The organism is Moraxella sp. K1664 (assembly GCF_039693965.1).
Taxonomy (GTDB): Bacteria; Pseudomonadota; Gammaproteobacteria; order Pseudomonadales; family Moraxellaceae; genus Moraxella.
Genome location: NZ_CP155576.1, coordinates 57,672 through 115,342 on the forward strand (window position 1 = coordinate 57,672; position 57,671 = coordinate 115,342).

Genomic DNA, 57,671 nt, shown 5'->3' on the forward strand with positions numbered 1-57,671 from the left:
ATACGCCATTTTGTCCTGCACGTTTTGCCCGACTGCGACCGCCATGTCATCAAGGCTTGCTAAAAAATTCTCCACCTTATCAAGACTCAGATTGTCCGCCCCATTTATCAGCCCTGCCACGTCCATATCCGTATGAATACTATCAAGCCCAAGCCCCACACGCACCACGTCCATCAGCATAAGCCGTGTCAAAACCACAAAATCAGCAAAATTCATCACGCCCTGCCAATAGTCGCTTGCACTCACCGCCGACCGCTCGCCATGCCTTAGGGTAAGCCATGTTTTGAGCCATAAGGTGCGTTTGTCAAACCATACCGACTTTGGCAAATCCACCGCCTTTAACACCGCCCCGTCCGTGAGTGTCAAAGCAAGTTTGGCAAGGCTCTCATCGCCCAACTGCCCACCCACATAAGCCAACGCCACATCATGAGCAACAGCCCCAAGCGGTAGGGCTTGCACACGGCTTTTTATGGTAGGCATGAGCTTGGCAGGGTTGTCGCTGATGAGTATCAAATGCACGCCTGCCCGTGGCTCTTCTAAGGTTTTTAGCAGGGCATTGCTCGCCCCAATCGTGAGCGTCTCGGCATTATCCAGCACGATAAGCCGAACGCCATGCCCTTTGACGTGGCTATACTCCTGCAAGGCTCGCACATCATCAATCTTAATGGACGAGCGTTCGCTCTCATCGGACGTAGGCAGGCTCTCAGACGGTAACACCATGACATCGGGGTGCGTCCCCGCCATGAGCCAATGACAGCTATCGCACGCCCCACACGCCCCCTGCTCGCTCTTATTTTGGCACAGTAGCCACGCCACCAATCGCCACACAAATTCACGCTTGCCAATACCTGCCATGCCACACGCCAACAGTCCATGCGGTAATTTACCGTCATAAAACTGAGCAACCACCTGCTCCCACGCCTGTGCTTGCCAAGGCAATAACGGGGCAAAATAAGGTAACTGTTCTTGCTCGCTCATATCAGAACTTCAAAAACTCATCAATCGGCATGGCATTTAGCCTATCCAAATCGTCCTTGGTGTCCACCCCAAGCGGTAAGGCGACTTTGGCGATGTCTATGGCGATTTTTTGCCCATTTTCTAAAATACGAAGCTGTTCTAGACTCTCCAAGCGTTCAAGCACGCCCTGCTCCCATGTGCCAAATTCTTTTAATAATTTAACCCGATAGGCATACAACCCCAAATGGCGATAGGCGTTTTTTGGGGCGTTGCCAAGCTCGCCTGCCAAATGAGCGTCCCTGTCATACGGTATGGGGCTACGGCTAAAATACAAGGCATTTTGGCGAGCGTGGACGACTTTTACCACCGAATTTTTATAAAAATCATCATAATTATCAATGACTTCACATAATGTCGCCATAACACAGTCAGGATTTTCCACCAAAAGATTTTTGGCTTGTTCTAGTAGCACAGGCGGTACAAGCGGTTCATCGCCTTGCATATTGATGACAATGTCATCGTCCGCCAAGCCCAAAATCCGTGCCACTTCCCCCAATCTGTCCGTGCCTGACGCATGCTCACCCGTCATTACCACAGGCACGCCCGCCTGCTCACACACCGCAAAAATCCGCTCATCGTCCGTTGCCACGCACACGCTGTCGGCAAAGGTTGCTTGCAAAGCCTTTTGGGCCGTCCATAAAATCATGGGCTTGCCATGCAAATCCAGCAAAGGCTTGGCAGGTAGACGAGTGGATTTGTAGCGGGCGGGGATAATGATATGGGTTTTGGGTGCGGTCATGGGCTTTTCTCGTTTAAAGATTAACATAATAACAAATTATCTAACTTGTTTTGAAATAAATCAATCAATGCTTTGGCATGGTTGTTGTATTTATCTTGATATGAAAAATGCACATGACCAAAATAAGATACTTTAATCACACCACCGATAGATTTGATTTCATAAATGACATGACTGTCATCAATTTCATATAATTTTTGAACAGGTAATTTTTGCTCAATGAAAGTTAAAATAGATGATTTTAATTTTAAAAATTTCTCAAAGTCTATCTGAATAAATTCATCTTTTCTATCATAAAAACTTTGAAAAATCATTAAAGGAAATTTAAAATTTTTAATATCATTGTCTAAAATGTCCGATAAATGATGAAACACCAATGGCAATCCACCACTTCTTAATAATACAACAAATGGTATGGCTGGATTTTTGGTAATAAACACCACATCGCCATCAATATTATGAGCAATCTTACAGCCATTTAAAACATCTTGAACATCAATATTTTGCCATTCCCAATAATCAAGCATATCTGCAAAATTGTTTTTCAAATAATCGGTATCATACTCATCAAATATCAAAAAATCATTAAAGAAACCACCAAATCCAAATGTATTTAAAAAATCATAATAACTGCTCGGTAAATCAAATCCAATTTGTGTTTTAATGTCCAGTATTTGATGATGAGTGAATGGCTTTAAATCGCCAATGATATGAATGTCTTTTGTTTTCATAATTTATCAATACCCAATTCATTAAGCACCCTATCCATTTCCCCATAAACACTTTCTGATAACACCGCTTGCACAGGTAACACCCAAACATTATCAAAAATTGTATGGTTATGCTGTTTGGCAAGTTCACGCAATTTAACCGCGTCTTTGCTTGTGGTTATGATGGGTAAATCCTTTAAATCCATCAAATCATCAAGCACAAATTCGTGATGGTCGCCAAAGGGCTTTTCCATCACATCAAACCCAAGTTCGGTCAAGGTCTTAAAAAAACGGGCAGGATAACCAATACCACTGACGGCATACACCTTTTGTGGTGCAAGTATATGATTTTTATCAGATTTATCATGAAAAAGCGGAATGATTTTACTGGGAGCAAGGTGCATTAGTAAGGCACTATCATCATAGCGTTCAGTTCGGCTATCGTGATAAATCACAGTCGCCCCATTTAGGCGGTCAAGCGGTTCCCGCAAAAAGCCCTGTGGGAATAATTTGCCGTTACCGAACCCACGCACGCCGTCCACCACTATCCACTCCACATCTCGGTGCAGGGCATAGTGTTGCAGTCCATCATCGCTGATGATGAGTTGTAGAGTTGGATTATTTTTTATAAGTAAATCAATGACTTGACCACGATTTGCCCCCACCGCCATTGGCACGTTTGTGCTTTGGACGATAAGGCACGGCTCATCGCCCACGTCTTTGGGGGTGCTATCGGCAAAAACCATTGCAGGGCTACTGTCTGCCCGTCCATAGCCACGACTTATCACGCCCACGTTTATGCCTTTGTCTTGTAAATATTTAACAAGGGCGATGATAAGCGGGGTTTTGCCACTACCGCCCACCGTGATATTACCGATAATCATCACAGGAATGGGGGCGTAGTATTTGGCAAGTTTATCGTTATCATACAAGGACTTACGCACACGCCCCACCACCCCATACAGGGCAGACAAGGGGGCGAGTGTGGTTAGCATGGGGGAGTTGTCTTGCCATGCTTTGGTAATGAGTAGTTCTAGGTTTTTCATGGGGTGGTCGGCTCGCTTTGCTCATCAAAAGTACGCTCGTACATGGTACGATACATACCGCCTTTGGCAAATAGCTCGTCATGCGTACCCATTTCTACGATTTGCCCTTTATCCATGACGATGATACGGTCGGCGTTTTGGATGGTGGATAAGCGATGAGCGATGACAAGCGTGGTACGCCCTTGCATGACGGTTTCTAACGCCTTTTGGATATAGTATTCGCTTTCGTTATCTAGGGCGGATGTGGCCTCGTCCAATATCAAAATCGGTGCGTCTTTTAACAATGCTCGTGCGATAGACAGCCGTTGGCGTTGCCCGCCCGATAACTGCAAACCGTCCGACCCGATAAAGCTGTCATAGCCGTCTGGCAACGCCATGATAAAATCATGAGCATAAGCCGATTTGCTTGCCTTGATGATGTCATCACGGGATTTGACGGATAACGCCCCATAAGCGATGTTGTGAGCGACCGTATCCAAAAACAGCGTAACCTGCTGATTGACCATGGCAATCTGTTCACGCAGTGATGATAATTTAATCTCATCAATGGGCGTGCCGTCTATCAGTATCCGCCCCGATGTTGGCGTAAGTGAGCGAGTAAGCAAGTTTACAAGAGTCGTCTTACCCGAACCTGACCGCCCCACTACCGCCACCGTCTCGCCTGCCTTAATGTCAAGGTTAAAGCCCTTTATCGCTTGCACGCCACCATCATAGGTCAAGCTCACATCATCAAAACGGATATTACCATGAATGACAGGGGTTAGCGTGCCGGTATCACGCTCCTCGGGCGTGTCTAACAGTTTAAACACAGACGCACCCCCTGCCAAGCCCCGTTGCAGTTTTTGATTGACATCGGTCAAGGCTTTGACAGGACGGGCAAGCAGTCCTGCGGCGATAAGAAAGGAGGCAAACTGCCCTGCCGTCATGCCCCCAAGCACTTCGGGGCGCAGAGACAACCACACCACAAAGCACATACCTGTTGCCATGAGTAGCTGAATGAGCGGTGAGTTGATGGCGGCAAGCACAGTGATTTTCATGCCTTTTTGTAGGTTATCCAGACTTGCTTTGTTAAATCTATCAGCTTCATACACCTGACCGCCATAGTTTTTGACGACCTGATAGCCCGCTACTGCTTCATTGGTGATATGACTGACCGCACTCATAGACTCTTGGATGCCTGTCGATAGTGTGGCGAATTTTTTGGAAACTTTTTTGATAATCCAAAAAATCGGTGGTACGACTATCATCAAAACAAGCGTAAGTCGCCAGTTGCTATAAAACAGATAACCAAACAACGCAATGACCGTCAAACCCTCTTTTAATAGCGTGGTAATCGCCTCGTTACTGCCTGCGGTAACTTGCTCCACGTCAAAGATAAGTTTGGATGAAATGGTGCCGGCAGGGTTTTTTAGATAAAAATCGGACGGCAGGCGTAACAGCTTTTCAAACACCGCCACACGCAAATGATAGACAAGGTTACGAGAGATATACGCCGAATAATATCCCCCCAAAAACGCCCCAACCCCCCGAAAGAAAAACAGAGCAATTACCAAAAACGGAAACCAAAATTTGCCTTTTTCATCATCGTTGTTAATGGCATCAATAATAAACTCAAAGAGCTTGGCACTGGCAACCTCAGAGCCTGCACTTAGCACCATGCCAATCGCCATAAAAATCGCCGCCCACCAGTAGGGTTTTAGGTAGGACATCAGACGCAAAAAGACCGCCAATTTGTCATTGGGGTCAAAGTTGGTTTGGGGGGTAGGTTTTGACATGATTTTTTAAAGAAAAGTTTTTTGGCATTTTAACATAAAATACCACATCACACCGCATAAATCGTGCGATTACTTGCTACCGCTTTGTGGTGCTGGCACAACGGTGCTGATGTTTAGGTTTAAAAAGCCCATTTTGCCCGCCACATCCATGACACGCACCACCGCTTGGTGTGACGCTTCGGCATCGGCAGCGATGACGAACAGTTGTTTGCGGTCAGTACCCGCTTCTTTTTGGAGCATGTTAATCAGCTCAGCTTCGGTACTAGACCCCAAGGCAAGTCCATTAACCAAATAAGTGCCGTCTTTTTGTACCGCCACTTCTATCTGTTTGCCTTCATTGGTCACTGCCACACCTTTGGCTTCGGGCAGGACGATATTAATGCGACTAAAATGGTTAAAGGTCGTCGCCATCAGCAAAAATACAATCAAAAAGAGCAAGCAATCAATCATGGGGGTTAGATTGATTTCCAAAGGCTCAACGGTCGGTTTACGAAATCTCATGGCGATACTCGGCTATGACTGCTCTTGGTGTTGAGAATGGGCGACAGACTCGCTGGCTTGGCTTGGCTCTTTTTGCGAACCATCTTTCATCAGCCCATAGTCATACATCTCTTGGATGAGTAGCCCTGCTTCACTCTCGAATTTGGCATTAATATCCACAATGCGTCTTTGAAAATAACGATACGCCATCAAGGCAGGAATGGCAACAAACATACCCCCTGCGGTGGTAATCAACGCCTGAGAGACACCACCTGCGAGCATGGCAGGGTCTTGCATAGAACCGTCTGTCACCGCCAAAAATGAGATAATAATACCGAGTACCGTCCCCAACAGACCCAAAAGCGGTGCAATCGCCCCAATCGTGCCGAGCATGTTAATGTTCTTCTCTAATGTATGAATCTGTACACTGGCACGGTTTTGCATGTGCATGGTCATACTGTCTAGCCCATACTGGCGATACAAAAGTCCCGTTGCCAAAATATCACCCAATGGCGACTCGCCTTTGATGGCAAGCAGGGTGTTTTTATTGATGTCGCCTTTGGTGCGTAACTGGCTAATCAGCTGTTCTCTAAGTCCGCTCGGGGCAAGCAAACCCATGCGTAACACTTTGCCACGCTCGATGATGATGACCAGTGCCACGATAGAACACACGATGATTGGCAACATCAGCCAACCGCCTGCTTTAACAAGCTCCCACATAATTTACACCGTTACTACAATTATTAGTTAAACATCAAGACTTTGCCACGCCAAGCTGTGCCATCAGCCCGCTTAGCTCATCATGGCTATGAAAAAATATCTCCACACTGCCCTTGCCGTCTTTGCCTTGTTTTAGCTTGACCGTCGCCCCCAATGCGTCCGAGAGCTGTTGATTTAGAGCGATGACTTCACGACTATTGACCGAGACTGCCTTTGGCTCAGGGTGCAAGATAGACTTGACCAGTTTTTCTGCTTCACGCACCGTCATGTCCGCATGAATGATTTTTTTGGCGATGATGGGCTGTTGGTCTTTAGACAAAGACAGCAAAGTGCGGGCATGACCCATGTCAAGCAGATTATCCATCATAAACGCCTTGACTTCATCATGCAACGCATTCAGGCGTAGCAGGTTGGACACGGTCGTGCGTGCCTTACCCACGACATCGGCAATCATCGCATGACTCATGCCAAACTCGGTATGAAACCGCTCCAACGCCGCCGCCTGCTCTAACACCGTCAAGTCTTCACGCTGAATGTTCTCAATGAGTGCCAAGGCAATCGCCACCTCATCAGACAGCACACGCTCAATGGCAGGAATAGTGGTAAGCCCTGCCAGTTTGGCAGCTCGCCAACGTCGCTCACCTGCGATAATCTCATGGGTAATGCCATCCGCCTTACTCTCGCCATCCAACAAAGGGCGGATAACGATGGGTTGCATGACCCCGTGCTGACGTACTGACTCGGCAAGCTCCTGCAAGGCTTCTTCTTTAATGTCTCGTCTGGGCTGATATTTACCTGATTGCAATCTGACAGGGTCGATTTGAATGAGCGTGACCTGCTCACCATCTTGGGCAGGCTCAGACTGGGCGGTCTTGGCAGATTTACTGGTTACTTGGGCGGTGCTTTTGTCGGCATTGGCTTTTATGCCAGTTTTTTTGGGACTGGCTGACTTGGGGGCAGGGGCAGATTCCGCTGTCGGCATGATGGCTTCTGCGGTCAAATCTCTTTCTCGTTTAATATTACCCATCAAGGCTTCTAAGCCACGTTTCGTGCCAAGCCCACGCTTTTTTGTCATGCCCATTTACACCAGTGTTACAGAAAATAGCAGGGTATTTTACCACAAATAACATCTCATGTTAAATGCTAAGTGTGCTTTTTGTCGTAAAAATACCCAAAGTTGTCTTTGGGTAAGGGATAAATTCAAAATTAATACGACTTATGAATACAAGACTCACCGCTCGCTTCGGGCATGATAAGCCACATGATAAGATAAAACAAAATCCCACCAAACAATGTAATGGTTGCTGTCAGTGGAATGGACAACACAAACAGCCACCGCAGTACCGCAGGCGACCACCCCATGTATTCGGCAATCCCGCCGAACACCCCTGCCATCAGACGATGACGTTTTGAACGGTGTAGGCGGATGAGTTTGGGCTTGGTGCGTGTAAGTCTGGCATGGTTAGGGCTGACATGATGAGTCATGGGCTATCTTTTCCTTTTAAAATTTATATTAAAACAATTTAAACATAACACTTTTTTAATAATACTTTTTTGGGTAAATACAATACCCTTTTGCAAAACTTTACATTGATAAAATAAAAGAGCGGAAAAAACCGCCCTTTTATCATTGATTATAGACAAATTTACACCGCTTGAATCGCTGTCAAGGCAATGGTATAAACAATGTCATCCACCAAACAGCCACGAGACAAATCATTAACAGGCTTGTTAAGACCTTGTAGCATAGGCCCTACACTAATCACGCCTGCGGTACGTTGCACGGCTTTATAAGTGGTGTTGCCAGTGTTCAAATCGGGGAAAATAAACACGTTGGCTTCGCCTGCCACCGCTGAATTTGGGGCTTTTTGTTTGCCTACGCTTGGCACAGAGGCTGCGTCAAATTGTAAGGGTCCGTCCACTTTTAGCTCAGGGGCTTTTTCACGGACAATCTCTAACGCACCTTTGACCGTATCCACGTCAGGGCCTGAGCCTGAGTTCATGGTAGAGTAGCTAATCAAGGCAACTTTGGGGTCAATACCAAACGCTTTGGCAGACTCTGCCGACTGAATGGCAATCTCAGCAAGTTGTTCTGCTGTTGGGTTTGGGTTCACCGCACAGTCGCCATAGACGACCACTTGCTCGGGCAGTAGCATAAAGAACACGCTAGATACTAGGCTATACTCTGGGGCGGTTTTGATAAGCTGGAACGCTGGGCGAATGGTGTCAGCCGTGGTGTGTACGGCACCTGAAACCAAACCATCCACATCACCCACTTGTAACATCATCGTGCCTAGATATACGGTGTCTTGTAGAGCCTCTCTCGCCCCTGCTTCATCAAGTTTGCCCTTACGGCGTTCTACCATGGGGGCGACATATTTTTCGCTGACGGTCGATGGCTCGATGATTTCAATGTCATCAGGCAAGGTAACACCACGCTCATCTGCCACCGCACGAATCTTGGCAGGGTCGCCCAAAAGCACACACTGGGCGATACGACGATTTTGGCAAATTACCGCCGCTTCAATGGTGCGTGGCTCATCACCCTCTGGCAATACAATGCGTTTTTTGGCATTTTGGGCAAGACGAACCACTTGATTGCGAAAGGCATAAGGTGATAGCTTTTGGGTGCGTTCGGACGTTTTGTAATTGTCAAATGCACCGCCATCAATCTCAGATAAATGACCACCTTTGTCAGTACGTGCTACCACTTGCACCTTACCTGACAGCTCTGCTGTGCCAATGATACCCCAAATACGTTCACCTTTGATACCGCCAAATACAGATGCAAATACAGGCAGGCGTATGTCATTATCGCCCACCAAAATCACGTCCGCATCAAAACCTGTTCCCAACTCACGGTTCACACGGTTGGCATACGGACGGCTCTCATCAGCAAGCACGCCCACCACCACGCTGATAGGGTCGGACTGCTTGGCGATGACGGTTTCTAGTAGGTCATCAAGGTTGTTGTCGCTAATGGCACTCACCAACTCATCATGGCTTGGAATGGCGACAATCTCGCCACCGACTAGGTTTGCGACATTTTGAACCACAGTTTCCATGTTGATTTGGCTGGTGGTGGGGATAAGTAATAATGTTTTCATAAGTTACCTTTATCGATATCAATGTATTAGTAAGATTTTTAATTTAGCATCATCAATCATAATATTTGTAGGAGTAAAATACATTTGCCCTGTGTCAAACATTCACTCTTGGGCGAATATAATTCGCCCCTACACGTCCAATTAACAATGCCTTTATAATGTATTAAAAAATCATGGGTTATTTTAAGAAAAGCCAGACCTTAGCCCAGCTTTTCTTTTTATTACAATCCTAGTACCGCACGAGATTCGCTGGCGATTTGGAATTCTTCATCGGTTGGGACAACCCATAGCTCAACAGCAGAACCCTCAGCATGGAAACTACCCTCCGCCCCACGAGACAGTTCGGCATTTTTGGCGGTGTCAATTTGCACGCCCAAATGCTTTAAGTGGCTCACAATCTTAGCACGCATGTCCGCACCATTCTCGCCAATACCACCTGTAAAGGCAATGCCCGTCAATACTGGCAAACCTGCGGTCAAGCTAAGCAAGTATTTGGCAACACGGTAAGCGAACATATCAAGGGCGAGCGTGGCGTCAGCATTACCCTCTTTGTCGGCTTGTTCTAGGTTACGCATATCATTAGATACGCCCGACACGCCCAAAAGACCGCTCTTTTTATTCAAAAGCGTGTCAATCTCTTGGATAGACAAGCCTAAGGTGCGGTGCAAATGCAAGTGAATGCTTGGGTCGATGTCGCCTGAGCGAGTACCCATCATCAGACCTTCTAGCGGGGTAAGACCCATAGATGTATCCAGGCTTTGACCGTCGTATACTGCTGTTGCTGAACAGCCGTTACCTAGGTGAGCCACAAGCCAACCTGTTTTGCCATCTTGACCGCTTAGCGTGTTGGCACGGTTTGAGACATAGTTGTGTGAGGTGCCATGAAAGCCGTAACGGCGGATTTGGTGTTCGGTGTACAGCTCTTTTGGAATGGCGTAGCGGTAAGCGTGGGCAGGCATGGTTTGGTGAAATGCCGTGTCAAAAATCGCCACTTGGGGCAGGTCAGGATAAATGGCGTTAATCGCCTTGATACCAGACGCGTTAGCAGGGTTATGAAGTGGGGCAAGGCTTGCCAACTCTTCGATGGTTGCTAGCACTTCTGGGGTGATGACGGTTGCTGATTTGAATTTGTCGCCACCGTGTACCACACGATGACCCACAGCCACAGGCTTATGCTCGGCGATAAGCTCGCCTAGGATGATTTGCAAGGCTTCGGTATGAGCCCCTGAATTTGGGATGTTGATTTCTACTTTTGAGCCGTCTAGGTTTTTGTGCTTGATACGGGCGTCAGGATTACCCAACGCTTCGGCAAGACCTTCAATGCGAGTGCTACCGTCTTCGCTAATCAGGGCGTATTTGATGGATGATGAGCCACAATTTAATACTAAGGTGGGGTTGGTTAGGGACATGGATTTTCCTATGAATAAAAAAGATACGGCGGTAATTATAACACACAAAATTAACTTTGACAAAAGGCATGAACCAACCAAAGCATGGCTTGTCATTAAGCCTAAGCGCAAAACTCACAGACAAAGGACTCCCACAAATCAACACCCCAAAAGCGTCATCCATCAATTTTATAAATCCCACCAACCATACGGCATAAATGCAGACCATGATTTGTAAACCATGATTTGTAAACACAAAACAGAATTTTTTAACCATAGAATATTGACCCCCCCCCCCTTAATTTGATAAAATAACAAAGGTTTGTTAATTCTTTTTACTTTGAGTAAAATTTTATTAATAAATATTGACAAATCAAGCAAATCAACCTTGTTATTTTAATTAGGACATTTATCCATGAGTAATCCCAATACAACCATTCAACCTCTAGATTTTAGTGCAGCATTAAAAGCTCATGCAGACTGGAAAGGAAAATTAAGAGAAGCCATTGGTAATGAAGAGACCTTAGATGAAGCCAAAGTGTCTCGTGATGATTTATGTGTCTTAGGTGTTTGGCTTCATGATGAAGCTAACGTAAACGCCTTGACTGGTCTTGAAAGTTATCACCACTGCAAACAAAAACATGCAGAATTTCACAAAGAAATCGGTAAAGTAGCAAAAGAAATCAATAGAAAAAATTTTGACAAAGCCAAAGAAATGATTGGTTCAGGTTCACAATATTCTGAAATCAGTACTGACATTGCACTGTCATTACACCAGTTGAAAAAAGATGCCAGCACCTCTTAAAATGCTTTTTAAATAAATCCCCAAAAACCACGAGTGTCATGACATACGTGATGCTTGTGGTTTAAAATTGTGGACAATCTAAAAAGTACGCTAAAAGGCTCTATAAAATCGTAAAAAGGCTCTATAAAATCGTAAAGTGGACTAAGTCTGACATTAGCAAGCGTTTTTCATCGGACAGGGCTTTCAAAAAAGTTAGGAAAATTGGTAAAAATATGGCATAATAAGCACAAGTTTTGGGTTATATGCGAATGATTGCACCCAAAATTAGACCCGAAATAAAACATTCCCCTTTGCAAAGCGAACTTGCATTTACAATCACCAAACTCGGAGTTTTTATGTCAAAACCGACCATTGTCTACACCTATACCGATGAAGCCCCTGCCCTTGCCACGCACTCGCTACTACCTATCATCCAAGCCTTTACCAAAAGCTCAGGCATCGACATCACCACCAGCGACATCTCTTTGGCAAGCCGTATCCTATCTCAATTCCCCGAGTTTTTAAAAGAAGACCAACGCCAAACCGACGCCCTTGCCGAACTTGGCAAACTTGTGACCGAGCCACACGCCAACGTCATCAAACTGCCCAACATCTCAGCATCCATGCCACAGCTTTTGGCGACCATCAAAGAGTTACAAGATGATGGCTATGGCGTACCTGACTATCCTGCCGAACCCCAAGACGACAAAGAGCGTGACATCCAAGCTCGCTACGACCGTGTCAAAGGTTCAGCCGTAAACCCCATCCTGCGTGAAGGCAACTCTGACCGCCGAGCCCCAAAAGCGGTCAAAAACTTTGCCAAAAAATACCCACACAGCATGGGTGCGTGGTCAGCCGACAGCAAAACTCACGTCTCCACCATGAGTGGTAACGACTTTTTTGCCAATGAAAAATCAGTAACTGTGCCAAACGCCACCACCGTGCGTTTTGTCTTTACCGACAAAGATGGCAACAGCACTGACCTACGCAAACCACTTGCCCTAAAAGCAGGCGAAATCCTAGATGCGACTTTTATGAGCAAAAACGCCCTAGTCGCTTTCTTGGACGAGCAAGTCAAAGATGCCAAAGAAAAAGGCGTGCTATACAGCCTACACATGAAAGCCACCATGATGAAAGTGTCTGATCCCATCATCTTCGGTCATGCGGTTAAGTCATTTTTCAAACCTGTGTTTGACAAATATGGCAAAGAGCTGGCTGATGCTGGCGTGAACGTTAATAACGGTTTTGGCAATCTACTTGCCAACCTTGACAAACTAGATGCCACCACCAAAGCAGGCGTAGAAGCCCTTATCAATGAGACCTACGCCAACAACCCTGATGTGGCGATGGTGGACAGCGACAAAGGCATCACCAACCTACATGTGCCTAGCGACATCATTATTGATGCGTCCATCCCTGCGATGGTACGTGCATCAGGTCAGATGTGGGACAAAGACGGCAAACAACAAGACACCAAAATCATCATTCCTGACAGCACCTATGCTCCGCTATATCATGCCACCGTTGAGTTTTGTAAAGCAAACGGTGCGTTTGACCCGACCACCATGGGTACCGTACCGAACGTGGGTCTCATGGCTCAAAAAGCCGAAGAGTACGGCTCGCACGACAAAACTTTTGAAATCAGTGCGGACGGCAAAGTAGAAGTCATTGACGAAAATGGCAATGTCCTACTATCACACAACGTAGAAGCGGGCGACATTTGGCGTGCGTGCCAAACCAAAGATGCCCCCGTCAAGGACTGGGTAGGTTTGGCGGTAAAACGTGCCAGATTGTCCGACACGCCTGCGGTATTTTGGCTGGACGAAAACCGAGCTCACGATGCCGAGCTTATCAAAAAAGTCAAAACCTACCTTGCTGAGCTTGACACCGATGGGCTAGACATCCACATCATGCCATTGGTTGAAGCCACCAACTTCACGCTAACCCGCCTAAAAGACGGCAAAGACACCATTGGCGTAACAGGTAACGTCATGCGTGATTATCTGACCGACCTATTCCCCATCTTAGAGCTTGGCACGTCTGCCAAAATGCTCTCTATCGTGCCACTCATGAATGGGGGCGGCATGTTTGAGACAGGGGCGGGTGGTTCTGCACCGAAACACGTTCAGCAGTTTAACAAAGAAAACTACCTGCGTTGGGACAGTTTGGGCGAGTTTTTGGCATTGGCGGTGTCACTTGAACACCTAGCTGAGCGTGAAAATAACACCAAAGCCCAAGTGCTTGCCAGCACCCTAGATAAGGCAACCGAAGAGCTACTACTTAACGACAAATCGCCACAGCGTAAACTGGGCTCTATCGACAACCGTGGCAGTCATTACTACCTTGCCAAATACTGGGCAGAAGCCTTGTCCAAGCAAACAGACGACAAAGCCCTAGCCGATGAGTTCGCCCCCATTGCCAAAGCATTGAACGAACAAGAAGAGACAATCGTGAGCGAGCTAAACGGCGTACAAGGCGGGGGCGTTGAGACCGAAGGCTACTACTTTGCCAACCGTGAGTTGCTTGACAAAGCCATGCGTCCAAGTGCTACCTTTAACGACATCATCGCCAAATTGGGCTAAAACAGACCCATCAAACCGTGATGTTAAAAATGCCGTCCTAGCGATGGCATTTTTATTTGTTGCAAATTGTAATGATGGTTGCACCCCTGTGCAAATTTGATATACTGACTGTCATTTTCTATCTATCATCATTTATCATGAATCACACCACCGTCATCATCATTATTACCGTTGCTGTCAGCCTGATGGCATGGCAAAACAAAACGTTTCTCGGCAGGCTCGTCTTTGACCCCATCTCCATCACTCGCCATAAGCAATACGACCGTTTTTTAACCAGTGGTTTTGTTCACGGTGACGGCATGCACCTGCTGTTTAACATGATTACCCTATACTTTTTTGGACGAACCATGGCGCGGTTTTATATCCATGAGTTGGGAGCGTTGGGCTTTGTGGGCTTTTACACTCTTGCCATCATCGCATCTAGCATTCCTGACTATATCCGCCACAAAAACAACCCCCGCTTTGCCAGTCTTGGAGCGTCAGGCGGTGTATCAGCGGTGTTATTTGCCTTTATTCTACTAGCCCCGTGGCAGACCATTTACCTGTTCTTTATCCCCATTCCTGCGATTATTTTTGCCATTGGCTATATCAGTTATAGCATCTGGGCGGACAGACGTGGTACAGGACGGATTAACCATCTTGCTCACCTATCGGGGGCGGCATTTGGCGTGATTGCCACCATCATCATCAAGCCTGCCATCGTGATACATTTTATCAATGCTTTGTTAAGTCCTGCTTTTTTAAGATGATTTAAAACAAAAAAAACAGACAATTTTTCATTGTCTGTTTTTGCTTAAAGGCTAATTAAAAAACCAATCAAAGACTTAGAAAAACCCCATTGCCTTGGGCGAGTAGCTCACCAACAGGTTTTTGGTTTGCTGATAATGCTCTAACATCATCTTGTGGTTTTCACGCCCAATCCCTGATTTTTTGTAGCCACCAAAGGCAGCGTGGGCAGGGTAGATGTGATAGCAGTTTGTCCACACACGCCCTGCCTGTATCGCACGCCCTGCACGATAAGCGGTCGTGCCATCACGAGACCACACGCCCGCACCTAGACCATACATGGTGTCATTGGCGATTTGCATGGCTTCATCAAAGTCCTTAAAGGTCGTAACGGTCAAGACAGGACCAAAGATTTCATCACGGAACACCTGCATTTCATTGGTGCCTTTAAAGACAGTCGGCTCAATATAAAATCCGCCGTCTTCGTTCTCTTTTCGCTCACCGCCACCTGTCAGAAGCTCTGCCCCTTCTTTTTGACCGATGTCGATGTATTTTAGGATTTTGTCCTGCTGTTCTTGGCTTGCCTGAGCCCCAATCATCGTCTCGGTGTCAAGCGGATGTCCTGTTTTGATGTTTTTGACTCGGTCAATGGCACGCTTGATAAACTCATCAGCGATACTCTCATGCACCAACGCACGAGACGGACAAGTGCAGACTTCGCCTTGGTTTAGGGCGAACATGGCAAAGCCTTCTAGGGCTTTGTCCAAAAACTCATCGTCTTTGTCCATGACATCGGCAAAGAACACATTGGGCGACTTACCACCAAGCTCCAAGGTTACAGGAATGATGTTTTCGGTCGCATATTGCATGATGTATTGACCGACTTCGGTCGAGCCTGTAAAGGCGATTTTGCTAATGCGTGGGTTCGTGGCAAGCGGTTTGCCCACCTTTAAGCCGTCGCCATTGACGATATTTAGCACGCCTTTTGGCAAGATGTCTTCGATAAGCTCGGTCAGCACAAGGATACTCACAGGCGTTTGCTCGGCAGGTTTTAACACGATACAGTTACCTGCTGCCAAGGCAGGGGCGATTTTCCATGCCGCCATAAGAATGGGGAAATTCCATGGAATGATTTGCCCAACCACGCCCAACGGCTCATGAAAATGATAAGCCACCGTGTCATGGTCAATCTCGCTGATACCGCCTTCTTGAGCTCTAATGCACCCTGCAAAGTAGCGAAAATGGTCAATGGCAAGGGGAATGTCCGCCGCCAACGTCTCACGTACAGGCTTGCCGTTCTCCCACGTCTCGGCAACGGCAAGCGTCTCCAAGTTCTCTTCTAGGCGGTCGGCGATTTTTAATAAGATATTGCTTCGCTCCATGGGCGATGTCTTGCCCCAAGCGTCCTTGGCAAGGTGTGCAGCGTCTAGGGCAAGCTCGATGTCTTCGCTGGTGGAGTCTGGCACTTTGGCAAAGGCTTTGCCGTCCACAGGCGAGATGTCGTCAAAGTACTCGCCTTTGACAGGGGCAACCCATTCGCCACCGATGAAGTTTTCGTATTGGGATTTGAAGTTGACTTTTGAGCCGTCTGTATTGGGATTGGCGTAACGCATACAATTTCCTTATAACAAGGTGAACGAAAAGCAAGGTGAATTAACCTGCAACTTGCACCTATCGACTCGCCAATTTACCCAAGTACAAATTACCTAAGTATAGCCTACCCAAGCTGTTGGCATTGCCGATATGTACAGTTGTAAATTATCTTAAAATTGACCAAATTGCAAGGGTGAAATGTTGTTTGATTGTAAAAATGATTTTGTTAAATTTCTAAATTTCAGTATTGACAGAAATTATAAAAACTTCTAAAATATCCAAAAACGTTAAAAAGGCAACTATCATGAAACTCTCCCCCACCACCGAAAAATTTGTCCTGCATTGGGGCGAAATGGGCAGTAAATGGGGCGTAAACCGCACAGTCGCCCAAATCCACGCCCTACTATTCATCACGGCAAAGCCGATGAATGCCGAACAAATCGTAGATACGCTCGGGGTCGCCCGCTCCAACGTCTCAAACAGCATTAAGGAACTGCAAAGCCTAAATCTTGTGCAGACCACGCACATATTAGGCGACAGACGGGATTATTTTACCACGAGTAGCGATGTATGGACGCTCGCTCGGGTCATCGCAGAAGAACGCTACAAAAGAGAGCTTGCCCCTACCGTGCAGTTTTTAGATGAACTCATGAATACGCCTGAATTTGAACTAGAAAACGAAGGGGTAAAACAACGCATTAAGGACACGCACGGCTTTGTGGATACGCTCACCACTTGGGCAAATGAAATGCTAAAACTCTCTACAACGACGCTTAATAAAATCCTAAAACTTGGGGCAACGGTGCAGAAGTTTTTAAAATAAAAAGAGAACAATAAAATGGCAACCAAAAAAGAAATCTTAGCTTACGCCAAACAACATGGCTTTATTTATCCAAAGATAAAAGTGATTTTTGGGTTTGGGTTGCTTGGCGGTATGATTGGCTTAATGACTGTGTTTGTTATTGATAGAATGACTCGTCTTATTGTTAATGGCGGTAATTTATTTTATGACATAAACATCATTTCTTTGATTGAAAAGATTTTTTCTGTTCTATTATTTAGCATTATTTTTGGCACGGTATTTGGTTGCATACCTGCTATATTGACAGGAATTTATTGTGCGATTTTTAATTTTATTATTGCAAAAAATTTGGATTATCTTCATTTGTATGTTGTTGGCACCATATTCTCGGCAATTTATTTTAATCATTGGATAAATTTACCTGATGAATTTTGGCAAATAATATATACCTTATTTAGTCTTGGCTCTATTGGCGGAATATCAGCGATGATTTGTGGTAAATTATTTTTACCAAAATTACCTAAAAACTTTGATAAATAGGACAGTAAAATGGTAACCAAAAAAGAAATTCTCGCTTATGCCAAACAACATGGCTTTATTTATCCAAAAATAAAAGTGATTTTTGGGTTTGGGCTATGTGGCGGTATGATTGGCGGTATTATGTTTTGTTGCATTGGTTTTATGATAGAAACTACCTATGAACAAATAATAAACCACATAAGTCATAAAGGCATAATAAGTTTATTCTTAAAGTTACCATTTTATATACTTGGATTTGCTTTTCTTGGTGCTTTGGCGGGTGGCATTCCTGCTTTTTTGACAGGTATTTATTTATCATTTAAAAATTTTATCTTTATTGATAAAAAAGATTATATCAAAATATTTGCCATTGGTTTTTTAATAACGGCAATTTGTGCTTTACTTATGGTGGTTTTTAGCAATCAACAACCGAATATGCAAAATACAATTTGGGATTTTTTTCTTATATCTTTCCCATTGGCTATTATTGGCGGAATATCAGCGATGATTTGTGGTAAATTATTTTTACCAAAATTACCCAGTAATTTTTAAATTTTTTTTGCATTATAATTTCTGTTTTAACAGAAATTTCAAAAGGAAATATCATGAAACTCACCATGTTCTATGACAACAGTTGCACTCTATGCCGTAGCGAAGCGATGTCTTTGTGGCGGTTGGGTGGTGGCGGTATCACAATCATCAGCGTATCGGACGGACAAAACGAGCTTGCCCAAGCAGGTATCAGCTACCAAGAAGCCATGACTCATCTGTGCGTCAAAGACGAATGTGGAGCTTGGTACAAAGGCATGGAAGCGGTGCGAGTGTTGTACAAAATGGCAAATATACGACTATTTGGCGTGGGGGCGTTTTGGTTATTTAATCTGCCCATGATTGATGTCTTATTAGATATCGCTTATCCGTATTTTGCCAAACGCCGTCATTTAATCCCTGCCTATTTGGTAAAATGGTGGTATGGGGCGGTTTATGATGTAAGATTAAATGAATTATGTGATACTGGCAATTGCCATATTTATTCAAAACCTTAACGCCCAACGGCATTGGGAGCAGTTCGTGCTAGGCTTTTATCTAATTCTATTTTTAGCCAAAGATTGGGTAATGACTCATCACAAGCACGAGAATGACGAGTTTGTCTTTGGCTTAATAGACGTTTCATTTTTTGGCGTTTGCGTTTTAGAACGGACGGTTTTTCATAACAGCCCAAACGTTTTTTATACCAACGCCTTGCTTTATCACAATAAACCTTTTGATAAAAGGCGGATAAAGCATTATCAAGCGTCTCAAAATCTTGCGGATAAATGGTTGTCAAAATAGGTATTTTTAGACTTATGTTTATCTTTTAAAAGGGTTTATCATAGCAGATTTTTGCCATATCTGCAATCAACCTATTAAGGAGTAAAAAATGAACAAATCAAACTATCCCACAAACAAAATCCTATACACCTATGCTGTCTTAGGTGGTTTGGTGGGTGGCGTGTTAATTGGCATGGTTGGCATGGCGGGCGAGCTAGACGGCATTAAAGATATTTTGGACTTTATTGGTTCGGTATTATTTATCGGTATTATTGGGATGTTTGTGGGGTTTATTCCTGCAACTGCCACAGGATATTTGATTAGTAAATTTAAATTTTATAAAAAACCCAGTCATTTTTTCATCATCAGTTTAATAGGGTTTTTTACATCTTTTATATTCGCATTAGCATTTTTATTTTTTACAGATAAATTATCATTAGAAAGTGTTAATGATGATTTAACGATAATGAGTGTTATGGGATTATTAGGGGCTTTATCAGCCATAATTATTGGGTGGTTTGTCCTGCCAAAATCTGTGATAGAGTATAAGGAGAGTTTATGAACATTTTAATCACTGGCGGTAGTGGTTTTTTGGGGCGACAATTAACCCCAGCATTATTAAACTTAGGTCATCATGTGATTTGGATAAGCCAAAATCCTGATAAAATCACGCCTTTAAATAATATCAAAGTGATTGATTACAATGCCCTAAAAACCTTATCAACACCCATTGATGTCATCATCAATTTGGCAGGGGCAGGCATTGCTGATAAACGGTGGAGCGATAAACAAAAAAGACGGTTTTTTGATAGTAGAACAAACCCCACTTTGGCGATATTGGACTTTATCAAAAACAATCCCACATCCTTATTGATAAGTGGGTCGGCGATTGGTTATTACGGCGTGTCGGATAATGCGATTTTTGATGAAAATTCATCACCCATTTGTCAAGATTTTGCTAGCGAGCTTTGTCAAACTTGGGAAAATCTTGCCCTATCCGCCACTGATATTTGCCCCACAAAAGTCGCTATCATTCGCACAGGCGTGGTGCTAGACCCTAATGGTGGTATGATGACTCGTCTGCTACCTGCCTTTAAAATGGGGCTTGGCGGACGGCTTGGTAATGGCAAACAGGTATTAAGTTTTATTAGTTTATCCGATTGGGTGCGTGCCGTGCTGTTTATCATTACCAAAAATAAAAGCGATGATTTACCCATTCGCCAATTTTATAATCTAACAAGCCCCAATCCAATAACCAATGCCGATTTTACCAAAGCGATTGGGCAATTATTAAATAAACCCACGTTATTTCATTTGCCGTCTTGGTTTTTATCATTATTGCTTGGCGAAATGGCAACGTTATTGATAGACGGACAAAAAGTTTTTCCCAATCAATTACTCTCTATGGGATTTGAGTTTCAAGACAAAAGTATTTATTTTTTGGAGAATCAATTATGATTAAAATGTATTATGATGACACTTGCCCCATTTGTCGTACCGAAGCCTATCATATCAAAAGCGATGATATTCATATCATTGCCATAAAAGACGGCTTGGCAGAATTACAAAAGCATGGCATTGATGAATTAACCGCCATGACTTATTTATGCGTATTAGATGATAATAATGTCATGCACAAAGGCATAAAAGCGGTGCGACTTTTGCACCAAACTGCCAACACCAAATTTAAAAAACTGCTTCATTTGCCAATCATCAAGCCATTAAGTGCCATTATCTATCCCTTATTTGCCAAATACCGCCACAAAATCCCAAAATGGCTTATCATCAAACTGTTTGGCAATGTACAAGAAATCAATGAATGCGATAATGGTATTTGTCAATTATCGCCAAAAGATCGATTAAATCAACATAAAAAATCATGAACATTTTATTATTCGGTCATACAGGATTTATTGGCAAAAAGATTAATGATTTATTAAGTCAAAATCCCTTATATCATATCAAAACCCTATCATCAAAAATGCTTGATTTTAATTGTCCAACCATACCGCCTGATTTATTTGATGATATTGATGTGGTGATTAACGCTGTTGGCGTGATGAGTGATGATACCGCCTTTATGGAAAACATTCATCATCATACGCCTGTTTGCCTTGCCACTATCGCCAAACAAAATGGTGTAAAACATTGGCTAAATCTCTCAGCACTCGGAGCGGACGAGCATTCGCCCATTGCTTTTGTAGGCAGTAAAGGGCGTGGCGATAAGGCGTTATTGGCATTGGCAGATGATGATTTTAGCGTAACGGTCATTCGTCCGTCTTTGGTGTTTGGGCAAGGCGGAGCAAGCATCAAGCTGTTTTTGAGACTTGCCAAACTACCGATTTGGGTTTTGCCTAATGGCGGTCATTTTATCATACAGCCTGTTCATGTTGATGATGTGGCGTTAGGGTTTTTACATCTTTTATCTTTTCAAAAAAATGGAATAATAAATATGGTAGGCTCACCCATTTTATTAAAATATTATTTACAGATACTAGCCAATAATTTTTATCAAAAACAGCCTATTTTTATCATCAATATTCCTTTATTTTTTGCTAAATTATTTTTAAAAATGATTTATCCGATATACAAAAATCCGTTATTTTCTATGGATAATTTGACATTATTAGAAAATAGCCAAGTGGTTGATGAAAATGATTTTATCAATTTATTAGGCAAAAATACCCGCAATTATCAGGATTTTAGGTTTTAATTTTAAAAATAATCCACGACAATCCTAAAACAAAAACAGATACCAATAATCCCGACATAAACATCAGCATAAAACCTTTAAAATAAGGCGTATAATAAAACCCTGTTATCATCGTTAAAATTTTTATCGCCAATAAAGCCACCACAAATTATGTAAGAATACTAAATTGTATTAAAATCCTACCCATAACCATATCATGCAATATCAGGCTAAATGTTGGATAATGTGCTAAGGCATATTTATCTATCATCACATAAATAGGCACAAATACCAATACGCCCAATATCAAACTTAATGTCTCTAGCCAATTACTAAAATAACCCCCAAAAGCACCCAAAAATAAAAACCCAACGATTGCATTGGAGCATACCAGACCTGTCCATTTTAGCCAAATATTATTCATCTTTTAGCCCCATTATTTTTTAAATAATCACCAAACGTCATCATTGCCATAATTACCGCCGTCAATATCGCCACCACAACGGATAATAACCCACCTGTTACCACCGTCAAGAAAAACGCTCCAAAAAATCCTATGTTCGTTGGGTGAGTACTTATATTAAAACCCATAATACCGCCAACCAATTCAAATGCTATCCCACCTGAAAATATATCCACAATCATTATAAATTGCATCAACGCCCGAATAAGCACGCTAATCCATAAAGATTTTCTAAGGTGTTCATACTGATAATCCAACGCATATTTATCCAAAAATACATAGATTGGCACAAATACCCAAATACCAAAAAAGATACCTATATTATACGTCCATGATTTAAGATCCAAAAAACCACCAAGAAACAACCCAAGAATAGCATTTAACCATACCAATGCCGTCCATTTTGACCAAAGCTCAGTCATGTCATATTTTTGTGTCATAGTATGCCTTTTTGTGTTGATAAAATTGGTAGTATTATAATCACTTGCTCTTTGTATGATTGTGAAAAAATCATGGAAAAATAATGAAAAATAACAAACCCTATAAAATTTTTGGTTCTGGTTCAAAAAGTATGCTACAAGGAAAACCGTTCGTGGTGAGCTTGTCGAACCATAACGGTTTTCCTACCCTTCGACAGGCTCAGGGTGAACGGAAAACCTAGTTCAGCATACTTTTTAGACTACTACCAAATTTTTCATGGTTTGCCAAATTTTTTTCATCTATTTTTTTACATTTATCCGCCAAAATGGGGTATAATTTTCCGCCAAATATCTATGTAAAATCCAGATATTCTCGCCTTACGATGTAGAGTTTTGCTCATTCTGTCAAGCCTAGATTTACGTTGTAAATGATGAAAAGCCACCAGAATGTCGTAAGTTTTTTTAATCTATTTAAGTGATTTTTTATGAATTATCAATTATTTACATCAGAGTCCGTTTCCGAAGGACACCCTGATAAAATGGCAGACCAAATCTCAGATGCCATACTTGATGAGATTTTGACCCAAGACAAGGACGCTCGTGTGGCGTGCGAAACCCTAACCAAAACAGGGGCGGTAGTGCTGGCAGGCGAAATCACCACCCACGCCAACATTGACGTGGAAGCAATCGTCCGCCGTACGGTCAATAAAATTGGCTATAACCATAGCGATTTGGGCTTTGACGGGGCAAGCTGTGCGGTCATTAACATGATTGGCAAGCAGTCGCCCGAGATTGCCCAAGGCGTGGACAGACAACGCCCCGAAGAGCAAGGGGCGGGCGACCAAGGGTTGATGTTTGGCTATGCGACCAATGAAACCGATGTTTTAATGCCTGCCCCGATTCAGCTGTCGCACCGCCTAATGGAACGCCAAGCCGAACTGCGTAAAAACGGCACGCTCTCATGGCTACGCCCAGACGCTAAGGCACAGGTAAGCCTACGCTATGATGACAATCATCGCCCACTAGCGGTAGATGCGTTGGTACTATCCACCCAGCACGACCCAAGCATCAGTCAAGCCGACCTATATGAAGCGGTCATGGAAGAGATTATCAAACAAGTCATTCCTGCTGATCTGCTCCACGCAGGCACAAAATACCACATCAACCCAACGGGCAAATTTGTCATCGGCGGGCCTGTGGGGGACGCAGGTCTGACTGGACGTAAAATCATTGTGGATACTTATGGCGGTATGGCTCGTCATGGGGGCGGTGCGTTTTCTGGTAAAGACCCGTCTAAGGTGGACAGAAGTGCCGCCTATGCAGGGCGTTATGTTGCCAAAAACTTGGTAGCCGCAGGGCTTGCCGACCGCATTGAAGTGCAAGTGTCTTATGCCATTGGTGTGGCAGAGCCGACTTCTATCTCGGTCAATACCTTTAATACAGGCAAGGTGTCTAATGATGAGATTATCCGCCTTATCCGCACCCATTTTGACCTACGCCCCTATGGTATCACTCGTATGCTGGATTTATTGCAACCCATGTACGAAATCACGGCAAGTTATGGGCATTTTGGGCGACATGGTACGGACAATGCCTTTACTTGGGAAAAAACCGATAAAGTAGAAGCGATTAAAGCGGATACGAATTGGTGATTTGCTAAAATACATCTAACGAATTTGATGTTTGCCACACGCTTTGTAGGGGCGTGTTGAACACGCCCTTGATGATATAGCGATTTATAGGACGTGCTCAGCACGTCCCTACACCCACATATTATAAATTTGTGGTAATTTAAAGTTCTTTATCTAGGGCGTGTTGAACATTGATAACATTTTATAAAATAAGATGAAAATTTGATGATTTCAATCAATTTTTGCATGAAAAATGGCTAAATCTTGTTTTTCATCGTCAAAAACTTGTCTGATAGAATGACTATCAACCTGCGTTTTTTCCTTGAAAAACGTGCGATTTTTCTCATTTTTTATTGCAAATACCAAAGTTCAACACGCCCTATAAAAGCCAGCCAAAAACTGGCTTTTGTTAATTTTTTATCAACCTTATGGAAATCTTATGTCAAACCTTAATGAACAAATGACCAATAACACCGCCGAACTCCCCCAAAATGCCAACGCTTTTTTTGAACGGGCGGACAGCGTCATCACCCTTGCCAACAGCCAATTATCGCCAAACTCCCACGCAGGGCAAGTGGCAGCGTCTTTGACTTATGCTGCTGCTCGTTTTGCGGTGTCGGCAGCGAGCATTGGTTTTGTCAAGGGGTCGGATTTTGCCAAAGAAAAAGCGGACATCATCGCCTTTTATACCAAGCAATACCAAAAAATGCTTAGTGATAATATCGATGATTATGCCGAGAATTTTGAAAAATATACAGGGATTAAAAAGTAGTGTTAATGATGTTTGAAAATCAATGGTATCTCAAAAAGATTGTTAGGGGCGGATATAATTATTCGCCCTTATGATGACATTATAAATGATCCCAGACATAACCATGAGCGATAAAATTCCCCTGCCCCTAATCTTATATCCCAAAAAGCGAGTACATTGGGTATTGATTGTGTTTTATATTTTTTTGGCGGTATTATTTGCTTTGGGATTTTGGATTGCCAAAGATGAATTTTTTATCAGAATTTTATTTGACATTTTATTTTTGATTGCTTTGGGTTTTGCTTTTTATCAGTTTTTTAAAGTGGTCAGAGACGAGCCTTTCTTTGTCATTGATAAAGACCACATTTCATTTTTTCACATCACACAGCAAGCCATTTATTTTAGGGACATTCAAGCCCACAACCAAGATGTTGGCATATTGGATTATCAAAGCTATCGTGATTTTAAATTTTGGTACATACAAATTCATCACGGCAATGACACACAAAAGATATCTTTGAGTGCCTATCGCCACAATCATTTACATCTTGATGAAAAACAGCTATTTGACCTAATCAATCAAGCCCATCAGGGTCGAGATATTTTAATCATTCCCACGACAAAAATGGGCATTTTTGACAGAGTCAATGTGGGCGGTTTATTTATGATTGTCTTGATGACAAGCATGCTATTATTGGCGATTGTTATGGGAATTAAACAAGCATGAGCGATAAACTCCCCCTACCGATAGAGCTTTATTATTCCAATAAATTTTTGCTATTTTCTTTGGCTTTTGGCGGTGCGATGATTTGGATTGGGCAAACGATGAACACCACTACCGATGACTGGTTTATGATTACCATCTCGATTTTATCCATGGTTTTTGGGGTTTTGATTGTTTTGGTATGTGTCATTTCTTTAATCAATCCCACGCCTGCCTTAGTGATTACCCGTTATCGCATTAGTGGCGGACATGGATTATTAAAAAGATTGTTCAATAAAAATAACACCATTGCTTTTAAAGACATTCGCTCGTTAGAATTGGATTATCATACTCATAAAGACGTGAAACATTGGCATATCGTCATTTTATTAAACACTGGCAAAAAATTACACCTACCTATTAGAAGTATGAAATATGAAACAGTGCTAATAAATGAAAAAGAAATCTTTCACCTTATTAATCAAATTCATCAAGGCAACATACCGCCCACGTTTGCAGATTTTGATATGGACATTCATGACCGCATGACAACATGGGGGTTATTTATGATTGGTTTTGTGGTGCTGATGTTGGTTGTTGTGGGTTTGATGAAATGACGGTAAAACACCATGGTTAATTTTCGCTTGCCCCTATATCTATATCCCACTCAACGCTCTCTTGTGATACAATTCTTTATGCTTGTCGTTTGTATCGGGGCGACTTATTGTTTTTGGTATGTGTTATCTGATGTTGGTAGTTGGTTTATCAATGGGGTTATTTTATTATCAGGTTTGTTTTGGTTGTTTTTTCTGATTATCTTTTTAAAAAATTTAATCATCAAAAAGCCCATGCTTATCATTGATAAAGACTATATCATTGGACGGGGTATTTTTAATGATAAATTCATAGAGTTTGATGACATTGCGGATTTGTCGTTACACATTCAAGAAAATCACCGTTCTGGACTTCTGGTGTATCGCATGGACATCAGCTTAAAGACGGGCGATAATGAACATTTGGCATTAACCACTTGCCGTTATGAGCAAACACTCATCAATGAAAAAGAGATTTTTGCACTCATCAAGCAAATTCATAAAGGCACAACCGTGCCACGTTATGAGCCGTTTTATATCGGCAATGACGAACGCATGACATCAACCGCCAAAGTATATTGGACGGTTATGGCGATTGGGGCGGTGTGGGTTATGTACGAGATATATACACTATAACAAAAATCCGCCCAACCTTGATTGAGCGGATTTTTATCATCTTGCAAATTAGCTTTGATAAGTTTGATTAACTTTGACGATAATTTGGAGCTTCTTTGGTAATCTGCACATCATGAACGTGCGACTCTTTCATACCTGCCGATGTTACCTTAATAAACTGTGGCTTAGTTCGTAGCTCTTCGATGGTCGCACAGCCTGTATAGCCCATGGACGAACGCAGACCGCCAGCGAGCTGATTGATGATGCCTGTTACCGAGCCTTTGTATGGCACACGCCCTTCAATGCCTTCTGGAACAAGTTTTTCCACGCCTTCTTTGGCATCTTGAAAATAACGGTCAGATGAACCATTTTGTCCGCTCATCGCCCCAAGCGACCCCATGCCACGATATGCCTTATAGTAGCGACCTTGATACAGCTCCATCTCCCCAGGGGCTTCTTCTGTCCCTGCTAAGAGTCCGCCCACCATGATACAGCTTGCCCCTGCCGCCAAAGCCTTTGCCATGTCGCCAGAAAAACGGATACCACCGTCAGCGATGAGCGGAATACGCTCTTGTAAGGCACTTGCCACGTTGTCAATGGCACTAATCTGTGGCACGCCAATGCCTGCAATGATACGAGTGGTACAGATAGAGCCAGGCCCGATACCCACTTTGACAGCGTCCGCCCCAGCGTCAAGCAGGGCGAGGGCGGCATCGCCTGTGGCAATGTTACCGCCAATGACTTGGATATGGGGGTATTTTTTCTTGACAAAGGCGACTTTATCAATCACGCCACGACTATGCCCGTGAGCGGTATCCACCACAATCACGTCCACGTTCGCTTCCACCAACGCTTCCACACGGGCTTCGGTGTCCGCCCCTGTACCGACTGCCGCCCCCACACGCAAGCGACCTTGGGCGTCTTTGGCGGCGTTCGGGTTGTTTTCGGCTTTGCTAAAATCATTGACAGTAATCAGCCCTTTTAGGCGAAATTCATCATCAATCACAATCACTTTTTCAATACGGTGCGTGTGCAGTAAGCGTTTGATGTTCTCGGTAGATTCGCCTTCTTTGACGGTAACGAGCTTGTCTTTTGGGGTCATCACGTTTTTGACAGGTTGGTCAAGATTGGTCTCAAAACGCAAATCACGGTGCGTTACAATCCCCACCACTTGACGGTTGTCGTCCACCACAGGCACGCCTGAGATGTTGTTTTCGTGCGTGATACGAAGTAGCTCACCCACGCTTGTGTCAGGGCTTACGGTAATGGGGTCGGCAACGGTGCCTGCTTCAAATTTTTTGACATGGCGGACACGGCTGGCTTGACGGGAGATGTCCATATTTTTGTGGATAATACCCATACCGCCAAGCTGTGCCATGGCGATTGCCATTTTTGATTCGGTAACGGTGTCCATTGCCGCCGATAGGATTGGCAAGTTTAGGTTAATCTCACGGGTCAGGCGAGTGGATAGGCTCACATCTTTGGGTAACACTTCTGAATAAGCAGGTAGTAGCAATACATCATCAAAGGTCAGTGCTTCATAACTTAGTCTTAACATAACAGCCCCTTATGGCAAAAAATGAATAAAAATACACATCAAAAAACCGAAAAAGGCTAAGCAGTCATCTGCCTAGCCTTTGGATATACGGTTGCTTGTTCGTTTTAGTGGATATACGGTTGCTTGTTCGTTTTAGCATTGTGTATCGGTTTGTGCGTGTAAAATTAGCGGTGCATTATACGCCAGATTATCCGATTTGGCAAATATTTTTTGTGAATTATTGTATTAATCCATATTTATCAAAGAGTTATAAAATAAAGTTGAGAGTAGGACGACTTATCATATAAAATACCCTATCAAACACAACAATCAACATTTGCCCTAGGAGAACCCATGAAATACCTTGTTCTACTTTGTCCATTACTGCTGACCGCCTGTGCCACGCCAACAGCGACCCCCACCGAACCCATCGCCACCGATACGGCAGAGCCAGATTCATCCACCCTGCCAAAACTTGCCATGCCCATCAGACACTGCACCATGGAATACATTCCCGTCTGTGCCACGCTTGAACAAAACGGACAACGCTTTGAAAAAACCTTTGGCAATCGTTGTGCCGCCCACACCTTTATCCCCGATGACACCAAGGTAATAGATGTGCGTGATGGCGACTGCGACCCAAGCAGACAGCCTGTGATTCGGTTTAATCGTTGATGGTGGTTAAGGCTATCAGTCTCAAGAACTGCATCCCATAAAAAGACACATCCTTTGATGGCATTACTACACAAGGTGTGCTTAGCACGCCCCCACATCCAAACATCATTGCATTTGTAGTAATTTTAAAGTTTATTGGATATCTCCCATCGCAAGCCCTGCCATATATGAATTTTATATAAATACGGAGAAAATATAATGAAATTTATTATTGTAGCAATATTAATGACTTCATTGTTATCTTGCGGTTATGATAAAACTGAACATCATGTCATTTCGGAAATTAATGTTGCCAGTACAGACGAATACGACCATTATGTCATACAAAAAATAAATGACGTCGCAATAAATGGTGTCATTGATGATAACGAAAAAACGAAAAGGTTATTGTTGGACTTGGTGCCAGAAGCAAATCGCATGAATGATAAGAATGAAAAGTACAAAGCATTATTGCAAATATATGCATTAACAGATGTTCATAAAGCCATAGATTTTATTGATGAAGTTCTTAGGGATAACCCCGATCATTGGCTACTTATTTATAAATGCCAACTCATGAAAATCAATGATTACGACAATGATAAGGTAACAAATTGCTTTTCTCATATTGCCAAAAAAGCAAAAGAAGAAATTAAGAAAAATAACTATAACAAAAAAGACAACCCAAAAGAAATATTATCTTACTATCTGGCTGAAATAAACGCTGGAAATGTGGCGTATATTCAAAAATCAAAAGATTTATTAGATGAAATACCGGACCCAAAAAAGAAAGACGAGCTGTATCAAATTTTTAATAGCCAAATAGATATTGAAAATTAAGGTTTTTATTATTCGGTTTTATGCATTAAAATCACCCACAGACAATGACATAAATTAATATCACTAAATAATAAACCACTACACCCCCCAACACATTTATCAATAGCCCCATCGCCCAACCAACCATTATCGCCAACAGCCATATCATTTCATTTCTTTGAGTGCGTTTGGCTTTATAAAACCGCCAAGACAAAGGCGTGGCGATAAATGCAATAACAAACCCTACCAACATATGAGCAGTTGGCATGACACAGCGTTGTATTCCAGCATCATCGATAAAGCAGTTAGAGCCAAATAAAGTACCACCAAACCAAAACACCCAAAACCCCACCATAAAAAACAGCACGGCAAAAATACCGTCAGCGACCTTTTTGGCTTCTTTGGCAAAGACAATATAAGCAGTCATCACAAACATCATCACACCCAACACCATCAGTCCGCCAAATGTCATCACATCATTTGCCAAAAATGCACTACCACCCGCCAATAACAAGGCGATGATATAGGTAATAATTTGTTTATAAATGGGTTTTGTCATGATTTATTTGTGAGTGATAGTTAAGCATAGGGGTACGTAATACGCACCTTTTACCATATAACCAAATAACCTAAACTGGATAATCATGCAAGGGTAAATTGCAATTTACCTCTACAAGTCTATCCAAAATTATCATCAATTAGTTGAACATAGGGTGCGTAATACGCACCCTACCAAACTGCTGTACTTGCGGCATCGCTAGGGCGAATCCACTTGTCATCAGCAAGCTCTGATGGAGCTGGTGGTGTGGTCTGTCCCCATAGATATAGGGACAGCATTTGCTCTGCGTAGTTGCCATACACATTTAAAGTTGCCATAATTGACTCCGTTATTAAGAAAAACTAAAGAATTTTACCACAATGGGTGATAGGGTACAAAAAATACGTATCTTCAACAGTGTTATCGTGAAATCTAGTCTCAATGGTTTTGATGGATAAAAAATGATGTTTTGATAAATGTTCTTTGGAAACCAAACTTCGACTCCAGCCGCTATAATAAAAAACCCCATTTTTTTCTTGACTTAAAACTTCTTGATAATTAAGAAGCTTGCAACAATCTTTGGGGTAAATACGAACTCTATCAATGGAGTGTCTCACCATAAAATCCACATCTTTATTATAATGTTCTTTTGTATAAATGGGTGGTTGTTTATCCCAACGATAGACTTGGGCATTATTATTTTTAATAAAATCATAAATATTTTTATTTTTTGATTCTTTGTCATCACCAAAATAAAAATCATTTAAATCATCAAATTGATACACTTGATAAGGATAGCAGATATCATTAGTAACCTTGTCAGGTGTGCCGTCTGCGTGATAAGTTAATCCACATTTGAATTGGTATTCATTACCTGCTAGCTTATTGCGATATAGTTTAGGTTTTTCCATCTCAGATTCATAAGCATTATAATCTGCACGAAACGCATAATCAGTTTTTTTCTGCCAATACTGCACCATGGCTTTTTCATACAGCTCACCTTTGGATAAGGGTTTGTCAGGTTTGCAAGCGAGTAATTTGTCGTATCTTGCTTTTGTCTCTTCTTTGGTTTCTTGTGGTGGAGAATAGGGTTTTTTCTCACAGCTAGTTATTGCAAGAGTGATAGCAATCATTCCTATAAGATGGTGAGATTTTAGCATGATTCTACCTAAGCTCATTTATATTAATGTTGGTTGTAGGGGCTACATTAATGGGATGAACAATAGCCTGCACCGTTATACCCATAAACATAATTGCTACCCATCTCTTCATCTTTGATTATCATGGATGATAAAAACCATCCAAGTTATACCTTGTGAATTTAATAGTAGCATTGGAATGCTTAGGTTTGATTTAATGATAAATAGTGTTGCCTTGTTTGTTTGGATTCGTTTGCAGTGCATAGGGTTAAATGTTGTTTGGCTAACCACCGGCAGTATTGGTGATTCTGTCCCCACAAAAGCAATCACTACTTCCATTATTGCTTAATTGGTTGCTTGGTTGCCTCTGCCTCATTAGTTGAACGTAGGGTGCGTAATACGCACCCTACCAAACTCAAAAATAATCTAAATTCTCCGCCAGCTTGTCCCTGCCCTGCTGTCTTCTAGCTCCACGCCTTTTTCTTTTAGCTCGGCACGGATTTGGTCGGCAAGGGCAAAATCCTTATCGGCTTTGGCTTGTTTGCGTTTATCAATCATCGCCAAAATCTCACTTTCAGAAATGCTCTCATCGCCAATTTGGGCTTGCAAAAAGGCTTGGGGGGCGGTTTGGGCGATATTTAGCACGCTTGCTAAGGTCTTTAATATCACGGCAAATTGTAGCCCACTTGCTGTGTCGCCTGCCTTGACCGCTTTATTTATCTCGCCTGCAATCTCAAACAAGATACTCACCGCTTGGGCGGTGTTAAAGTCGTCATTCATCGCACGCACAAAGGCTTGCCCGTACTCGCTTCCCCACGCTGTCTCGTCCGTGCCTACCACATCAAACGGTTTTAGGGCGTGATATAGGCGTGATAAGGCGGTATGGCTTTCTTTTAGGGCGGTATCAGAGAAGTTAATCGGACTACGATAATGGCTAGATAGGATAAAAAAGCGAATGGTCTCGGCATGAAAATCCTGCAACACTTCACGAATGGTAAAGAAGTTGTTTAAGGATTTGCTCATTTTTTCGCCGTCCACATTGACAAAACCAACGTGTAGCCAGTTGTTGGCGTAGGGTTTGCCTGTCGCCCCTTCGCTTTGGGCAATCTCGTTTTCATGGTGCGGAAACTGCAAATCATGCCCACCGCCATGAATGTCAAAGCTCTCGCCCAAACAGCAGGTACTCATCGCACTGCACTCAATGTGCCAACCAGGGCGACCCAAGCCCCACGGACTTTGCCAATGCGGTTCGGACGGTTTGGCGGATTTCCACAGCACAAAATCAAAAGGATTGTCCTTATCGTCCACCGTCTCCACCCTTGCCCCTGCTTGCATATCGGCAAGTTTGCGTTTGGATAGCTTGCCATAGTCGGGGAAATTTGCCACCTTATAATACACATCGCCACTTGCCCCTTGATAGGCTAAGTCTTTGGACTCTAAGGTATTTATCATATCCAGCATCTGCGGAATGTGGTCGGTTGCTTTGGGTTCGCTGGTCGGACGTAAGCACCCCAAACGGTCGGCATCTTCGTGCATGGCACTAATAAAACGCTCGGTCAGCTCGCCAATGGTTTCGCCGTTTTCGTTTGCTCGTTTGATGATTTTGTCGTCAATGTCGGTGATGTTGCGGACGTAGTTCACCTCAAAATAACGAGACAACCAACGATAAATCACGTCAAAACTCACCATGACCCGAGCGTGTCCGATATGACAATAATCGTACACCGTCATGCCACAGACGTACATACCCACTTTGCCGTCATGGATAGGAACAAACCGCTCTTTTTGTGCCGATAGGGTGTTATAAAGGTGTAAATCGCTCATGGTGTGCCTTTTGGGTAACTGGTGTAAATAAAAGTCTTTATCATAGCAGAATTTGGGGGAAAGTGCTATAATTTACCAAAAATTAACCAAGGTCATCACATGAGATATTTACCATTGGCATTACTTGGCTATGCCATGTGTGCATCGGCAGTCAATGTCTATAACCCAAATGATTTATCCGATATCAAGACCTTGGATAATGTCAAAGACGTTGTGTTATATGGCGTACATTTTGACCATGTGCTACTGCAAAATACAGAACCCTGCATGAAGCCTACTGCTGATTTTGAATTTGTAGAATGCCCAAACCACCAAGGACTTGCTCGGGTTGGTAATTATGTCCAGACCCCTTTTGGTCAAGCCCCCTACCCTTTGGGCATGATAGACAAAGACGGCAAATTATTGCTAGATAATATTTACCACGAAATCCATACTCCCAAAATCTTACAAGACATCGCCACCGATGTCAGCTCCCAGTCTTTTGTCATTACCACCTTAGACCTTGACGGCTTAGACGAGTTAAAGGCAGACGATGAGTCTGATATTGCAATGGTCATTGATAAAAGAATGCAATACGCCTTGGTTGATAGCAAAGGCAGAATGATTGTGCCATTTGGGCGTTATGATAACATCATCAATGGATATGATGATGTATTTACTGTCGAAAAAGACGGGCTGTATGGCGTGATAGACGCGCACGGTCATGAAATCATCACACCCATGTATGACAACCCAGTCATGTTTTATCAAGGGTTTTCAGGTTTATATAAAAATGGCAAATATGGCATCATCAATTTAAATAATCAAACCGTGATTGATTTTAAATACAACGTCATTTATATGGTTAAAAGTGACAGTGGCGATATGTTTTTTAATGCAGTGATGGGCAACACGTCTTATTTATACAACAGTCAAGGCGAAAAAATTTTTGAATTAACCTACCCCGATGAGCATGAGATTTTTAGGGATGACATTAATGTATTTCAAGGAAAGGATTTTTTTATCATCGCTCCTGATTTTTATCAATCAAGTAGTCAAGTAGGGCTAATAGACACCACTGGCAACGTGATATTGCCTTTTGAATATGACGTTATTTATTCATTTTTGACAGGTCTTGCATCCGACCTTGATATGGATGATGACCCACGATACATCAAAGCCATTAAAAAAGACGGGGTTTATTTTTATGACGCCACAGGCAAACTCATCAAGCACACTCACCCTTGACATTTATGGGTGTTATTAGGGCGTACCTACCATTGATAACCGTATTTATAAAATGCGATGAATATTTGACTTTAAAAAGCACCACAAAAAATACCCCAAATCGCTTTGGGGTATTTGCCGTCTTTTACCTTATCACAAAAGATTAGTAAGTCTCATCCGTCTCAACGATGGTAATCTCGTTACTGGCGGGCTTTTCTGACTTAGGCTCGGGTTTGGGTTCAGGTTCAGGTTTAGGCTCGGTTTTAGGTTCGGCTGTTGGCTTGGACTCTGTTTGAGCTTGCAAATCCGCTTTTGGCTCTGTCTTGGGCTCTGCTTTGGGTTCCACGGTTTGTGGCACGCCACTTGGGACATCTTCGGGCTGTAAAATGGCTTCTTCGGGTGTGGGAACTTGGGGCAGTGGTGGTAGCTCCACAGGGCGGATTTGTACCGTTGGGGCGGGGATGATGTCACTTGATTCTTGACCGATGCGGGCGGTTTCACGTTTGGCATTGGCTTGGTTTTGGCGATTCATCGAACGCACCGCTGTCGCCATGGTCTCAGACGCCAGTGCGATGACGGGCGTATTGTTATCAATGGCAAGTGCTTCGCCATCCACTTGGAATACAAAATCCCCCACCAGACGATTGCCACCCATGAGACTCACGTCTTTTTCGATGGCTTGTTCTTCTAGGCTTGTCACGCCTGCCCCGCTAAATGTCTTATTGGCAGTCTCAATCTCTTGGCTGGGCAGGACAACATGAAGCTGTCCACGGCACTCGCCACCGACTTCGCTGATGTTTTGTAAGTCTATGTCTAGCCCCGACAGGCGTGCCTTTAACTGCAATGACAGCTCATCACTCGCCCCATTGCCCAGTCCACGCACAGATGCGGTATAAAGCTCATCACGCACAAGGCTGACGACACGGTTTTTTAGGCTGATGTCATCACAGACCACGGCAGGACGGTCGACCACTTCGGGGGTGGCAACTTCAATGTCTGCCTGTGCCTGTGGCTCGGGGCTGTCTTTTTTGGTGCAACCGACCATGCCAGTCAATGCAAGGGCAACGGCAGACACACAGGCTAAATGGTTAAACGTTTTCATGGCTTATCTCAAATTTGGTTTAAAATTTACTTATAAAATAACTTTAAAAAGTGGTCGCCACTTGATACAATGACGCCCAACAAGGCGGTATCATCAAGGCAAAACTTAGCCATTATAACACGCCAAACCCATTTGCCAAATTATTTTTTATCATGAATCAGCCCATCCCCCACCCCCATTTTAATGACCGTAATTTTAATGACATCGCCGACCATTTTGCCAAAAAAGTCTATGGCGGTCTAAAGGGTCAAATCCGCCTTGCCGTGTTGGAGCGGGATTTATCCGAGCATTTACCCGACCGTCCGCTTCGGGTGCTGGACGTAGGGGCAGGACTTGCCCAGATTAGCCTAAACCTTGCCACACGTCATGATGTAACTATCAGCGACATATCCGATGAGATGATACAAAAAGCCCGAGCCACCGCTTGTGAGCTTAACGTTTTGCCCCGCTTTATCGTGGCTCCTTATCAAGAACTCACACACCTTTTAAAAGGACAAAAATTTGACCTAATCCTATGCCATGCCGTCCTAGAATGGCTGGGCGAACCTGCCAAGATTATGGCGTTTTTTGATGAGTTTTTAGCCGATGATGGTTATTTGTCGTTGTGCTTTTATAATCCTGCCAGCATGATTTATCGTAACCTTATCATGGGTAATTTTTATCAATTAGCACGCCCCAAACCTGCCGACAACAAAAGCCTAACCCCAAACAACCCAGTCGCTTATGACACGGTCAAGTCATGGCTTGATGACAGGGGCTATACCACCCTTTGCCAGTCGGGGATACGGGTATTCTCTGATTATGCCCCACTCAAACGTGGCGGACACAATAACCCTGATGATGTCGTGGCGATGGAGCTTAACTATTCCCAAACCCACCCTTTTTGGCAAATGGGACGGTATTTACATATTTTGGCGAAAAGATAGGAGCTAAAAACACTTACTCTTTTTCCTTTGAAAAAACATCTTTTTCCAAAAAGACATCACCCTGCTCATAAGGATTTTCATGCTCCTTAACCGCTTGCAAATCCCGAATGTTCTTTTGAATGGTAATCACGGCAAAGAGCGACAAGGTAAACGCCATAAAATAATAACCCTTCTCGCTAAGTAGCAAAGTGGCGTTCCATAGCCCCACCGTCATGAGCAGTACCGCAAGCCCCAACGCCAGCCAACTAATGCCATAATAAATGCCCGATACAGGGATATTTTCTGCTTTATCACGAATGGTCTTTTGTAGGCTAATCGCCGCATACAGCCCCAATGCCAACACCGCAAAATAATAGCCCTTTTCGTTTAACATCATCTCAGCATTCCACAGACCGACCAAAAAGCCAAGCACACCCACACCCAGCACCGCCCAAGATGCACCGACATAAGCCGATGTTGGTTTATTAATGATTTGCATGGTTTTTTCCTTTTTAATTTGAATTTTAAAATTCATATATTAATTCATTAAATTGACTGTAATATAGCAAATTCTTTTTATATTGACAAGCGTACTTTGGACGGTCAATATGACTAATATTTAGGCAAATTATCTCTCATTTTATCAGAAAAACACCCAATCGCCTTGCAATTTGCCACGCCTGCCACCATAACAGGCTGACATTATAAGAATTTATTTGGAGTTTATCATGTCTGATAACCAAACCTTACCCCTACTTGCCGTGCGTGATGTCGTGGTCTATCCGCACATGCAAATTGCCCTATTTGTGGGGCGTGAGCAGTCCATTAACGCCATACAGCTTGCCGATGAGAGCTTTGATGGTCATCTGCTTGTGGTCTCACAAAAAGACTCGCTGTCAGAAGAGATTAACACCGACAATCTCTACCGCTTTGGCACGGTGTGCAGGGTCATTAGCACCATGCCCCACGACGCTGACGAAAACTGCCTAAAAGTACTCATCGAAGGACAGACTCGTGCCGAAGTGGCAGGCGTTGATATTGATGAGACACATAACGCTTTTGTGGCGGTGTTTCATGAACAGGCTGTTACCGACACGCTCAGCGATGATGACAAAGACGCTCACAAAAAGGTATTGATGGATTTCTTTGCCAACTTTGCCGAAGAAAACTTACGCAACGGGCGTGAGATTACCCGTGTGGCAGGCAAGATTAGCGACTTGACCGAACTCATGTACTTTATCGCCACTCGGGTGTCCATGCCCCTTGACAAGAAACAAACATTGCTTGAAAATGGCGACATCATGGATTATTACCACACGCTGACCGAGTTTTTTGTGAGCAATCATGCCGAGCAGTCGCTTGAAAATGAACTCCAAGAAACCGTGCGTAAGCAAATGGAAAATAATCATCGTGAGTATTTTTTAAATGAAAAAATGAAAGCGATTAAATCCGAGCTGTCCGATTTAAATGACGGAACAGACGAAGAAGATGGCGAGCTTGAAAAACGCCTAAAAGAAGCTGACTTGCCTGACGATGTCCGCAAAAAAGCCGAAACCGAATTTAAAAAGTTAAAGCAAATGCCCCCAAGCTCATCAGAGGCATCTGTCGTGCGTGGCTATGTGGAGTGGATACTAGACACTCCATGGAAAAAAGCAAGCAAGGTGTCTATTGACCTAAATAAAGCCAAAGAAACCCTAGACAAAGACCACTACGGACTAGATGATGTCAAAGACCGCATTGTTGAGTACCTAGCAGTGCAATCTCGTGTCAAAAAACTGCGTGGCCCTATCCTATGCCTAGTCGGGCCGCCAGGGGTTGGTAAAACATCGCTTGGCGAGAGCATCGCTCGTGCCACAGGACGTAAGTTTGTGCGTATGGCGTTGGGCGGGGTGCGTGATGAAGCTGAGATTCGTGGGCATAGACGTACCTATATCGGAGCGATGCCGGGCAAAATCGTGCAGTCCTTGGCAAAAGTAGAAGTGAAAAATCCGCTGTTTTTGCTTGATGAGATTGACAAAATGGCACAGGACTATCGTGGCGACCCTGCGTCTGCCTTGCTAGAAGTGCTTGACCCGTCTCAAAACAACAGCTTTAATGACCATTATCTTGACTTGGATTTGGATTTGTCGGAGGTGATGTTTATCTGTACTGCCAACAGCATGAACATACCGCCAGCCCTGCTTGACCGTATGGAAGTCATTCGCTTGCCCGGCTACACCGAAGACGAAAAAATGAACATCGCCCAAAATTATCTTACCCCCAAAGCCCTAGAACAAAACGGGCTTGGTAAAGATGAGCTGGATATTACCGATGATGCGGTGCTTAGCATTATCCGCCACTACACTCGTGAAGCAGGCGTGCGTAATTTGGAGCGTGAGATTAACAAAATCAGCCGTAAAGCGGTGCGTTCGCAAGTTGAGACTTATGGCATTAAGCCCAAAAAAGGCACAAAAATTGAGCCGTTATCGGTAACGGACGACAACATCGCTGATTATCTGGGTGTTAAGCCCTTTGACTTTGGGCTTGCCGAAAAAGAGCCAGAGATTGGGCGGATTACAGGGCTTGCGTGGACTTCGGTAGGCGGTGAGCTACTGACCATTGAGACCGCCACCATGCAGGGCAAGGGCGAGCTTGTCTTTACAGGGTCGCTTGGCGATGTCATGAAAGAGTCTATCCGTGCCGCCATGAGCGTGGTGCGAGCAGGGGGCGAACGCTTTGGTATCAGCTATGATAAGTTTAAAGACACCGACATTCATGTGCATATGCCCGAAGGTGCCACGCCAAAAGACGGCCCGTCCGCAGGTATCGCTCTGACCACCGCTTTGGTATCCGCCTTTACAGGCATTGCCATTCGTGCCGACATCGCCATGACGGGGGAAGTTACCTTGCGTGGTAAGGTGCTAAAAATCGGCGGTCTAAAAGAAAAACTGCTCGCCGCTCATCGTGGCGGTATCAAGCACGTGCTTATCCCCAAAGCCAACGAGCCTGACCTTGCCGACATTCCTGACAACGTCAAAGAAGGCTTGACCATTCAAGCGGTTGAGACCATTGATGAAGTCCTAAAAGTCGCCCTAGTCGCCCCACTTATGCCATTAAAGCCGAGCGTGGTCGTTAAGGCGGACGAGCAGACGTTAAGAAGCTGATTAAAAAGAAGCCTTAAAACACCCCAAAACCCTGTCCATTGGCAGGGTTTTTTGTGGGTACATTTTGGCTTGTCTCTTATCCCAAAATCCGCTAAGATAGGGAGGATTTCTCTTATTTTTTCCTAACTTATCTTAATTGGCGATAACCATGAAAAAACTTCTAACCCCCCTTATCATCACCCTATCCCTTTTACCCTTATCTGCTTTGGCGTGTGAAATGCCAAAGGTAACGGGGTATGATGGAGCTGGTTGTTTGCAAGACGGATTGGCGGTTGCAAAAAATAACAGCAAATACGGTTTTATTGACAAAACAGGCAAAGTGGTTATTCCTGTTCAATATGATTATGCTCGCAGTTTTTCAGAAGGCTTGGCACTCGTAGAACAAAATAATAAATATGGCTTTATTGACAAAACAGGTAAAGTGGTTATTCCCATTCAATATGATGATGCTTGGTCTTTTGCAGAAGGATTGGCAAATGTAAAGCAAAACGGCAAATGGGGTTTTATTGACAAAACAGGTGAAGTGGTTATTCCCATTCAATATGATGATGCTTGGGATTTTTCAGAAGGATTGGCAGGCATAGGGCAAAACGGTAAATGGGGTTTTATTGATAAAACAGGTCAAATCATTATTCCCATGCATTATGATAATGTTTTGAGCTTTTCAGAAGGATTGGCAAATGTAGAACAAGAAGGCAAATGGGGACATATTGACAAAACAGGCAGGGTGGTTGTGCCTATTCAATATGACTATATCGGGGAATTTTTAGAAGGTTTGGCAATCGCACAACAAAATTACAAGAGAGGATATATTGATAACACAGGCAATATTGTTATTCCTATTCAATATGATTATGCTTGGGATTTTAAAAATGGCAAAGCCCCAGTGAGACTAAATGGCGAAATCTTTCATATAGACAAAACAGGCAAACGCATTGATTAAAAGGATAAAATTATGAAAAAACTTCTAACCCCCCTTCTCATCGCCCTATCTCTTTTGCCCTTATCCGCTTTGGCGTGTGAAAGACCACAGGTGGTGGGGTATGATGTTGGTTGCTTGCAGGGTGGTTTGGCGACAGTATGGCAACAGGGCGAACAAGGTGTTGCTGATAAAACAGGTAACGTGGTTATCCCTGCTCAATATGATTTTGTCGGCTATTTTTCAGAAGACTTAGCAATCATAGAACAAAATAATAAATATGGCTATATTGATAAAACAGGCAAAATCGTTATTCCTATTCAATATGATGATGCTTGGCATTTTTCAGAAGGTTTGGCAAGCGTTAAACAAAATGACAAATGGGGATTTATTGATAAAACAGACGAAGTGATTGTCCCCTTTAAATATCAGATTGCTGGTCTTTTTGTTAATGGTTTGGCTGTTGTAGAATTAGATAACAAATATGGCTTTATTGATAAAACAGGCAAAATAGCCATACCTTTTCAATACGACTACGTTTCTTGGGGATTTGAAAATGGCAAAGCCGAAGTCTCATTAAACGGCGAAACCTTTTATGTCGACAAAACAGGCAAACGCATTAACTAACTAAGGATAAAATCATGAAACAACTTCTAAACCCCCTTATCATCGCCCTATCTCTTTTGCCCTTATCTGCTTTGGCGTGTGAAACGCCAAAGGTATCAGGGTATGATTTTGTTGATTGTTTAAAAGATAATTTGGCAATCGTAGAACAAAATGGCAAATACGGTTTTATTGATAAAACAGGTAAAGTGGTTACCCCTGTTCAATATGATTATGTTTGGAGCTTTTCAGAGGGCTTGGCAAGTGTGGAGCAAAACGGCAAATGGGGGTTTATTGATAAAACAGGAAAAATAGTTATTCCCATGCAATATGATTTTGTTTGGAATTTTTCAGAAGGTTTGGCAAGAGTGGAGCAAAATGATAAATACGGTTATATTGATAAAACAGGTGATGTGATTATTCCCATTCAATATGATTTTATTGAAAGATTTACAGAGAACGTGGCAAGAGCAAGACAAAACGGTAAATATGGGGTTATTGACACAGCAGGAAAAATAATCCTTCCCTTTGAGTATGATTTTATTTGGCATTTTTCAGAAGGTTTGGCATTCGTACAAAAAAATGAAAAATTGGGAGCTGCTAATAAAACAGGCAGAATTGTTATTCCCATTCAATACGATTTTGCTGACAGATTTGCAGAAGATTTGGCAAAAGTAAAACAAAATAATAAATGGGGATATATTGATAAAACAGGCAAAGTGGTTATTCCCTTTCAATATGATTGGGCATGGGATTTTTCAGACGGTTTGGCAGGAGTAAAACAGAATGGCAAATGGGGTTTTATAGATAAGTCAGGAAACATGGTCATGCCTGCTATCTATGATATGGTTCAAAGTTTTGAAAATGGCAATACCTTAGTAATACTAAACGGCGAAGCGTTTTATATAGACAAAACAGGCAAACGCCTAGACTAGTCCCCCAAGCGGTTTTGTGATGATTTTCCCCAAATCGCTAAATTTCTAGTATAATAACCCGTTTTAAGTTTTAACATCACTTTTAAGAGCCGTCATGACTATCCAATCCCTACTTCACACCCACCTACAAACCGCCATGATAAACGCAGGGGCAGATACAGGTACTGACCCCGTCATCAAGCAATCAGGCAAGCCCCAATTTGGCGACTACCAAGCCAATGGCGTGATGAGCGTTGCCAAAAAACTTGGCACCAACCCACGAGAATTTGCCCAAAAAGTGCTTGATGAGTTGGCAAACAGCCAAGCCTTAGACGGCATTGCCGACAAATTAGAAATCGCAGGGCCGGGCTTTATCAACATCTTTCTTGACAAAGAATTTCTTGCCAAGTCTGCCCACACCGCCCGCACGTCCGACCGCTTGGGCATTACGTCCGACCACACCGAGACGGTTGTCATTGATTATTCATCGCCAAACGTTGCCAAAGAGATGCACGTTGGGCATTTGCGTTCTACCATTATTGGCGACAGCTCGGTGCGTGTGCTTGAATTTTTGGGCGACACCGTCATTCGTGCCAACCATGTGGGCGACTGGGGAACGCAGTTTGGTATGCTCATCGCCTACCTTGAAAAAATGCAAAACGAAAACGCCTCCGACATGGAGCTATCCGACCTAGAAGCCTTTTATCGTGATGCCAAAGCGACTTATGACAATGATGAAGCCTTTGCCGAAAAAGCTCGTGGCTATGTGGTCAAGCTCCAAAGTGGCGATGAGTATTGTCTTGCCATGTGGCAAAAACTCGTTGCCATTACCATGAGCCAAAACCAAGCCAGTTACGAACGCCTAAACGTAACCCTAACAGACAAAGACATCATGGGCGAAAGCCTATATAACCCCATGCTCCCCGACATCGTCAAAACCCTAAAAGAAAAAGGCGTGGCGGTAGAAGATGACGGAGCGACCGTGGTGTATCTGCCTGAATTTAAAAACAAAGAAGGCGAGCCATTGGGTATCATCATTCAGAAAAAAGACGGCGGATTTTTGTACACCACCACCGACATCGCCGCCGCAAGCTACCGCTATCACACTTTGCACGCTGACCGTGCCATTGTCTATTCTGACACTCGTCAAGCCCAGCACATGGCACAGGCGTGGGCGATTGCACGGCTTGGCGGATTTGTGCCTGATACGTTCAAATTAGAACATCACAATTTTGGCATGATGCTTGGCAAAGACGGCAAACCGTTCAAAACTCGCACAGGCGGTACGGTCAAACTTGCCGACCTGCTTGATGAGGCGGTTGCCCGTGCCACCGTCTTGATAGACAGCAAAAACCCAGACGTAACTGCCGATGAGCGGACGGCACTCATTGATGCGGTTGCCATTGGGGCGGTCAAATATGCCGACCTATCCAAGCACCGCACGACCGATTATGTGTTTGATTGGGACAGTATGCTCAACTTTGAAGGCAACACCGCCCCTTATATGCAGTACGCTTACACCCGTGTGCGTTCTATTTTTGCCAAAGCAGGGGTAAATCCTGACACGCTAACTGGCGAGATTGTCATCACGGACGATAAAGAGCGAGCGTTGGCGGTCAAATTATTGCAATTTGAAGAAGCCCTACGCCAAGTCGCCAAAGACGGTACGCCCCATGTGTTGTGTGGCTATCTGTATGAATTAGCAGGAATTTTTTCATCGTTTTATGAAGCCTGCCCGATACTGTCGGCAGATGACGACATCAAAAACAGCCGTCTGCAATTGGCGGATTTGACCGCCAAGACCTTAAAAACGGGGTTGGATTTACTCGGTATTAAGACGGTTGAGAAAATGTAATTGATAAAATCACGATTGCCATTGGGATTGTCCTAATGGCGATTTTTTAAATTGGGAAAACCATGTTTGACAAATTTGGCAATATTATACTCAATTCACATCAAAATTATACAAAAAACCGTTCACCCTGAGCTTGTCGAAGGGTAACGGTTTTTCCTTATCATGTGGTTCGACAAGCTCACCACGAACGGAAAACCTTTGTTGCATTTTGAATAGAATTTGCTATAGCACCGACAATTTAGACATTACCGCCCTGCCCCATTGGTCATTTGGCGACAGTCCACAAATGGCGGATGAGCTTATAGGGCTTGTCCTAGACGGCAAAAAGCGAGCTACTTGCACCGCCCTGCATTGGCATTTGGACGAGCCAGTTTGCCCTGTTGGTAGCCTGCAAGTCATCACAGACGGACAAAACCGCCCACGCTGTGTTATCCAAAACACCGCCCAATTCATCATTCGCTTTTGTGATGTGGATGAAAAGTTGGCACGTCAAGAAGGTGAAGGGGATTTGTCGCTTGATTTTTGGCGGACGGCTCATCAAGAATTTTTTGAGCGGTTTGGGGTATTTGATGATAAAATGTGGCTGTTGTTTGAGACTTTTGATGTCATAGAAATCCTTGATTAGCCATTGCAAAATCATGCAATCATGCTATGATAATAAATCATTTATTATCCGCTTATCATGAATACGCCCACTTTAACGCTATCACGCCGTTATCATTTATTACGCCAAAGAAATGACACATGGCGATTATTAACCGCCAAACGTGCTCCTATTATTTTGGCATGTGCCGAACAATTATTCATGAGCCAAAATCAAACGCCCACCATGGATATGGCGGTGCAGTTATTAACCAATTGCTTTAATGAATTTATTCATGACAAGGAATTGATTGATAAAGACCCACGCACATTAGCCAAACAAGAATGGAGAGATTGGCTAAAACGTGGCTTAATCATAGAAAGAGATAATGAAGTTTTTGCAACCGATGCCCTGCAAAAAGCCATTTATTTTATCAAAGGCTTAGAAGATGATACCGTCATGACTTCTACGGCGTCAAGATTACAAACCGTCCAATCAGAAATAGAAAAAGCCTATATTCGCCTAAATCCCAATCAACAAGAAAGAGAACAATATCTCAAAAAACAAATAGACCTATTACATCAAGAATTAGCCAATGTTAAAAACGGCGATTTTGAATTATTAGATACGCATTCATCCAAAGAAATGCTCCAAAATATCTATGAACTTGCCATGAGTCTATATCATGATTTTCGCCGTGTGGAAGATTCTTATCGGCAAATGGATAAAGAACTAAGAGAAAAAGTCATTCGTGAACAATATCATCGTGGGCAGGTAATTCACACGTTATTGGATTATCATGATGAACTAATTAGCACGCCAGAAGGTCGGGTATTTCAAGGATTTAATCATGCTCTGCAACACAATCATATTGACGAACTCAATCATCAAATAAAACAACTGGTAGCATATAGCATTAGCCAAGATAGCCTAACACCCACTCAATTATTCAATTTATCCACGCTAATTAGCTCTTTAAATAAAGAAGCCAGTCAAGTCATTCGTGCCAAACAAAATATGGAAAAAGACGTTAGAAGTTTTATCCAAACAGACTTGGCAACCGAACATCACAGGGTCGGCGATTTATTAAATCAAATATTTAAAGAAGCTCTCAATATAGATTGGCAAGATAATAGCATCAAACACACGCCAAGTCATCTACCACCCATTGCCATTGAGTTAAATAAAATTGCCAGTATTGAGCGTTTTTTAATTCATGAATATAAAACAGATGACAATCATCAATTAAATCTAGATAATCAAAGCATTGATTTAAACAGCGTAGATTCATCATTTTGGCAAGCCTTGGACGGATTAGACAGGCAAGATTGGTTTGATAAAACCAAAGCCTTATTATCCCAATCAGATAAGCCCTTATCCATTGCTGATTTACACCAACAATTACCCATACCTGATAATTACGATTTAGAAGCGATTGCTTTATGGATTGAAATGGCGTGTCGCACATCATCCATATCGGACACTTATGAATATATTATTCTAAAACGCAATACAAATCATGATGAATTATGGCAATTTAAAGTACCTGTTATCGCCTTGCAAAAGCACCATTTTGATGAATTATCATTAGATGATATTTAAAAAAGGATTATTATGGATACGCAATTTCTTTATGATACCAACCAAACCTTAAAAAATGCCATCCAAGATTTATTAAAACATGGCTATATAGAAAAACATCAAAAGCCCAATATTTATCAACAGCTATTTGGCAATATAGACTTTATCAATGCTTATTTGTCCATCATGGATTTATCAATGCACATTGACGATATTCGTGGTGTTATTTATGTTGGTGTCTATCAAAAAATTTATGATATCATTATTGATGATACGACAAATCATGAAACTCATGATGAAAATAACCATGATGACAATCCAGTTAATAATAGACATAGCCCAATATCGTCTTATGATGAAATGTGGTCGCACCCTTTTATTCGCCGTCAAAGATTAACCTTGCACCAGTCTTTATTAATGGCGATTTTAAGAAAAAAATTTGTGGAAATAGAAAGTCAAAGCGGTGTTGGTACAAATACAGTTTGGGCAGATTTTGATGACCTAAAAAACCAATATTTTTCTTATATTATCCATAGTGGCAGTGAAAAAAGTGATGATGATTCTTTAAAACGCTTATTATCCCAATTAAAAGACTATGGCATTATTGGCGATATGGACGAACAAGGCAAAATTATCATTCGCCCCCTAATCGCCCATTTGGCAAATCCTGAAAATCTTGGTCAATTTTTAATGCAATTAAAAAATCTAAATGGAGCATATGATGAATAATGGCAGTTATTTTTTACATCAAATAGATGTCTATAATTGGGGCGGTTTTTATGGATTGCACACCGCTCATATTGATAAAGAAGGCACGGCGATTATTGGGCAAACAGGCAGTGGCAAAACCACACTCATTGATGCCTTGATGACTTTATTAGTTGCCAAGCCTTATTACAATCTTGCGTCCACAGGCGGACATGAGAGCGATAGGGATTTGATGAGTTATATTCGTGGCATTGCCAATCCAGATGATAAAGACGACACCAATCGCACAGGCAAAACCATAACAGCAATTCGTGCTTATTTTTATCCCATTAAGACAGATTTATCAACACAAATTTATCAGCAAGAGTTATTTGGCGATAATACTTTTGTTAGTCAAAACCAACCAAAAAATACCGTCCAACTAACTGCCATTTTTTGGATAGACAGTAATAGCAATCATGCCAAAGACAGAAATGATTTATGGATATTTTCTCATGATGATTTTTCTTTAAAAGACTACATTCAAGAATTTCATCAAAGTGGCAAACGTGGCTTTAAGGCATGGATTAAAAATCATGACAATATTCATGTATTTGACAGCAAAAGCAGTTATTTATCAAAAGTCCAAAACTTTTTTGATGTATCAGACAATGCCTTTAAATTATTAAATCGCACCGTGGGCTTAAAGCAATTAAACAGCATTGATGAGATATTTCGTGAATTGGTATTAGACGATGAGTCTTTATTTGAAAAGGCTAATGACATCATCACGCAATTTGATGATTTAAGTCAAATACGCCAAGATGTACAAACCGCCAAAAAACAACAACAATCTTTATTGCCACTTAGAAATCTACAAAAACAGTGGCAAGAAAATGACAATCAAATAACGCACATTAATGCTTTGATTGATTATTTGCCCATTTGGTATAACTATCACGCTCATGGTATTTATGATAACATTCAAAAAGAACTAAAAATAGATAATGAGCAATTAAAAATAACACTAAATCACGCCGAACAAGAAAAAGAAAATACCAAACAACAAAAAGAGTTATTGCAGAGCCAATATTATCAAAAAGGCGGTAATGACATTACTCATCTAAAAAGACAGATAGAGCAAACCAAAAAAGACCTTGATAAAACTTCTAAATATCATAAGCAATATCTCTCGCTTATTCGTTATTTTGGTTTGACTTATCAAGACAGCCAACAAGACTTTTTGAAAAATAAAGAGCAATTAGCCAATATCCAAGAACAAATTCGTCAAAACATTGACAATACAACCCAAGAATTGCATGAAATCGGTGCAAAAAGACACTCTCATCAAAATGACATCACAAACATCAACGCACAATTAAATGAAGCCAAAAAACAAACATCTAATATTCCCTTAGAATTTATCAAATTTAAAGAGAGCCTTGCCGAGCATTTAAATATCGCTTGTGATGAATTGTATTATTTGGCAGAATTGATAGAAGTGCAAGACAAAGCATGGCAAGGGGCGATTGAGCGAGCCATAGGCAGTCATCGCCTAAGATTATTTGTGCCAGAACATCTCACACAATCAGCATTGGCATGGGTAAATCATCGCCAAAACCGCTTGCACGTGCGTTTATTTAGTGCCACAAATACACCCACTCACAAAGAGATATTTCATGACAGCTTTATTTATAAATTAACCATTAAAGACAACCATTTGTCATTATCAGTATTTCATGTATTGACTGACATTGATAGGCATTGTGTGAATGATACCAATGCCCTGCAACATACCCCACACGCCATGACCAAAGAAGGCTTGATGTCCAATAAAAAACATTATTTTGACAAACAAGACCAAAAATCCCTAAAAGATGATTGGCTAACAGGATTTGATAATAAAAATTTGGTTCATCAATTAAGCACTAAATTAAAACAATCAACTGATGAATACAAAATAGCCGATCAACAATATCAGAATTTATCCGATGCAATCAAAGAATTAAATGATAAAGAGCGAAGCATTATATTATTAAAAGACATGGCATTTGATGATATTGATGTTATTTCATTATCAAACACACTTAATAATCTCAATCGTCATTATCAAGAATTAACCAAACCCGATAGCGATTTGGCAAAATTAATTAGACAAATTGATGACTTAGACCATGAAATTAACAACCAAGAAAATCTAATTACAGACATCACGGTAGAGTTAAAAGAAAATGAAAAAGACATCAAAAAATACACCCAAGAGATTGATAAAATTAGCCATTTCTTTAATAACATCAATATGAAAGAAATCATCACTCACAAAAACTTTATCACCTTAAAAGAGTATTGCCCGCCAATCAATAAAGACAATATTCACAATATTGACAAGGAAAGATTGGCATCTTATGAAAAACTAAATCATCAAAAAGACGATTATCAACGCCAAAAAAATGAATATGAAAAAAGCATTGTCTCACAAATGGGAAAAGCCAAAAATGCAGATACAGGCAGTCTTAGCGAATGTGGCACACAGATGATTGATTTGCCTGAGTATTTGACACGGCTTGATTATTTAGAAAGCGAAGGCTTGCCCACTCAGGAGAAAAAGTTTAATGAATATCTGGTATCGTCATCTACCGACAGCGTAGGACAATTATTAAAAGCCATTGAATATCAAGTTGGCGACATCAAAGAGCGTATTGACAAATTAAATCATGTATTAAAAAGTGTGGATTTTGATAAAAATAAATATTTAAGATTAAATACTAAGCCTGTTATTCATCAGTCTTTATTAGAATTTGAGCAAGCCAAAAAGAAATTGGAAGGTTTTTATTTAAACATCAAAACTGATAATACCGAAGGGCATTATTTAGCCCTAAAACAGCTCATTGATTTATTAAGTCAAGCCGTGGATAAAAAACACACGTTATCGGCACGCTCTTTATTGGATGCACGGTTTAGATTGCAGTTTTCTATTTCGGTCATGTCCAGAATGGATGATACTGAATTGAGCAGTTTTGTTGGCTCACAGCGTGGCAGTGGCGGTGAAAAAGAAATCATCGCCAGTTATGTTTTAACCGCATCTTTAAGTTATGCTCTAAACCCAAAAGGCATGAGCCTACCTACATTCTCCACCATTATTTTGGATGAAGCCTTTTCAAAAAGCTCGCAAGTGGTTGCAGGGCGTATTGTGAATGCAATTTGGGCATTTGGCTTACATCCTTTATTTGTTACACCAAATAAAGAAATGCGACTATTAAGACAATATACCAAAAGTGCGATATTGGTACACAGATTGGGTAAATATGCCAGTATTCAAAGTTATTCTTGGGAGCGATTACAACAAGAAGCCGATAAAATAAATCAGGAAAAACAATCATGACACGTTTAAAAAGCCCTGATGATATTATCAATATTCTGCACAAAGATTGGCAAAATAAATCCAAAAGAATAGACGGACTATTAAATCATCATTATCCCATAACCATCAAGATTGGTACGCCAACCGCCAATGATTTAAAAAATCATTTGGCTATGGTGCGTGAGCATTTTATCATATGGCATAATTTTGAAAAAGAAATCTTAAATCATGGCAATATCGCACTTATTTGGCAAAATAAAAAATATCAATCCTTAGGCAATGTAGATTATCCTGATTATCTACAACTTAATTCTTATCAAGACTGGCTTTTTTTATTAAAAACAAGACAGACAGAAACCGCCAAACAATTATCATGGGTAATTGATTTATTAGAACACGAATATATCAAACATCATTTATCTAAACATGATGATTTAACCTTTCATCAATTAACCTTAATCATCACTTCTGATAAATACTATGATGAATCCGTGGACACCATGGTTAGCATTATTATTTTAGCAAAATATCTTGACAAACATATCATGGCAGGATATTCATTAAGAAGTTTTGACATCAATACCATTATCAATCGTTGTGCAGAATCCGAAAAACATTATCTTTACAAAAGTCATTTTGACAGTAAATTTTTTGAGCGTTATACTTATCTATTTGAGCAATTATTGGAATTAAGATTTGCCAATGAAGTAAAAAGCGTGGGTCTTGCCCATTTTTTGGGCGTGGATAATAACACCCATTGGCTGTTATTATCCGAATGCTGTGATGAGCCTTTGTATTTGCCATTTTCACAGATTTATGCTCCCCACCATGAATTAGACCCTGATAAAATTATTTGCGATAATATTTTAATCGTTGAAAATAAACACAGTCTAAAACAATTGCCAACACTAAAAAATACATTGGTGATATTAGGAGCAGGCAATAATCTATCATGGTTAAAAAATAAATCATGGCAACACAAAAAACTCTATTATTGGGGCGATATAGACACATGGGGCATGGCGATATTGGCAAAAGCACAAACTTACCAATCTCATATTACACCCATATTAATGAATCACGATATATTAAATGCCCATCGCCATAAAATCGTTCCCGAACCAAAAAGCATAGAAAATATACCAACAGGATTAAATGATGTACAGTTGGCATTATTTCATCATCTCAAAAACAATCAAATACGCCTTGAACAAGAATTTATTGAGCTTGATTATGTACGCTCTACAATGATAGAATTGGGACTGCATCTTAGGGCGTGTTAAACATTGATAACATTCTTATAAAATAAGATGAACATTGAACGCTTTTATCAATTTTTGCATGAAAAATAGCTATCCGACCACTTAACTGTGTGATTTTAAGATTTTTTACTTAATTTTTAAAATTAAGTGGTCGGATTGTTTTTCATAATAAAATTTGTCTGATAGAATGACTATCAACCTGCGTTTTTTCCTTGAAAAACGTGCGATTCCCCTGCTTTTTTAAACAGGCATTTTTCATTGCAAATACCAATATTCAACACGCCCTATTTAAATAGTTGAGACAATTTATGACAAACAAAAACGCCAATCAAGAACCCCAAACCCTAAATAAAGTCCGTGCCGACAAATGGCTATGGGCGGCACGATTTTTTCGCACTCGCACCCTTGCCAAAGAAGCGATAGAAGGCGGAAAAGTCCACATGAACGGTCAAAAAATCAAAACAAGCAAAGAGCTACAAGTGGGCGACACCCTAACCATTCGCCAAGGTCATGCCAGCGTCCAAGAACAAAAAACCATTGTTATCAAAGCCTTATCGGACAATCGGGGCAATGCCACCATTGCCCAAACGCTGTACGATGAGACAGACGAGAGCATTGCCACCCGAGAGTTTTTTGCCGAGCAACGCAAATTACAAAACCTTGCCAGACCGTCCACCAAGCCTGATAAAAAACAGCGTCGGGACATTGAGAGATTTAAAAATAATTGGTGAAGATTATGCGTAGGAATGTAGCAAAGGAATAGTATAGGATAGATTACCCCATTCTCAACTATATAGATGCTTGATTTATCAAGGGCGAATTGCAATTCACCCCTACAACTTACAAAATAATTAACTAATAAATCAATAGAATTACAATTTTAAGTTAGGATTGGGGCATATATTACAAAAAGAGAATTGCCAAATTTTGGGCAAAAAAATGACTTCATCAGCACATCTTCGGCACACTTTGGGATTACTACCGTTGCTACCTTCCGGTCCTGGCGGGGTTCATAAATCAAAGTTGCGAAGCTACCGATGAAGCCGAGAGTAATTATACATGAATTTTTAAAAAATGCAAGAAAATTTTCTGGATTTTATCAGTTTAAAAACACTCAAACTCCACAAATAATTTTAAAAAATAAATCCACACTATTTGTTAAATAAAAGCAATAATCAGATACAAATTAGCACAACAATCAAGAATAAACTGTATTACAATAAGTTTGTTTTTTATGTTATATTCTATCACGGAGTCACTCATGCGTGCATTCACACTACCTTTACTGCTCGGTCTGGCACTGGCAGGCACTCACGCCCACGCCCAAAGCTACAACCAAATCAGCTTTAATGTCGAGACTGCTAAAACTATCGCCAACGATGAGCTGACTGCCACGCTCACTAAATCAGCGGACAACGCCAATGCCAAAACGTTGGCAAATACCTTAAACACCACCGCCAACAAAGCCCTAGCCATCGCCCAAAAATACCCCAATGTCAAAGTCACCACAGGTCGCCATCACACCTACCCACGCTATGACAACAAAGGCAAAATCAATGGCTTTACAGGCTCATCATCAGTCAACATCCAAAGCCAAAACTTCGAAGAAGCCAGTGAACTCATCGCTGAGCTACAAGGCTTTATGACGCTTAGCAGTCTTGATTTTGGCGTGTCCGAAGCTACCCAAAAGGCGGTAGAAAATGAACTCAAAGCCCAAACCATCCAAAAATTCACCGATGAAGCCAAAACCATCAGCACCGCCTTTGGGGCGAGCGATTATAGAATTGTAAAAGTGAATTTGAATAATGCTGGCGGTCGTTTTAGTGTCAGTCCCATGATGTATGCTGCGGCTGCAGCACCCGAAAGCTCGGTCTCTGCCCAAAGTTATGAAGGCGGTGAAAGTCGTCTTAATTATGAAGCCCAAGGCGTGATTGAGTTGGTTAAATAATATTCATCAGTTTAGGATGGGCATGCCTTAGTCCAGTCAAAAAAACCACCAAATGCCTTGTTTGGTGGTTTTTTGATTTTTTAATATAATGTTAATATCTTATCACGCCAATGCATTTTCCCATGTCGGGATGACCGCTTGCATGAGTGGTTTTAACAGTTTGGCATTACAGGCAAAGACCGAACCTGTACGCATGGCGTTGTTTGCCCCTTTGTGGTCAACCACCACCGCTCTGGCTTCACTGGCAATCAGCTCGCCTGCACACACGTCCCACGGCTTGATACTCATCTCAAAATAGCCATCAAAACGCCCTGCCGCCACATAGCACAAATCCAATGCCGCCGACCCTGTGCGACGAACCTGTCCGCCCTGCTCACAAATCACCGCCAAACTGGTAAAGTGCTGACGGATAAAGCTCGTGCGAGTCTCGCCCGTCATACGCTCGTAAGGGTGTCCTGTGGTGAACAGTCCGCCTGCTATCGTGGTACGCTCTGAGACCGACAGACGACGCTGGTTCAATCTCGCCCCACGTCCACGACTGGCAGTAAACAGCTCATCACGCACAGGGTCATAGACCACGCCATGTTCGGTCACGCCTTTATGTTGAATGCCGATAGACACACAAAAATGCGGTACGCCATGCACGAAGTTCTGTGTGCCATCTAGTGGGTCAATGACAAAGCACCAATCAGCGTCCGCCCCTTTGCCTTCTTGTAAACCAAACTCTTCGCCCAAAAATGAGTGCTTAGGATAGCTTTCTTTTAACAAAGAAATGGTCAGCTCTTCGGCATAACGGTCAATCTTCGTTACCAAGCCATCAAGCCCTTTGGACTCAACACCCAAATCAATACGATGACGGTTCTCATGAGCCTTTAAAATCTCATAACCGACTTTTTTCGCCACTTCGGACGCAATCACCACCATAGGTTCCATAACACACCTTACAAACGTTTATTGAATTTAAATAATGCTTTTGCATTCATCATGCAAAGACGACCATTATAGCCCAAAATGGGCAAAATTGCGACCAAAATTTGCCACTTGCCAAATTAACCTAGTAACTTGGTTCTGGTATCACAGGCTCACCAGAGAGCAGTTCATGAGCCAAATCCACGGCAGGCACATCGACCGTATCAGGTATTGGCATGACAGGTGTCTCATCTAGCACCCTTTGACCCTGCCCATCCACCATAAAATACTCATCATCCCTGCGAACCAATGCCGTGCCATTTTTAAAAAACCCCACATCATCATATTTGAGTGGCACCACCAGCAGTCCTTGATGATTGATAAAACCAAACTTATCTCGGTATTTTACCTTTGCCAGCTGATTATCAAATTCGCCAATCTCATCAAACATGAGTGGCACGATGATAATCCCCCTATCGTCCATCATGCCGTATTTGCCGTTTTGGGCGACTTTTATTAGCCCGTCCCAGACACATTCAAGACTATCATGCTCGGTACTATCTTTGGGCATGATACATTCATGAGCCATTGCCGTGTGGCTCACTCCCAAAACAAACATCAGAAACATTACAGGGAATTTAATCATTGGCATGGATAATCGTGTCATGGAAAATGGCGTCAGTCAATCAAGCAATCATCAATAAATTTTATCAAACTTTATTCATCAATGCCACTTATTAGCATTCATTGCCATTTGTCACTGCCAAATCCATGTCTGTTTTTCCTTAATTTGCCCTATTTTATCATTTTATGTTATAATTTCATATTTTTTTATGATAGATAACCCACCATAAAACGCTCATTTTGGTCAAGATTTGCAATCCAGACCCGCTTTGCAAATCTTTGCTTATCACAGTTTTATGTAGAGTTTTGGGGCATGTAAAGTTTTAAGGTTTTTTATGAATTACAAACGCATTATCATGATTGCATTGGCATATGTCGGTGTGGTTACAGGGGCAGGACTGTCATCTGGTCAAGAAGTTTTTCAGTACTTTGTCAATTTTGGTACAATTGGTTTGGTTGGTGTGGTGCTTGTTGGCATTTTACACGCCATTTTTGGGCGGATTATTTTGACACTCGGCTCATACTACCGAGCTCGTGAACACAGTGCGGTTTTAGAGCGAATTACGGGCAAATTGGTGTACCGCCTGTTGGATATTTCACTGATTTTGAGTGGATTTGTGCTGGGCTTTGTGATGATTGCAGGGGCTGGGGCGAATCTAAACCAAGAGTTTGGTCTGCCCACATGGGTTGGGGCATTGCTCTGCTCGGTGTTGGTCGTCGTTGTGAGTATGATGAACTTTGAACGTGTTACCCAAGCCATTGGTGTATTTACGCCCATCATTGTGGGAATTATTGTGTTGCTTGCCATTTATACATTTTGGGGAAAATCTTATGATTGGGTAGCCTTAGATGGTTTTGCCAAAACCTTGCCAAAGGCTCTGCCAAATATTTGGGTGTCAGTCGTCAACTACTATGCCATTTGTATCATGGCAGCGGCGGCGATGTCCTTTGTGCTGGGCGGTAATGAGATGTATGTTGGCGAGGCGGGGCGAGGCGGACTGATTGGTGGAGCTATTATTGGCGTGATTACCACTTGCACCGCCTTTATCTTACTTGCCAACATTGAGCTTGCCAGTCAAGTTGCCATTCCCATGCAAGCCTTAGTCGCCCAAATCCATCCCATCTTTGGCACATTCATGTCAATCATCATTTTTGGCATGATTTTTAATACCGCCATCAGTTTGTATTATTCACTGGCAAAACGTTTTTCAGGAGCGGATGATGTTCGCTTTAAAAAGCTCATGGTCATCTTTGTGGCGGTCGGTTTTGGGCTAAGTTTTGCAGGCTTTAAAACACTCGTGGCGACTGTATTTCCGATTTTGGGCTATATTGGCATGCTCATGCTGTTGGTCTTGACAACCACTTGGATAAAAAATCGCCACATCATCAAAGAAGAACGCCTACGTCGCCGTCAAATCTTTGACCTTATGGTACAAAAACACGATGATGACCAACATTTTGACAAAACCCATCAAAAACACTTGGATGGTCTGATTGACAAATCAGTGCTGGATAATGATGATTTACGTCAACAAATGCGTGATATGGCAAAAGAGCATTTAGACGATAAGAGATGATTGGGTTTTGTGGTTTTTTAAAAGATGATATTTTGTCAGGGTAAATATGATTTGCCCCGACAAATCTATTTTGGGCGTGGGTAATTAACAATGCCAGATACTTTAACTACCATTGCATTGCACCTAATTCATAAAAGTCCCACCACATAGGCTTCCACTCTCCATTGACATAGTTACATTTTGGGCAAGTGGCTTGAATGGTGTAGCAACTGCTACCATCTGCATTAACCGACTTCTTTTTGAATTTCGCAATTTCCATCATTGCTTTGCTATCGCATTTAATACACACGCTCAATCTTAAAACCCTTTACAGGTTTTTCAGGACAGTTCATTTATTCACACCTTTGTAAAACAAATTGATTGGATTGCTATTTTATACAAAATTTTTAAATCAATCTATCTTTTTGGTTTATTCAACCACTCCAAAATCCCTGTCCCATCTAGCCCACATTCCGCCAACTGCTCTTCATGACTGCCATGGGCAACAAACACATCATCAATACCAATTTGCACAAGAGAACCACCATAGCCCACACTTACCAAGTACTCGCCCACCGCAGAGCCTGCCCCACCCATACGCTGATGCTCCTCTACTGTGATAAAATGCGTAACGCCCTGCCCGATAAGCTCATCTATCAGCTCATTGTCAAGCGGTTTGACCCACCGCATGTCCACCACCGTCATGGGCGTGTCTGTCGTTTGGGCGAATGTTTGACTTGCTGACAGAGTGTCATGTAGGCGTGTACCAAAGGCAAGCATGGCGATTTTTTTGTCTGATGCTTTTTTATCTTTGGCGATAAAACCGTCTGATTGCC

The 57,671-nt window shown here is 42.3% G+C and carries 58 protein-coding genes and 1 other RNA gene (2 of these 59 cut by a window edge); 33 read left to right on the top strand and 26 right to left on the bottom strand.

What is annotated here, in order from left to right:
- The 11 genes from AAHK14_RS00335 to AAHK14_RS00385 form a co-directional block, all read right to left on the bottom strand.
- Positions 1–978 carry the 5' portion of a DNA polymerase III subunit gene (locus AAHK14_RS00335; protein WP_194092499.1) on the bottom strand. Its footprint begins 33 nt before the window's first position, so the window shows 978 of its 1,011 coding nt (coding positions 1–978); its start codon is at positions 976–978; its stop codon lies beyond the left edge, outside the window.
- A 1-nt stretch (position 979) separates the two neighbouring features.
- Positions 980–1,756, bottom strand: a complete 777-nt coding sequence (kdsB, locus tag AAHK14_RS00340) for a 3-deoxy-manno-octulosonate cytidylyltransferase (RefSeq protein WP_065255531.1) — start codon at positions 1,754–1,756, stop codon at positions 980–982.
- 20 nt (positions 1,757–1,776) lie between these two features.
- Positions 1,777–2,487, bottom strand: coding sequence for a hypothetical protein (locus AAHK14_RS00345; RefSeq protein WP_065255421.1), 711 nt, complete (start codon positions 2,485–2,487; stop codon positions 1,777–1,779).
- A complete protein-coding gene (gene lpxK, locus AAHK14_RS00350) occupies positions 2,484–3,512 on the bottom strand; it encodes a tetraacyldisaccharide 4'-kinase (protein ID WP_065255422.1) in 1,029 nt (342 codons plus the stop codon). Before lpxK ends, AAHK14_RS00345 begins: the two co-directional genes overlap by 4 nt.
- Positions 3,509–5,287 (bottom strand): lipid A export permease/ATP-binding protein MsbA, encoded by a 1,779-nt coding sequence (gene msbA, locus AAHK14_RS00355; RefSeq protein ID WP_065255532.1) that lies wholly within the window; start codon positions 5,285–5,287, stop codon positions 3,509–3,511. The genes lpxK and msbA overlap by 4 nt, the downstream gene beginning before the upstream one ends.
- A 69-nt stretch (positions 5,288–5,356) precedes the next feature.
- On the bottom strand, positions 5,357–5,788 hold the full coding sequence (locus AAHK14_RS00360; protein ID WP_194092500.1) for a biopolymer transporter ExbD: 432 nt from the start codon (positions 5,786–5,788) through the stop codon (positions 5,357–5,359).
- A 12-nt stretch (positions 5,789–5,800) separates the two neighbouring features.
- On the bottom strand, positions 5,801–6,487 hold the full coding sequence (locus tag AAHK14_RS00365; RefSeq protein WP_194092501.1) for a MotA/TolQ/ExbB proton channel family protein: 687 nt from the start codon (positions 6,485–6,487) through the stop codon (positions 5,801–5,803).
- 34 nt (positions 6,488–6,521) lie between these two features.
- Positions 6,522–7,562: a ParB/RepB/Spo0J family partition protein gene (locus tag AAHK14_RS00370; protein WP_194092502.1), complete on the bottom strand. Its 1,041-nt coding sequence runs from the start codon at positions 7,560–7,562 to the stop codon at positions 6,522–6,524.
- Between the two features lie 131 nt (positions 7,563–7,693).
- Complete coding sequence (locus AAHK14_RS00375) at positions 7,694–7,972, bottom strand: PspC domain-containing protein (RefSeq protein ID WP_065255425.1); 279 nt, start codon at positions 7,970–7,972, stop codon at positions 7,694–7,696.
- Between the two features lie 161 nt (positions 7,973–8,133).
- Complete coding sequence (gene pta, locus AAHK14_RS00380; protein ID WP_194092503.1) at positions 8,134–9,594, bottom strand: phosphate acetyltransferase; 1,461 nt, start codon at positions 9,592–9,594, stop codon at positions 8,134–8,136.
- Between the two features lie 221 nt (positions 9,595–9,815).
- Positions 9,816–11,003, bottom strand: a complete 1,188-nt coding sequence (locus tag AAHK14_RS00385) for an acetate kinase (RefSeq protein WP_194092504.1) — start codon at positions 11,001–11,003, stop codon at positions 9,816–9,818.
- A 394-nt stretch (positions 11,004–11,397) separates the two neighbouring features.
- Here AAHK14_RS00385 and AAHK14_RS00390 point away from each other — a divergent pair, with 394 nt between their 5' ends.
- From AAHK14_RS00390 to AAHK14_RS00400, 3 genes are all read left to right on the top strand, one after another.
- The gene (locus AAHK14_RS00390) at positions 11,398–11,787 is read left to right on the top strand and encodes a CZB domain-containing protein (protein ID WP_065255427.1); all 390 of its coding nucleotides are present in this window, start codon (positions 11,398–11,400) and stop codon (positions 11,785–11,787) included.
- 335 nt (positions 11,788–12,122) lie between these two features.
- Entirely contained in the window at positions 12,123–14,348 is a 2,226-nt protein-coding gene (locus tag AAHK14_RS00395) for an NADP-dependent isocitrate dehydrogenase (protein ID WP_194092505.1), read from the top strand.
- Between the two features lie 137 nt (positions 14,349–14,485).
- Entirely contained in the window at positions 14,486–15,097 is a 612-nt protein-coding gene (locus AAHK14_RS00400; RefSeq protein WP_065255535.1) for a rhomboid family intramembrane serine protease, read from the top strand.
- A 75-nt stretch (positions 15,098–15,172) separates the two neighbouring features.
- On the opposite strand, the gene AAHK14_RS00405 is transcribed toward AAHK14_RS00400, so the two are convergent.
- A complete protein-coding gene (locus tag AAHK14_RS00405; RefSeq protein WP_065255429.1) occupies positions 15,173–16,687 on the bottom strand; it encodes an aldehyde dehydrogenase family protein in 1,515 nt (504 codons plus the stop codon).
- A 284-nt stretch (positions 16,688–16,971) separates the two neighbouring features.
- Between AAHK14_RS00405 and AAHK14_RS00410 the strand changes: the two genes are divergently transcribed.
- Genes AAHK14_RS00410 through AAHK14_RS00425 form a run of 4 tightly spaced genes read left to right on the top strand, consistent with a single transcriptional unit; the run spans position 16,972 to position 19,034 of the window.
- Positions 16,972–17,490, top strand: coding sequence for a MarR family transcriptional regulator (locus AAHK14_RS00410; RefSeq protein ID WP_065255430.1), 519 nt, complete (start codon positions 16,972–16,974; stop codon positions 17,488–17,490).
- Positions 17,491–17,505: 15 nt separating this feature from the next.
- The gene (locus AAHK14_RS00415) at positions 17,506–18,009 is read left to right on the top strand and encodes a hypothetical protein (RefSeq protein WP_065255431.1); all 504 of its coding nucleotides are present in this window, start codon (positions 17,506–17,508) and stop codon (positions 18,007–18,009) included.
- A 9-nt stretch (positions 18,010–18,018) separates the two neighbouring features.
- Entirely contained in the window at positions 18,019–18,540 is a 522-nt protein-coding gene (locus tag AAHK14_RS00420; protein WP_065255432.1) for a hypothetical protein, read from the top strand.
- Positions 18,541–18,593: 53 nt separating this feature from the next.
- Positions 18,594–19,034 (top strand): DCC1-like thiol-disulfide oxidoreductase family protein, encoded by a 441-nt coding sequence (locus AAHK14_RS00425; protein ID WP_065255433.1) that lies wholly within the window; start codon positions 18,594–18,596, stop codon positions 19,032–19,034.
- Here AAHK14_RS00425 and AAHK14_RS00430 read toward each other — a convergent pair.
- Entirely contained in the window at positions 19,031–19,315 is a 285-nt protein-coding gene (locus AAHK14_RS00430) for a hypothetical protein (protein ID WP_227514663.1), read from the bottom strand. The two genes, AAHK14_RS00425 and AAHK14_RS00430, sit on opposite strands and share 4 nt — an antisense overlap.
- Before the next feature lie 93 nt (positions 19,316–19,408).
- Here AAHK14_RS00430 and AAHK14_RS00435 point away from each other — a divergent pair, with 93 nt between their 5' ends.
- The 4 genes from AAHK14_RS00435 to AAHK14_RS00450 are packed head-to-tail and all read left to right on the top strand — an operon-like array spanning position 19,409 to position 22,012.
- Positions 19,409–19,861 (top strand): hypothetical protein, encoded by a 453-nt coding sequence (locus AAHK14_RS00435; RefSeq protein WP_065255435.1) that lies wholly within the window; start codon positions 19,409–19,411, stop codon positions 19,859–19,861.
- Complete coding sequence (locus AAHK14_RS00440) at positions 19,858–20,757, top strand: TIGR01777 family oxidoreductase (RefSeq protein WP_065255436.1); 900 nt, start codon at positions 19,858–19,860, stop codon at positions 20,755–20,757. Before AAHK14_RS00435 ends, AAHK14_RS00440 begins: the two co-directional genes overlap by 4 nt.
- Positions 20,754–21,182, top strand: coding sequence for a DUF393 domain-containing protein (locus AAHK14_RS00445; RefSeq protein ID WP_065255437.1), 429 nt, complete (start codon positions 20,754–20,756; stop codon positions 21,180–21,182). The genes AAHK14_RS00440 and AAHK14_RS00445 overlap by 4 nt, the downstream gene beginning before the upstream one ends.
- A complete protein-coding gene (locus AAHK14_RS00450) occupies positions 21,179–22,012 on the top strand; it encodes an NAD-dependent epimerase/dehydratase family protein (protein WP_065255438.1) in 834 nt (277 codons plus the stop codon). Before AAHK14_RS00445 ends, AAHK14_RS00450 begins: the two co-directional genes overlap by 4 nt.
- A 148-nt stretch (positions 22,013–22,160) precedes the next feature.
- On the opposite strand, the gene AAHK14_RS00455 is transcribed toward AAHK14_RS00450, so the two are convergent.
- Both AAHK14_RS00455 and AAHK14_RS00460 read right to left on the bottom strand, forming a co-directional pair.
- Positions 22,161–22,415 carry a hypothetical protein gene (locus AAHK14_RS00455; RefSeq protein WP_065255439.1) on the bottom strand — a complete coding sequence of 85 codons (255 nt, stop codon included), beginning with the start codon at positions 22,413–22,415 and terminating at the stop codon, positions 22,161–22,163.
- Positions 22,412–23,020: a hypothetical protein gene (locus AAHK14_RS00460; protein WP_194108852.1), complete on the bottom strand. Its 609-nt coding sequence runs from the start codon at positions 23,018–23,020 to the stop codon at positions 22,412–22,414. The genes AAHK14_RS00455 and AAHK14_RS00460 overlap by 4 nt, the downstream gene beginning before the upstream one ends.
- 338 nt (positions 23,021–23,358) lie before the next feature.
- Here AAHK14_RS00460 and metK point away from each other — a divergent pair, with 338 nt between their 5' ends.
- The 5 genes from metK (at position 23,359) to AAHK14_RS00485 (ending at position 27,187) form a co-directional block, all read left to right on the top strand.
- Positions 23,359–24,525: a methionine adenosyltransferase gene (gene metK / locus AAHK14_RS00465; protein WP_065255441.1), complete on the top strand. Its 1,167-nt coding sequence runs from the start codon at positions 23,359–23,361 to the stop codon at positions 24,523–24,525.
- Between the two features lie 418 nt (positions 24,526–24,943).
- Entirely contained in the window at positions 24,944–25,276 is a 333-nt protein-coding gene (locus AAHK14_RS00470; RefSeq protein WP_083108141.1) for a DUF3144 domain-containing protein, read from the top strand.
- A 103-nt stretch (positions 25,277–25,379) separates the two neighbouring features.
- Positions 25,380–25,982, top strand: coding sequence for a hypothetical protein (locus AAHK14_RS00475; RefSeq protein WP_156065023.1), 603 nt, complete (start codon positions 25,380–25,382; stop codon positions 25,980–25,982).
- Entirely contained in the window at positions 25,979–26,575 is a 597-nt protein-coding gene (locus AAHK14_RS00480; protein WP_065255443.1) for a DUF5381 family protein, read from the top strand. Before AAHK14_RS00475 ends, AAHK14_RS00480 begins: the two co-directional genes overlap by 4 nt.
- A 12-nt stretch (positions 26,576–26,587) precedes the next feature.
- Positions 26,588–27,187, top strand: a complete 600-nt coding sequence (locus AAHK14_RS00485; RefSeq protein WP_156065025.1) for a hypothetical protein — start codon at positions 26,588–26,590, stop codon at positions 27,185–27,187.
- Between the two features lie 67 nt (positions 27,188–27,254).
- Here AAHK14_RS00485 and guaB read toward each other — a convergent pair whose 3' ends face one another.
- Positions 27,255–28,724, bottom strand: a complete 1,470-nt coding sequence (gene guaB / locus AAHK14_RS00490; RefSeq protein WP_065255445.1) for an IMP dehydrogenase — start codon at positions 28,722–28,724, stop codon at positions 27,255–27,257.
- A gap of 333 nt (positions 28,725–29,057) precedes the next feature.
- Here guaB and AAHK14_RS00495 point away from each other — a divergent pair, with 333 nt between their 5' ends.
- A complete protein-coding gene (locus AAHK14_RS00495) occupies positions 29,058–29,378 on the top strand; it encodes a hypothetical protein (RefSeq protein ID WP_065255446.1) in 321 nt (106 codons plus the stop codon).
- 198 nt (positions 29,379–29,576) lie between these two features.
- On the top strand, positions 29,577–30,197 hold the full coding sequence (locus tag AAHK14_RS00500) for a hypothetical protein (protein ID WP_065255447.1): 621 nt from the start codon (positions 29,577–29,579) through the stop codon (positions 30,195–30,197).
- 31 nt (positions 30,198–30,228) lie between these two features.
- Here AAHK14_RS00500 and AAHK14_RS00505 read toward each other — a convergent pair whose 3' ends face one another.
- The 4 genes from AAHK14_RS00505 to cysS form a co-directional block, all read right to left on the bottom strand.
- Positions 30,229–30,735: a hypothetical protein gene (locus AAHK14_RS00505; protein WP_065255448.1), complete on the bottom strand. Its 507-nt coding sequence runs from the start codon at positions 30,733–30,735 to the stop codon at positions 30,229–30,231.
- Positions 30,736–30,905: 170 nt separating this feature from the next.
- The gene (locus AAHK14_RS00510; protein WP_156065027.1) at positions 30,906–31,052 is read right to left on the bottom strand and encodes a hypothetical protein; all 147 of its coding nucleotides are present in this window, start codon (positions 31,050–31,052) and stop codon (positions 30,906–30,908) included.
- Positions 31,053–31,076: 24 nt separating this feature from the next.
- Positions 31,077–31,874 carry a hypothetical protein gene (locus AAHK14_RS00515; RefSeq protein WP_156065029.1) on the bottom strand — a complete coding sequence of 266 codons (798 nt, stop codon included), beginning with the start codon at positions 31,872–31,874 and terminating at the stop codon, positions 31,077–31,079.
- Between the two features lie 405 nt (positions 31,875–32,279).
- Positions 32,280–33,677 (bottom strand): cysteine--tRNA ligase, encoded by a 1,398-nt coding sequence (gene cysS, locus AAHK14_RS00520; RefSeq protein WP_065255450.1) that lies wholly within the window; start codon positions 33,675–33,677, stop codon positions 32,280–32,282.
- 99 nt (positions 33,678–33,776) lie between these two features.
- Here cysS and AAHK14_RS00525 point away from each other — a divergent pair, with 99 nt between their 5' ends.
- A complete protein-coding gene (locus AAHK14_RS00525) occupies positions 33,777–34,904 on the top strand; it encodes a WG repeat-containing protein (protein ID WP_065255451.1) in 1,128 nt (375 codons plus the stop codon).
- Between the two features lie 142 nt (positions 34,905–35,046).
- Here AAHK14_RS00525 and AAHK14_RS00530 read toward each other — a convergent pair whose 3' ends face one another.
- Positions 35,047–35,985, bottom strand: coding sequence for a hypothetical protein (locus tag AAHK14_RS00530; protein WP_065255452.1), 939 nt, complete (start codon positions 35,983–35,985; stop codon positions 35,047–35,049).
- A 152-nt stretch (positions 35,986–36,137) separates the two neighbouring features.
- Here AAHK14_RS00530 and AAHK14_RS00535 point away from each other — a divergent pair, with 152 nt between their 5' ends.
- The gene (locus AAHK14_RS00535) at positions 36,138–36,911 is read left to right on the top strand and encodes a methyltransferase domain-containing protein (protein ID WP_065255453.1); all 774 of its coding nucleotides are present in this window, start codon (positions 36,138–36,140) and stop codon (positions 36,909–36,911) included.
- A 13-nt stretch (positions 36,912–36,924) separates the two neighbouring features.
- On the opposite strand, the gene yiaA is transcribed toward AAHK14_RS00535, so the two are convergent.
- Complete coding sequence (gene yiaA, locus AAHK14_RS00540) at positions 36,925–37,389, bottom strand: inner membrane protein YiaA (RefSeq protein WP_065255537.1); 465 nt, start codon at positions 37,387–37,389, stop codon at positions 36,925–36,927.
- 229 nt (positions 37,390–37,618) lie between these two features.
- On the opposite strand from yiaA, the gene lon reads away from it, so the two are divergent.
- From lon to AAHK14_RS00595, 11 genes are all read left to right on the top strand, one after another.
- A complete protein-coding gene (gene lon / locus AAHK14_RS00545; protein WP_065255454.1) occupies positions 37,619–40,033 on the top strand; it encodes an endopeptidase La in 2,415 nt (804 codons plus the stop codon).
- A 148-nt stretch (positions 40,034–40,181) separates the two neighbouring features.
- Positions 40,182–40,976, top strand: a complete 795-nt coding sequence (locus tag AAHK14_RS00550) for a WG repeat-containing protein (protein ID WP_065255455.1) — start codon at positions 40,182–40,184, stop codon at positions 40,974–40,976.
- A 12-nt stretch (positions 40,977–40,988) separates the two neighbouring features.
- On the top strand, positions 40,989–41,579 hold the full coding sequence (locus AAHK14_RS00555; protein ID WP_065255456.1) for a WG repeat-containing protein: 591 nt from the start codon (positions 40,989–40,991) through the stop codon (positions 41,577–41,579).
- A 14-nt stretch (positions 41,580–41,593) separates the two neighbouring features.
- Complete coding sequence (locus AAHK14_RS00560) at positions 41,594–42,490, top strand: WG repeat-containing protein (protein ID WP_065255457.1); 897 nt, start codon at positions 41,594–41,596, stop codon at positions 42,488–42,490.
- 94 nt (positions 42,491–42,584) lie between these two features.
- Positions 42,585–44,324 carry an arginine--tRNA ligase gene (gene argS / locus AAHK14_RS00565; protein ID WP_065255458.1) on the top strand — a complete coding sequence of 580 codons (1,740 nt, stop codon included), beginning with the start codon at positions 42,585–42,587 and terminating at the stop codon, positions 44,322–44,324.
- Between the two features lie 208 nt (positions 44,325–44,532).
- Entirely contained in the window at positions 44,533–44,949 is a 417-nt protein-coding gene (locus tag AAHK14_RS00570) for an ASCH domain-containing protein (RefSeq protein WP_197035879.1), read from the top strand.
- A gap of 57 nt (positions 44,950–45,006) precedes the next feature.
- Positions 45,007–46,509 carry a DUF3375 family protein gene (locus AAHK14_RS00575; RefSeq protein ID WP_065255459.1) on the top strand — a complete coding sequence of 501 codons (1,503 nt, stop codon included), beginning with the start codon at positions 45,007–45,009 and terminating at the stop codon, positions 46,507–46,509.
- A gap of 12 nt (positions 46,510–46,521) precedes the next feature.
- Entirely contained in the window at positions 46,522–47,217 is a 696-nt protein-coding gene (locus AAHK14_RS00580) for a DUF4194 domain-containing protein (RefSeq protein WP_065255460.1), read from the top strand.
- Positions 47,210–50,557, top strand: coding sequence for an ATP-binding protein (locus AAHK14_RS00585; protein ID WP_065255461.1), 3,348 nt, complete (start codon positions 47,210–47,212; stop codon positions 50,555–50,557). Before AAHK14_RS00580 ends, AAHK14_RS00585 begins: the two co-directional genes overlap by 8 nt.
- Positions 50,554–51,819 (top strand): Wadjet anti-phage system protein JetD domain-containing protein, encoded by a 1,266-nt coding sequence (locus AAHK14_RS00590; RefSeq protein WP_194092507.1) that lies wholly within the window; start codon positions 50,554–50,556, stop codon positions 51,817–51,819. Before AAHK14_RS00585 ends, AAHK14_RS00590 begins: the two co-directional genes overlap by 4 nt.
- Positions 51,820–52,106: 287 nt before the next feature.
- On the top strand, positions 52,107–52,529 hold the full coding sequence (locus AAHK14_RS00595; protein WP_065255463.1) for a S4 domain-containing protein: 423 nt from the start codon (positions 52,107–52,109) through the stop codon (positions 52,527–52,529).
- A 212-nt stretch (positions 52,530–52,741) separates the two neighbouring features.
- On the opposite strand, the gene ffs is transcribed toward AAHK14_RS00595, so the two are convergent.
- Positions 52,742–52,838: signal recognition particle sRNA small type (gene ffs / locus AAHK14_RS00600), an RNA gene on the bottom strand.
- Between the two features lie 221 nt (positions 52,839–53,059).
- Here ffs and AAHK14_RS00605 point away from each other — a divergent pair.
- Positions 53,060–53,746, top strand: coding sequence for an SIMPL domain-containing protein (locus AAHK14_RS00605; RefSeq protein ID WP_172823624.1), 687 nt, complete (start codon positions 53,060–53,062; stop codon positions 53,744–53,746).
- 102 nt (positions 53,747–53,848) lie between these two features.
- Here the strand turns inward: AAHK14_RS00605 and AAHK14_RS00610 are convergent, their stop codons facing one another.
- Positions 53,849–54,679, bottom strand: coding sequence for an inositol monophosphatase family protein (locus AAHK14_RS00610; RefSeq protein WP_065255465.1), 831 nt, complete (start codon positions 54,677–54,679; stop codon positions 53,849–53,851).
- Positions 54,680–54,800: 121 nt separating this feature from the next.
- On the bottom strand, positions 54,801–55,322 hold the full coding sequence (locus AAHK14_RS00615; RefSeq protein WP_083108147.1) for a WG repeat-containing protein: 522 nt from the start codon (positions 55,320–55,322) through the stop codon (positions 54,801–54,803).
- Between the two features lie 292 nt (positions 55,323–55,614).
- On the opposite strand from AAHK14_RS00615, the gene AAHK14_RS00620 reads away from it, so the two are divergent.
- Positions 55,615–56,856 carry a hypothetical protein gene (locus AAHK14_RS00620; RefSeq protein WP_062498984.1) on the top strand — a complete coding sequence of 414 codons (1,242 nt, stop codon included), beginning with the start codon at positions 55,615–55,617 and terminating at the stop codon, positions 56,854–56,856.
- 396 nt (positions 56,857–57,252) lie between these two features.
- On the opposite strand, the gene AAHK14_RS00625 is transcribed toward AAHK14_RS00620, so the two are convergent.
- On the bottom strand, positions 57,253–57,671 hold the 3' portion of the coding sequence (locus AAHK14_RS00625) for a 1-deoxy-D-xylulose-5-phosphate synthase (RefSeq protein ID WP_065255467.1). Its footprint extends 1,684 nt past the window's final position; 419 of the gene's 2,103 nt are visible here — the last part of the coding sequence; its start codon lies beyond the right edge, outside the window; the stop codon is at positions 57,253–57,255.

Excerpts from the sequence above, each read along its gene's own strand:
- AAHK14_RS00390 (WP_065255427.1), top strand. The coding sequence starts at position 11,398 with ATGAGTAATCCCAATACAACCATTCAACCTCTAGATTTTAGTGCAGCA.
- AAHK14_RS00470 (WP_083108141.1), top strand. The coding sequence starts at position 24,944 with ATGTCAAACCTTAATGAACAAATGACCAATAACACCGCCGAACTCCCC.
- AAHK14_RS00370 (WP_194092502.1), bottom strand. The coding sequence starts at position 7,562 with ATGACAAAAAAGCGTGGGCTTGGCACGAAACGTGGCTTAGAAGCCTTG.
- AAHK14_RS00410 (WP_065255430.1), top strand. The coding sequence starts at position 16,972 with ATGAAACTCTCCCCCACCACCGAAAAATTTGTCCTGCATTGGGGCGAA.
- AAHK14_RS00560 (WP_065255457.1), top strand. The coding sequence starts at position 41,594 with ATGAAACAACTTCTAAACCCCCTTATCATCGCCCTATCTCTTTTGCCC.
- AAHK14_RS00590 (WP_194092507.1), top strand. The coding sequence starts at position 50,554 with ATGACACGTTTAAAAAGCCCTGATGATATTATCAATATTCTGCACAAA.
- AAHK14_RS00345 (WP_065255421.1), bottom strand. The coding sequence starts at position 2,487 with ATGAAAACAAAAGACATTCATATCATTGGCGATTTAAAGCCATTCACT.
- AAHK14_RS00365 (WP_194092501.1), bottom strand. The coding sequence starts at position 6,487 with ATGTGGGAGCTTGTTAAAGCAGGCGGTTGGCTGATGTTGCCAATCATC.
- AAHK14_RS00615 (WP_083108147.1), bottom strand. The coding sequence starts at position 55,322 with ATGACACGATTATCCATGCCAATGATTAAATTCCCTGTAATGTTTCTG.
- AAHK14_RS00610 (WP_065255465.1), bottom strand. The coding sequence starts at position 54,679 with ATGGAACCTATGGTGGTGATTGCGTCCGAAGTGGCGAAAAAAGTCGGT.
- kdsB (WP_065255531.1), bottom strand. The coding sequence starts at position 1,756 with ATGACCGCACCCAAAACCCATATCATTATCCCCGCCCGCTACAAATCC.
- AAHK14_RS00580 (WP_065255460.1), top strand. The coding sequence starts at position 46,522 with ATGGATACGCAATTTCTTTATGATACCAACCAAACCTTAAAAAATGCC.
- AAHK14_RS00505 (WP_065255448.1), bottom strand. The coding sequence starts at position 30,735 with ATGACAAAACCCATTTATAAACAAATTATTACCTATATCATCGCCTTG.
- AAHK14_RS00605 (WP_172823624.1), top strand. The coding sequence starts at position 53,060 with ATGCGTGCATTCACACTACCTTTACTGCTCGGTCTGGCACTGGCAGGC.
- AAHK14_RS00425 (WP_065255433.1), top strand. The coding sequence starts at position 18,594 with ATGAAACTCACCATGTTCTATGACAACAGTTGCACTCTATGCCGTAGC.
- AAHK14_RS00525 (WP_065255451.1), top strand. The coding sequence starts at position 33,777 with ATGAGATATTTACCATTGGCATTACTTGGCTATGCCATGTGTGCATCG.
- AAHK14_RS00360 (WP_194092500.1), bottom strand. The coding sequence starts at position 5,788 with ATGAGATTTCGTAAACCGACCGTTGAGCCTTTGGAAATCAATCTAACC.
- AAHK14_RS00455 (WP_065255439.1), bottom strand. The coding sequence starts at position 22,415 with ATGAATAATATTTGGCTAAAATGGACAGGTCTGGTATGCTCCAATGCA.
- AAHK14_RS00485 (WP_156065025.1), top strand. The coding sequence starts at position 26,588 with ATGGTTAATTTTCGCTTGCCCCTATATCTATATCCCACTCAACGCTCT.
- AAHK14_RS00400 (WP_065255535.1), top strand. The coding sequence starts at position 14,486 with ATGAATCACACCACCGTCATCATCATTATTACCGTTGCTGTCAGCCTG.
- AAHK14_RS00500 (WP_065255447.1), top strand. The coding sequence starts at position 29,577 with ATGAAATTTATTATTGTAGCAATATTAATGACTTCATTGTTATCTTGC.
- metK (WP_065255441.1), top strand. The coding sequence starts at position 23,359 with ATGAATTATCAATTATTTACATCAGAGTCCGTTTCCGAAGGACACCCT.
- AAHK14_RS00475 (WP_156065023.1), top strand. The coding sequence starts at position 25,380 with ATGAGCGATAAAATTCCCCTGCCCCTAATCTTATATCCCAAAAAGCGA.
- AAHK14_RS00530 (WP_065255452.1), bottom strand. The coding sequence starts at position 35,985 with ATGAAAACGTTTAACCATTTAGCCTGTGTGTCTGCCGTTGCCCTTGCA.
- AAHK14_RS00375 (WP_065255425.1), bottom strand. The coding sequence starts at position 7,972 with ATGACTCATCATGTCAGCCCTAACCATGCCAGACTTACACGCACCAAG.
- AAHK14_RS00510 (WP_156065027.1), bottom strand. The coding sequence starts at position 31,052 with ATGGCAACTTTAAATGTGTATGGCAACTACGCAGAGCAAATGCTGTCC.
- AAHK14_RS00405 (WP_065255429.1), bottom strand. The coding sequence starts at position 16,687 with ATGCGTTACGCCAATCCCAATACAGACGGCTCAAAAGTCAACTTCAAA.
- AAHK14_RS00420 (WP_065255432.1), top strand. The coding sequence starts at position 18,019 with ATGGTAACCAAAAAAGAAATTCTCGCTTATGCCAAACAACATGGCTTT.
- AAHK14_RS00535 (WP_065255453.1), top strand. The coding sequence starts at position 36,138 with ATGAATCAGCCCATCCCCCACCCCCATTTTAATGACCGTAATTTTAAT.
- AAHK14_RS00415 (WP_065255431.1), top strand. The coding sequence starts at position 17,506 with ATGGCAACCAAAAAAGAAATCTTAGCTTACGCCAAACAACATGGCTTT.
- AAHK14_RS00585 (WP_065255461.1), top strand. The coding sequence starts at position 47,210 with ATGAATAATGGCAGTTATTTTTTACATCAAATAGATGTCTATAATTGG.
- AAHK14_RS00385 (WP_194092504.1), bottom strand. The coding sequence starts at position 11,003 with ATGTCCCTAACCAACCCCACCTTAGTATTAAATTGTGGCTCATCATCC.
- lon (WP_065255454.1), top strand. The coding sequence starts at position 37,619 with ATGTCTGATAACCAAACCTTACCCCTACTTGCCGTGCGTGATGTCGTG.
- AAHK14_RS00450 (WP_065255438.1), top strand. The coding sequence starts at position 21,179 with ATGAACATTTTATTATTCGGTCATACAGGATTTATTGGCAAAAAGATT.
- AAHK14_RS00440 (WP_065255436.1), top strand. The coding sequence starts at position 19,858 with ATGAACATTTTAATCACTGGCGGTAGTGGTTTTTTGGGGCGACAATTA.
- AAHK14_RS00395 (WP_194092505.1), top strand. The coding sequence starts at position 12,123 with ATGTCAAAACCGACCATTGTCTACACCTATACCGATGAAGCCCCTGCC.
- AAHK14_RS00435 (WP_065255435.1), top strand. The coding sequence starts at position 19,409 with ATGAACAAATCAAACTATCCCACAAACAAAATCCTATACACCTATGCT.
- AAHK14_RS00480 (WP_065255443.1), top strand. The coding sequence starts at position 25,979 with ATGAGCGATAAACTCCCCCTACCGATAGAGCTTTATTATTCCAATAAA.
- AAHK14_RS00575 (WP_065255459.1), top strand. The coding sequence starts at position 45,007 with ATGAATACGCCCACTTTAACGCTATCACGCCGTTATCATTTATTACGC.
- msbA (WP_065255532.1), bottom strand. The coding sequence starts at position 5,287 with ATGTCAAAACCTACCCCCCAAACCAACTTTGACCCCAATGACAAATTG.
- yiaA (WP_065255537.1), bottom strand. The coding sequence starts at position 37,389 with ATGCAAATCATTAATAAACCAACATCGGCTTATGTCGGTGCATCTTGG.
- lpxK (WP_065255422.1), bottom strand. The coding sequence starts at position 3,512 with ATGAAAAACCTAGAACTACTCATTACCAAAGCATGGCAAGACAACTCC.
- AAHK14_RS00495 (WP_065255446.1), top strand. The coding sequence starts at position 29,058 with ATGAAATACCTTGTTCTACTTTGTCCATTACTGCTGACCGCCTGTGCC.
- AAHK14_RS00550 (WP_065255455.1), top strand. The coding sequence starts at position 40,182 with ATGAAAAAACTTCTAACCCCCCTTATCATCACCCTATCCCTTTTACCC.
- AAHK14_RS00595 (WP_065255463.1), top strand. The coding sequence starts at position 52,107 with ATGACAAACAAAAACGCCAATCAAGAACCCCAAACCCTAAATAAAGTC.
- pta (WP_194092503.1), bottom strand. The coding sequence starts at position 9,594 with ATGAAAACATTATTACTTATCCCCACCACCAGCCAAATCAACATGGAA.
- cysS (WP_065255450.1), bottom strand. The coding sequence starts at position 33,677 with ATGAGCGATTTACACCTTTATAACACCCTATCGGCACAAAAAGAGCGG.
- argS (WP_065255458.1), top strand. The coding sequence starts at position 42,585 with ATGACTATCCAATCCCTACTTCACACCCACCTACAAACCGCCATGATA.
- AAHK14_RS00555 (WP_065255456.1), top strand. The coding sequence starts at position 40,989 with ATGAAAAAACTTCTAACCCCCCTTCTCATCGCCCTATCTCTTTTGCCC.
- AAHK14_RS00445 (WP_065255437.1), top strand. The coding sequence starts at position 20,754 with ATGATTAAAATGTATTATGATGACACTTGCCCCATTTGTCGTACCGAA.
- guaB (WP_065255445.1), bottom strand. The coding sequence starts at position 28,724 with ATGTTAAGACTAAGTTATGAAGCACTGACCTTTGATGATGTATTGCTA.
- AAHK14_RS00515 (WP_156065029.1), bottom strand. The coding sequence starts at position 31,874 with ATGCTAAAATCTCACCATCTTATAGGAATGATTGCTATCACTCTTGCA.
- AAHK14_RS00620 (WP_062498984.1), top strand. The coding sequence starts at position 55,615 with ATGAATTACAAACGCATTATCATGATTGCATTGGCATATGTCGGTGTG.